Origin of the sequence: Ancylomarina longa, from assembly GCF_003996985.1 — a bacterium.
In the GTDB taxonomy this organism is placed as follows: Bacteria; Bacteroidota; Bacteroidia; order Bacteroidales; family Marinifilaceae; genus Ancylomarina_A; species Ancylomarina_A longa.
The window spans coordinates 1-57671 of record NZ_RJJX01000022.1; the positions used below are offsets into that span (position 1 = coordinate 1).

Sequence of the window (57671 nt, forward strand, 5' to 3'; positions counted from 1 at the left end):
TACTTAACTGAGGTGTTTTGTTCTGTTTTCCAACCATATCTGCAAGCTTTTTAACTAAGATACACATTTGCTTGCAAATTTAGATATACAATAAAAATGTTTACTGATTGGTTATCAATACTATGATATGTTTTTAAGGTTTGACTAAATAATGTTCATCAAGTGGAATGCTATAATGATTTCTATTTTAGGAGAGTCACTATTCCGTACGGAATGGTGACTCTCCTAAGCTGTTTTTGTGATTCCTATGCATGATTATTCCTAAATGCGGAATAATGAATTCAGCTTTAATCAGAATTAAAATGGATGCAAAGAAGATTGATCCTTGTATTTTCAATTGGTATTCTATTCTGAGATGCTTATGATTCAGCAATTATTCTTTAGTAATAACTTTTAAAATCAATCAAACTGAATTGCTTTAGATGGTTTGATTCTCGTAATTAGATAGGAAGGAAATAATAACATAGAAACTGTAGCCAGTAAACTTCCTATATTCAGCAGTAGAATAGGAATAAGTCTTAGATTAATTGGAACTGTGTCGACGTAATAACTGGTCGGATCAAGGGGAATTAACTTGAAGTGATATTGGATAAGGCAAATTGCAATGCCTATGAGATTTCCCCAAAACATTCCTTTTCCGATTAATATAGCAGATTGATATAAAAAGATCTTGCGAATAGACCAGTTTGGCGTACCTAAAGCTTTTAATATTCCAATTGTACGTGTTTTCTCTAAGATAATAATCAACAGACCTGATATCATATTAAAACCTGCAACCAATATCATTAATCCTAAAATTATCCAAACATTAATATCTAACATTCCTAACCAACTGAATATTTGTGGATATTTTTTTGAAATACTTCGAACTTTTAAAGTTGATCCATCTTTTGAGAAAGAACTGGCAGTGATTGCTTTTACATTGGCTTCTATATCATTTAAATTATCAAAATCATTGATGAATATTTCATAACCGCTTACTTGGCTTTCTGTCCAATTATTTAATTTTTGGATATGGCGGATATCACAGAAAAGGTAAAGCTTGTCAAATTCATCCATGCCGGTTTTGTAAATTCCGGAGATCTTAAATCTTCTCATTCTTGGGGGCTGTTGTATAAAATAAACGGATAATTTATCCCCGACCTTTAATTTTAAAAGTTTAGAAAGCTTTTGGGAAATCAGTATATCATTACTTTTTATACTATCTGTTAGATGAAATATTTTTCCGTCAATCAGGTGTTTTTCGAGAAATTGCCAATCGTATTTTAAGCCAATTCCATTTAGTACAATTCCTTGTATCTCCGACTTTGTTTTTAGAATGCCTGGTTTGGTAGCAAAGGTTTGAATGTGAGAAATTCCCTGAATTTGGGCTATTTGCTTTTTAGGAATTTGATTTTTATTAATTGGTTGAGTTTCAAATGAAGAATTGTTATCGTAATTCGTAATTTGAATATGAGCTCCAAAGCCTGTAATCTTATTTGTAATCTCTGATTTAAATCCGGTTACTATAGCAACAGATAATATCATAATACAAAGACCGAGTGCAATACTAATTTGGGCGATACTAATTATAGGAGACGATATTTTTTTTTCACCACTTGATTTACCGGAAATTTTTTTTGCTATAAATAATTCGAAATTCAAATTGATCTTTTTTAGTGAGATTAACACAAAAGTAGTAATTTCAGGTTTATTAAAGAGTAAATTTATGAAAATGAGTCTGTGGATAAAATATTCTGTGCTGAATATCTGCTTTATATTAATCTTTGAATTGCTTGCTTGTGGTCAGCAAAAAAAGCAAGCTGTTATTTGTGGAGCCGACAATACCTTAGAATATATTAAATCTTTAGAGAATAAAAATGTTGCTGTTGTAGCAAATCAAGCATCACGAATTGGCAATGAGCATTTGGTTGACTTTTTATTAGGTAGGGGAATTCTTATTAAAAAATTTTTTAGTCCCGAACATGGTTTTCGTGGTGATGCGGATGCCGGTGAAAAATTCAAGAACTATAAAGATAAGAAGACAGGATTGCCAATTGTGTCCTTATACGGGAAACATTACAAGCCATCAGTCACAGATATCAAAGGAATTGATGTTATCGTGTTTGATTTGCAAGATGTAGGAGTCCGTTTTTATACTTACATTTCAACTCTGCATTATGTGATGGAGATCTGTGCGGAGGAAAATATCCCATTAATAGTACTCGACCGACCCAACCCAAATGCATATTATATTGATGGGCCTGTATTGGAAAAAAGATACCGCTCTTTTGTAGGCATGCATCCCGTTCCGGTTGTTTATGGGATGACGATTGGAGAATATGCCAAGATGATTAACGGAGAAGGATGGTTAAGAAGTGGCATTCATTGCTCGCTGACCGTGATTCCATGTATAAACTGGAGTAGGGATTCAATTTATTCTCTTCCTGTAAAGCCATCGCCAAATTTGCCAAACTCGCTAGCTGTTGCCCTATATCCATCTCTTTGCTTTTTCGAAGGTACTGTGGTGAGCGTAGGAAGAGGTACAGATTTTCCATTTCAATGCTATGGTCATCCATTAATGAAAAAGGGAGATTTTAGCTATCAACCAAGAAGTATTTCTGGTGTAAGTAAATATCCAAAATTTGAAAAGCAGAAATGCTATGGAAAGGATTTGAGGAGTATTAACTTAAAACACTTACGAAAAAGGAAGGAAATCAATATAACTTATCTAATTGATGCCTATCGACATTTGGGTGACAAAACGAAATTTTTTAATGCTTTCTTTAAAAATTTGGCAGGTACGGAAAAATTGAGAGAGCAGATTGAATCTGGTTTATCCGAAGAAGGAATAAGAAAGAATTGGCAAAAGGATATTCAAGCTTTTAAAAATATTAGAAAGAAATATTTGATTTATCCCGATTACACAGATTGAAACTCTATAGGATTTTACAGCGAAATAGAAGGATTGAAGTTTAATTTATGGAATACCTGAATGATAAAAGAGCGCCATTAATTTAGAACTTCGCGGATTATTAGGTAAATTTAATGGTGTCAACAAAAAATTATTAAAATGGCTTTTACCTTAAAAATTGGCGATCATGCACCACAATTCGATTTGATTGCAACAGATGGAATTAGATATAAATTAACAGATTTTAATTCTTCAAAATTATTGGTTGTATTTTTCACCTGTAACCATTGTCCTTATGTGATAGGATCAGATGAAAATACACGTTCAATAGCAGATACCTATATTCCCAATGGGGTTGAATTTGTAGGAATCAATTCTAATTCTGCGAATACCTATGAAGAAGATGATTATAATCATATGGTTAGAAGAATGGAGGAGAATGATTTTCCCTGGGTATATTTGCATGACGAATCACAGCAGGTGGCAATGAGTTATGGTGCGCTTCGTACTCCTCATTTTTATTTGTTTAACAAGGAAAGAAAATTGATTTATACAGGAAGAGCTGTTGATAATCCAAGGAATACATCTAAAGCAAAAACACGTGATCTGGAAAGGGCTATTGATGAATATCTATCTGGTAAAAGCATTTCGGTACCACTTACGAACCCAATTGGGTGTAATGTAAAATGGGAGGGTAAGGAAAAACATTGGATGCCAGCCGATGCATGCGATTTGGTATAAACCTTGCTAATTACTATTTCTAAATTTATTGTTGCTTCAAAAATTTTGGCATTCGTTTCGGATTACTGAGATTGGTTTTCTGTTGGAATTTTGCAATCTTTACCAATTGATATGAAGGATATTGAAAGGATAAAAGAATTTAACAAAGGCAATAGAATTGCTTTTAATCTATTATTCAAAGAAAATTATTCCAATATCTGTTCTTTTGCTTCCCATTTTTTATCTGATAATGCCCAAATTGAGGATTTTGTTCAAGAAGCCTTTGTAAAGCTGTGGGAGAAAAGGGCATCATTTGATCACATTGGTGCTGTGAAAAGCTTTCTACATATTGTAGTTCGTAATAAATGTCTTAACCATATTCGTGATAATAAATACACCTATCTTCTCGATAAAAAAGATTATGAGAAAATAATTTCAGAAGACTTTTTTCTCGAAAAAGTTATTGAAGAAGAGTATTATTCTAAATTAAATCAGTTTATTCAAACCTTACCTCCTAAAACACAGCAAGTTCTTCGGTTATCGATGCAAGGACTAACGCAGCGCGAAATAGCGGACGAACTCGGTATCGAAATCAGTACCGTTAAAAGCCATAAGAAGCTTGCCTATAGATCTATAAGAAATGGTTTCGAGGTGTTGGTGGTAGCTCTGCTTTTAGGTTGATTTACCAATTTTTGGAACATCTTATCCTGTCAAATTTCTTTAATATTGAATCTGAAAATCATTTTTTTCTAAAAAAGATGAAATTTCACTCCCCCCTTAGGCATCAATCTGTGTTATATATATAGTAATAGGAAAAAAATGAGAAATCTTAACAAGCAATATAGGATAGGAGAATTAATCTTCAAAGATAAAACGGGGGATTTAAGCATTGAGGAGGAGTTAGAGCTTAATGTTTGGTTAGAAGAGAATAGTAATAACCAGTTGTTGTTGGATAAATTGAGACAAGAAGAAAATATTGATTCCGGGATAAAACTACTCAAACGATTTCGTTCTAAACCTGCCTTGCAAAAAGTGAATCGTGAAATAGATTCAAGAAAATCAAGACGAATACTAATTGGACTTTTGAAGTATGCAGCCATTATAGTATTGCCAATAATTGCCTTTTGGGCTGTAAATGATTACCTTGGGGATACGAATAGAAAATATGCTACGCAAATTGAACCGGGAAGCTCAAAGGCAATGTTAATGCTCTCGGATGGCTCAAGTGTTGAATTAGGAGTAAAGAAAGAACAATCAATTCATCTGGATTCCAAAGTCATGGCTGAAAATAGAGGCAATCAACTAATTTATAAGACGTCTTATTCTGCTCAAGATACGGCTCAATTCAAAGTGGAGTCATTCAATACATTGGTAGTACCGAAACAGGGCGAATATAATATGAGCCTTAGTGATGGAACCAGAATATGGATGAATTCTTCTTCCTCATTACGTTATCCGATACAATTTCTTAAAAATGAACGAAAAGTTTATCTTACTGGAGAGGCTTATTTCGAAGTAGCAAGAAATCCTCAAAAACCTTTTGTTGTTGTGCTGCAGGATGGACTACAAGTTAAAGTTCTAGGCACGAAATTCAATGTGATGTCTTATAACAATGAATCCAATGTTGAAACAACTCTATTAGAAGGAAAAGTTGAGATGACAACATCTAACAAAAATGGAGAATCCGAAAAGAACATTCTACTGTCAAATCAACAACTATCATTCAATAAAGCACAAAAAACAAGTAATATTAAAAAAGTAGATGCTTCTATTTATGCAGCATGGAAAGATGGCGTTTTCATTTTCAAAGATGAAGATTTATTAAGTATTATGCGAAAATTAGACAGATGGTATGGCTGTATGGCTATGTTTGAGAATACTGACCTTCAGAATTTAAAATTCACCGGTGAAATTAAAAAATATGATGATTTTGATTCTGTTATTAAAATCCTGGAATTAACAGGTGATTTTTCTTTCAGTCAAAAAGGGAATGTTGTGTATGTGAGAAAAGCAGTTAAATAAAAAACCGGAAAATGCACCAACATTTCCCGGTCATTAATCAAGATACCTGCTATGATTTGCACTCATGCAGGTAAATAATTAATTATTAATCTAACAGTTTAAAACTATGAAAAAATCATGGAGTAATGAAACCTTTCATTGGGGAAGGTGGAAAAAAATTCTACTTACAATGAAGTTGACATGGGTTATCGTCTTGTTAAGTGTATTTCAGCTTTCTGCAAAAGTTAATGCACAGGATGTCCGAATGGATTTAAACTTTGAAGATGCTTCTTTATCCAATGTGTTTAACGAAGTACATGAAGTTAGTGGTTATAACTTTGTTTATAACTCCGAAGAAATTAATAGCAAAGAAAATGTGAGTATTCACGTGAATGATGCTAGTCTAACGGAAGTTATGGATGAGTGTGTTAAGGGAAGAGACCTTAATTATAAGATTGTTGATAAAACAGTGGTGCTTTCTACAGCTTCCGATGTTAAGACTGAAGGAAATGCTGTTCAGCAACAAACAATGATTAAAGGCTCTGTTAAGGACAAGTCTGGTGTGCCATTGCCTGGCGTATCTGTCATTGTAAAAGGAACAACAATTGGTGTTACAACTGATATTGACGGTAATTACACGCTTGATGTTCCCGGATCTGGACAGATTCTTGTATTTTCTTTTGTGGGAATGAAGTCTCAGGAAATCAAATTAGATGGGAAAATTGTTGTGGATGTTGTTTTACAGGATGCAACTATTGGACTAGGTGAAATCGTAGCAATTGGTTACGGTTACCAAAGAAAAGAAGATGCGACTGGTGCAACCAATCGTCTTACTCAGGATAATATGAATAAGGGTGTTGCTTCTGACCCTTTGGCAATGATGCAAGGACGTGTTTCTGGTGTGAACATTACAAATAATAATGGTGAACCGGGAGGAGGAGTATCTGTAAGAATTCGCGGATCCAACTCTATTCGATCCGGACAAACTCCATTATATGTTATTGATGGAATTCCTTTGGATAATGCCGATATAACTCCGAATGGAGGAACTGCTGCTGGTATTAACCAATCTGGTAATAAAAATCCAATTAGTTTCTTAAATCCTGATGATATCGAGTCTATTGATATTTTGAAAGATGCTTCATCAACAGCAATTTATGGTGCAAGAGGTGCTAATGGTGTGGTTATTATTACTACAAGAAGAGGTAAAAAAGGAATGGCTAAATTATCCTACAATGGATATGTGGGTGTGTCTTCAATTAGAGAAAAATTGGATCTTTTAACTCCAAGTGAATTTCGTGCTTATAAAAAAGCTGATGGAACTTCATTACTGGATTTAGGTGCAAGTAATGATTGGCAGGATGAAATTTACCGTACAGGAATCACACATAATCATAACTTGTCTTATGGTGGTGGAAATGAGAATACCACTTTCCGTGCTTCTCTTGGATATCTTGATCAGGAAGGTATCGTGAAGACTACTGGAATGGAAAAGATTAATGGTAAGATAAAAGTTTCTCAAAAAGCTTTCAATGGTAAATTGAAGATTAACGGTAGCTTGATAGCTTCTCATGTTGAAGACTTCCGTGCTCCTATTTCTGAGACTGGTGGTTTCGAAGGAGACTTGCTTCTTACTGCATTAAAATTGAATCCAACCTATCCTATCTATAATCCGGATGGATCCTACTATCAGCATGATAAAGATCAGCGTAACCCGGTAGCAATGCTTAATTTGGTTAACGACATTACCAAAACCGATCGCGTATTAGCCAATATGTCTGCAGAATACGAAATTATTAAAAACTTGAAGTATAAGATTAATTTAGGTGTGGATCAAACTAATGCCGAAAGAAGAGTTAATCAGGATAAAGAATTGAGTTATTTAGTAAATGACGGCGAGGCTGATATCAATAATATTACAGCAACAAACCAGTTGATGGAAAATTATCTAACCTATATGGTAGATTTAAACGAGGATAATCATTTTAATTTCCTATTGGGACATTCTTACCAGAGATTTAACGTTAGTGGTCACAGTACCAATGTAAACGGTTTTCTTGTTGATGATGTTAAATATACCAATAATCTTCAGTATGGTAATTTCTCATCTGCAAATGTTGATTCCTATGCAATTGAGAATGAATTGCAATCTTTCTTTGGTAGAATAAATTACACTTTTCGTGATAAATATTTATTTACTTTCACCGGTAGAGCAGACGGTTCTTCAAAATTTGGAGAGTCTAAAAAATATGGATTTTTCCCTTCTGCTGCTTTTGCATGGAAAGCTTCTGATGAAGAATTTTTCAAAAATATTGATGCCTTGAGTAATTTGAAATTCAGATTGGGCTGGGGTATAACTGGTAATCAGGAAATACCTAATAAGATTTCTTTACTTGCTGTAGGTACTACTCCTTCTGCAAATGGATATTCTAATGGAACCTTAACTCCAGGAATTACCTTCTTAAGAACTCCAAATCCTGATATTCAATGGGAAACAACTTATCAAACTAACTTTGGTGTTGATTTCGGATTTTTCAACAATCGCTTAAGTGGATCAATTGATCTTTACAACAAGAAAACCAAGGATGTTTTGTTAGAGGTTCCTGCTAAGGCTCCTGCTGCAGCACAAACTCAATGGCAGAATGTTCCAAATCTTGAAATTATTAATAAAGGTTTTGAATTGGGTCTTAACGGTTTGCTTGTTGAAACTAAGGATTTATCCTGGAATTTAGGAATCAACTTCGCATATGTAGATAATAATGTGAAAAATCTACCAGTAAAATTGATAGAAACAGGTAATGCAAGTGGACAAGGTTTGTCTGGTACTCGTGTTCAAATTATCACTAATAACCAACCTATTGGAACTTTCTATGGATTGGTTTATCAAGGTCTCGATCAAAATGGAATTAGCACTTATAAGACAGATGCTGACGGAAATCAAGTAAAGGAAAACCTTGGTTCAGCTTTACCAGACTTTACCTATAGTTTCACCTCTGGTTTGACCTATAAGAATTTCGATTTTAGTATGTTCTGGTATGGATCTCATGGTAATAAGGTGTATAACAATACTGCTAATGCACTTTTTGTAAAAGGTGCTCTGGAGAAGGGAAGTAATGTTATTAAAAGCGTTTCTACTTCCAACGAAGATCCTGGAAACTCAAATGCATATTCATCTCGATTTATTGAAGATGCTTCTTTCTTGAGATTATCTAATGTAACAATTGGCTATACTTTTAATGCCAAGAAAATTAGTTGGTTGGAAAAAGCCAGAATTTATATTACTGGTGACAATCTGCTTCTTTTTACTGATTATTCAGGTTATGATCCTGAAGTAAGTAGTGATGCTGGTGAGAATGGAGTTCCTTCTTTGGGAATGGACTTTACATCTTATCCTAAAGCACGGACCTTTACTTTCGGAGTGAATCTTCAATTTTAATTACTAATAAAATCGAATGAAAATGAAACGATATAAATATATTTTATACCTAGCCGTTTTTAGTTTAATTAGTACATCATCATGTACTGATTTGAAAGAAAACGTGCTTGATGAGCAGCTGGGTGGTGATTTAGTTAATAACCCAGATAATATTGAATCCTTAATTAATCCTCCTTATGCCAGTTTGCGTAGAACTATTGAGTGGTACGATTACTGGGCACTTCAAGAGGTTTCTACGGATGAAGTTATTATTCCTACACGTGGAACAGACTGGTATGATAATGGTGCTTGGCAAGAATTACATCTCCAATCATGGAATTCAGATCACATTAGATTGAAAAATGTTTGGGATGCTCTAAATCAGGGAGTTTCTCGCTCAAATACTGCAATTCACTACATTGGTCAATTCGACCAAACTGCAACAACAGAATTAGATATTAATGAAGCTCGTTTTTTACGTGCTTATTATATGTATTTAATTGACGATTTGTTTGGCCAGGTTCCCTACCGTGATGCCGATGAACTTGATTTTTCTACTTCTCCAACAGTTATGAATCGGAAAGAAGCTACTGATTTTATTATCTCAGAAGTAAAAGCTGTTCTTCCAAATCTTAAAGAGAAAGGTGAAGTTGGATCAGACCGTGTAACTAAAGGAGCAGCTCAGGCATTGTTAGCTAAACTTTATTTGAATTATGAAGTTTATACTGGTGAACCTAAGTGGACTGAAACCATTCAGTATTGCGATGATCTTATTAATTCGGGTATTTATGCTGTCACAAATGATTATTGGGAAATGTTCCAAAAGTTTGTGGAAGATAATGACGAGTTTATTTTACGTGTTCCTATGGATGATAATGTGGATATGGGTAGTGGTAGTGTATGGGCTAATTTTACCCTTCATTACAGTCAAACTGTCGGGAATCTCACTAGTTTATGGAATGGTCCTTCCACTACTAAAACATTCTTCGATACATGGGATAAAGTAAATGACGGAAGATTTTATGATGACAGAAATATTGGTGAACTGGGATTTAACCAAGGTTTTATGTCAGGACAACAATATGGCATAACAGGGGAAGCTCTTGAGCAAAGAAATGGAGATCCTTTAATTTTTGTACCGGAAGTGAATTTACAGAGTTCTCCGGAAAATGCAGGAATTCGTGTAAATAAGTTTGCTCCAAACCCAGATACCGAACGTCAGTTTTCTTCTCCTAATGATGTGCCAATTATGCGTATTTCAGATATCTATTTAATTCGTGCAGAAGCAAAACTTCGTAATGGAGATGCTGCTGGCGCATTAGCTGATGTAAACTATATTCGCGCAAGAAGAAGTGCTGCTGGTAAAACGCTTCCACTATTATCATCAATCACTTTGGATGATATTTTGAAAGAACGTGGTTATGAGTTGTATTGGGAAGGTTTAAGACGCCAGGATTTAGTGCGTTTTGGTAAGTTTACCGAAGCATGGCAGGAAAAACCAGTTACCGATGCCGCAAAAGAATTATTCCCATTGCCAACTTCAGCTGTGGATGTAAATGAAAATTTAACACAAAATCCTTCTTACTAGATAGGAATTAGTTAGTTGATAATCCGGGCTATGCTGCCTTAAGCATAGCCCGGTATTATTTGTTCTTCTGTACTTCGGAATTTAAATTATTAATTTCCTAATTCTTACTCTAACATTTAGAGAATCAACTGCACCAATTGAGATTCGCTGAATCTTAAGAATAACTCAAAAGGAGATAATCCTCCAACAACCATAAAACAAACCAGAATAAAGAATTTATATGATGAAAACAAGTATATTTTTATCCATGCTGTTCATGTTGTGCAGCAATTTGCTGATGGGAAATGGATATAAAAATTCCGGCTGGCATATTTATACAGAATCAAAGGAGAATTATAATGGTGTTACCTTAGCCAATGGTCGTATTGGTATAGTCACTGATCAAAAGATCTTTAATACGAAAGAAATTGTAATCAATGGTGTATATGATAAGGAATTTGAAGGTGGAGTAAGTCAAATGCTGCAAGGTATAATCTTCACCAATTTAGAACTTCACATAGATGGTGAAAAAGTTACCAACGAAAATATTAGTAATTGGAGTCAGGATCTGAATATGAAAGAAGCGAGTATTACCACTTCTTTTAGCTTTAAAAACAAAGCCAATATTAATTATACCATACTAGCGATGCGAAACCTACCTTATGCTGCTATGGTAATCCTTAATGTTGAACCTTTGAAAGATATTAAGTTAGAAGTTTTCAATCATATGGGAATTCCCGAAGAACTGAAAGAAGCTAAAACCAACTTTAATATTTTAAAAGATGGCGAAATTGAAATGCCCATTTTTCAAACAACAGCCAAAAGCAGATTTAAAAAACATGAGCTTGCTGCTTCCAATGTATTCTTGTTTGATGATGAAAAACCAGAATATAAGGTCTACAACATGTCGGGGAATCGTCCTATGATTGGCTTTTCCAAAATCCTGAAAAAGCAGAATAAATTTCGTTGTGCCTTAGTAGGAGCAGAATGTACCAGTGGAGATTTTAATGATCCCAAGAGCGAATCGGAGAGATTTGCTATTTATGCCTTGAGACAAAACATTGATGATTTACTGAATCAGCACAAAAAATTATGGGCAAAAATATGGGAAAACGATATTATCATTGAGGGGGATATGGAATCCCAGCGCGACGTGAGAATGGCATTGTATTCTCTGTTTTCCTTCTCTAGAAAAAATACACGCTTAAGCATTTCTCCAATGGGACTATCTTCTCATAAGGGATATAATGGACACATTTTCTGGGATTCGGAGATTTGGATGTATCCTCCATTATTAGCTTTCGATCAGGATATTGCTAAAACCTTATTGGATTATCGCTTTGATAGATTAGAAAAAGCAAAGGAGAAAGCTGCAAACTATGGATTCAAAGGAGCTATGTTTCCCTGGGAATCGGATGATACTGGCGAAGAGGCTACTCCAACCTGGGCATTGACAGGAACCTTTGAGCAACACATTACCGCAGATGTAGGCATAGCTTTCTGGAATTATTTTCTTACAACCGGAGATAAAACATGGCTTAAATTAACTGGTTTCCCCGTTTTAAAAGAAGTAGCCGACTTTTGGATTAGCAGGGTAAGAGAAAATGAAGATGGAACTTTCAGTATTATCAATGTGGTGGGTGCCGATGAATTTGCTCCAAATGTAGATGATAATGCATTTACCAATGGTTCGGTGAAAGTGGTTCTGAAGTATGCTACAAAGGCTGCACAAGAGCTGGAAATAGTACCTAATGAACAATGGATGAAGGTTTCCGATAATATTAAATTTCATTATTTCGCCAATGGAGTAATGAAAGAACATGCAAATTATAAGGGAGAAATTATCAAGCAGGCTGATGTGAATTTACTCACCTATCCATTGGCAATAACAACTAAGGAAGATTTGGTTCGGAAGGAATTGAATTATTACGAACCGAAGATATCTAAAGAATGCCCTGCAATGGCTCATGCTGTTCTATCTGTTATTAATGCACGGCTTGGATACGCTAAGGAAGCATTTCGATTATTTAAACAAGGTTATGTGCCAAATAGAAGACCTCCTTTTGGAGTTTTGTCTGAATCTGCCAATAGCAATAATCCCTATTTTGCCACAGGAGCAGGAGGGATGTTGCAAGCTGTATTGTTCGGATTCGGAGGATTGCGAATTACAGAAAATGGTATAGTACAAGAAAATCCATGTCTTCCCAAGGAATGGAAAAAGCTCACCATCAAAGGAATTGGTATAAACAATGAGATTTTTGTGGTGGAATAAGCCACTTAAATAAGTTCCATAGTAGAACAAGAGGCGCCAAAATCGTATGGCGCCTCTTCTTTATAGTTTGTTGATCTGTTTTTGATCAATGCGAAATCTTTTTTATCGTGTTCTGCCAGGATAAACTTTCAAGGCTTCGGCAAGCGCTACCATCGCTTTGGCAAGATCTTCCTTTTTTAATACATAGGCGATACGAACTTCATTTTTTCCCAATCCCTTGGTGGCATAAAATCCGGTAGCCGGAGCAACCATTACCGTTTGGTTGTTGTATTCAAAATCTTCCAAAATCCACTGAGCAAATTTATCTGCATCATCAATAGGAAGTTTTACTACGGTGTAAAATGCTCCTTTTGGAGTGGGACAATAAACGCCATCCATTTCATTTAAAGCTGCTACTACAAAATCACGGCGGGCAATATATTCATTGTAAACTTCTTCGAAATATTCTTTAGGAGTTTCCAAAGATGCTTCGGCAGCAATCTGTCCAAAAGCTGGAGGACATAGTCGGGCTTGGGCAAATTTCAAAGCTGTTTTTATTACCTCTTTATTTTTGGTAATCAAAGCTCCAATACGAACACCACATTCGCTGTATCGTTTCGATACGGAATCCATCATGATAACATGCTGGTCCATGCCTTCTAAATTCATCGCTGAGAAATGCTCTTCTCCTCCATAACAGAATTCACGGTAAACTTCATCCGAAAACAGGAATAAATCATGCTTCAGAATCAATTCCCGCAATTGGTTTAATTCTTCTTTAGAATACAAATAACCAGTTGGGTTGTTTGGATTACAAATGACAACTGCCTTAGTCTTTGGTCCTATCAATTTCTCAAATTCCTCAATTGCTGGTAAAGCAAAGTCGTTTTCAATGCTCGAAGTTACAGGTACAACATTTACTCCGGCAGCCACAGCAAAACCATTGTAGTTTGCGTAAAAGGGTTCCGGAATGATAACTTCATCACCAGGATTCAAACAAGTCATCAATGCAAAGGTGATGGCTTCCGATCCTCCTGTTGTGATAAGCATTTCCTCCTCATTTACATCAATCCCGATGTTCTGATACATCTTCGCTAATTTTTTTCGGTAGGAAATATTACCTGCAGAATGACTGTATTCTATTACTTTTTCCTGACAATTACGAATGGCTTCCATTGCAACCTCAGGAGTTTTGATATCAGGTTGACCAATATTTAAATGATATACCGTTCTGCCTTTTGCTTTAGCAACTTCTGCATAGGGAACCAATTTACGAATAGGCGATTCCGGCATTAATCTTCCTTTATCTGATAATTGTGGCATTTGTTAGTTGTTTAAGATGTTATTTCAATTGTAATTATTTTTTCTGTACAGCAATAATTCTCATGTTTTTCAGGAGGAGGTTTCCTGTATTTATTATAGGCTTTAACATCCTCCGTATTGGCATTACTATAGCGCCAAAAATAGATAAAATTCGATCTAAAAAAAATGATTTTAAGTGCTTTTCTATCTCGATCTAAGAAACTGACATCTAGAGGTAAAGCTCTGGTTTGAAAAAAGAAGAAATATATACTCAGATCATCTTATTATTGCCTTTAGGTCAAATTTCCATTTTCCCGAATTGCTTTCGGGTAGATTGTTGTGTTTCAGTGGGGATTAATCGATCAGAATTTCTTAATTTTGAGCCAAATTTTTTGTGCGTACCAATTGCCTTGCTTTCTTATTTACTGATGAAATTCGGAATCGGATGGAGTAAAAGTGCTATGATCTGCAAGACAATTAACTTTCTAGCATACTTTTTTATTACTAAAATATAGTGAAACACATGGAAATCCCAACAAAGTACAACCCTGTTGAATCTGAGGATAAATGGTATAAGTATTGGATGGATAAAGGATTCTTCCACTCGGTACCAGACGAGAGAGAGCCGTATACTATTGTGATACCTCCACCAAATGTTACCGGAGTATTACATATGGGGCATATGCTGAACAATACCATACAAGATGTATTGGTTCGCAGAGCCAGATTGCAGGGTAAGAATGTCTGTTGGGTGCCGGGAACCGACCACGCTTCTATTGCTACCGAAGCAAAAGTGGTGAATAAGTTGAAGCAGGAAGGTATTGCTAAAACGGATATCACTCGCGAGGAATTCATGAAACATGCCTGGGAGTGGAAAGAAAAGCATGGCGGAATCATCCTCGAGCAATTAAAGAAATTAGGAGCTTCCTGCGATTGGGAACGTACCTCTTTTACCATGGACGAGTCTTTGTACGAATCGGTAATTGATGTATTTATCGATTTATATAAAAAGGATAAGATTTACCGTGGTGTTCGCATGGTGAACTGGGATCCTGCTGCACAAACTGCTGTTTCCGATGAAGAGGTAATTTATAAGGAGCTGCAATCGAAGCTTTACTATTTAAGATATAAAATTGAAGGATCGGATGATGAGTATGTAACTATTGCAACTACTCGTCCCGAAACAATTTTGGGCGACTCTGCTGTTTGTGTCAATCCAAAAGATGAGCGTTTTACCCATTTAAAAGGCAAGCGTTGTATTGTGCCCTTGGTAAATCGTTCTATTCCTATTATTCAGGATGAATATGTGGATATGGAATTTGGTACAGGTGCGCTGAAGATTACTCCGGCTCACGATATCCATGACTACGAGATTGGCGATAAGCACAATCTGGAAACTATCGATATCTTTAATGATAACGGTACGATGAGCGAAGCTGCCCAATTGTATATTGGTAAGGATCGTTTCGAAGTGCGCGACCTTATTGTTCCCGATTTAGAGCAGGCCGGTAATTTGGTGAAGATTGAAGATTACGTGAATAAGGTTGGTTTTTCGGAAAGAACCGATGCTGTAATCGAGCCGAAACTGAGCATGCAGTGGTTCATGAAAATGAAAGAATTGGCTGCTCCTGCCTTGGAGCATGTAATGAATGATGAAATTCAATTGCATCCTGCAAAATTCAAGAATACTTACCGTCACTGGATGGAGAATGTGAAGGATTGGTGTATCTCCCGTCAGTTATGGTGGGGACAACGTATTCCTGTTTTCTATTTGCCCGAAGGCGGATATGTAGTTGCTAAAACTGTGGCAGAAGCTGTTGTTGAAGCAAAAGCAAAAACCGGAAAAGAATACAAGGCGGAAGACTTACGTCAGGAGGAAGATGTTTTGGATACCTGGTTCTCTTCCTGGTTGTGGCCTATTTCCGTATTCGATGGTATTCGTAATCCGGAAAACGAAGAAATTAAATACTATTATCCAAGCAACGATTTGGTTTCGGGTCCTGATATTCTGTTTTTCTGGATTGCTCGTATGGTAATGTCGGGATATGAGTACAGAGGCGAAAAGCCATTTAGCAATGTGTACTTGACTGGTATTGTTCGCGATGCACAGCGCAGAAAAATGTCTAAATCATTGGGTAATTCACCCGATCCTTTAGATTTGATTGCCAAGTACGGAGCAGATGGCGTTCGTGTGGGTATGTTGCTTTGTTCTCCTGCCGGTGGCGATCTTTTATTCGATGAAGGTTTGCCAGAGCAAGGTCGTAACTTCACCACTAAAATCTGGAATGCATTCCGATTGGTTAAAGGTTGGGAAGTGGCAGATATCGATCAGCCGGAAGCAGCGCGTTTGGCAACGGAAGTTTTCCATGCTCGCCTGAACAGCACCATGGAGCAGTTAGAGGAGCAGTTCAAACAATATCGTATCAGCGAAGCATTGATGACGGTTTATACTTTATTCCGTGATGAGTTCTCCTCCTGGTATCTGGAGATGGTGAAACCTGCCTATCAGCAGCCAATCGATAAGAAAACTTTTGAGGCTACTGTAGGTTTGTTCGAAAAACTGATGCAGTTGTTGCACCCTTTCATGCCTTTCTTAACCGAGGAAATCTGGCATTTGCTTGCCGATCGTAAGGAGGAGGAAAGTATCATGATTTCGGTGATGCCTAAGCCTGAAGCTTACGATGCTGCTTTGCTTGAGAAATTCGAGCAGGTAAAAGAGGTGATTGTTGCAGTTCGTAATATCCGTAAGCAGAAAAATATCGCATTTAAAGATGCTTTGGCGATGAATTATCGTTTGAAAGATGATAATTACGATACGGCTTTCGATTCGGTTATCGCAAAAATGTGTAACCTGAACGAGATTTCTGTTGCCAACGGCGAAATGAGCGGTGCCATGTCCTTTATCGTGAAGGCTGTGGAATACTTTATTCCGCTTGGCGATTTGGTTGATGTTGAGGAAGAGTTGAAGAAGATGGAGGAGGAGTTGAAATATACCAAAGGCTTCCTGATCTCTGTTCAGAAAAAAATGAGCAACGAACGCTTTGTAAACAACGCTCCTGCCAAAGTAGTTGAAATGGAGAAAAAGAAAATGGCCGATGCCGAAGCTAAAATTAAAGTTTTGGAAGATCGCATTGCCAGTATGAAATAGAAAACGCCGATGATCGCAGATGATATGAATGCCGTTCCTTTTTGGGGCGGCATTTTTTTTACATGCTTATTCAAATTTAAAAGTCTTAAGAATTCTTAATTTATGGTTTTTGTGCTTGGTAAAAATTCTATAAGTTTGTAGGCTGTTTTCTAAATTACTAAAAGTTCAAATTCATACCGATAAATCTGTGAATAAACTAATTCATAAATACAGCTGGCTGTTGATTATAAGCGTAGTTTTACTAACGGTTCTATCATTTAGTCAATATTCTAAGTTACACATCAACCCAAGTTTTAACGATTATATACCGAAAGAGGTTGGAAACAGAGCCAATCTGAAAAAGCTCGACAGTATTTTTGGGGGCAACGAAAAACTCCTACTCATTATGAATAGCGATATGCCAATAGTGAACCCCGAGAGTTTTAACAGATTGAAAGCTTTAACGGATGATCTTAAAAATCAGGAAGGCATAGAGCGATGTATGTCTCTGCTCGATGTGGTAGATATTAAATTGGTTGATGGATTTACCGAGTTTCAGCCGATAATTGATGAGGTACCGGAAGAAGATGCGGAAAGAACAGCCTTGGAAAAGAGGATCTTGGGCAATAAAATGGGAGAGCGTTTCCTTTCGGCCGATTCAAAATCCATGGCGATTATTCTTACCAAATCAGCCGATGTTGAGGATAATGTGCTTATCCCCGAAATCGAGCAGGTCATTCAGAATCATCCCGGAAGAGATAAAATTTATGTTGGGGGCTTATCGTATGTTCGCTACTCTATCAAATCCTATATCAAAAAAGATTTGATGGTGCTTTTGCCAGGAGCATTAATTCTGATGCTTTTGATGCTCTATTTTGCATTTAGGGAGTGGAAAGGCGTACTTTTGCCATTTTTAGTTGTGATTTTGTCTATAATCATATCCTTTGGCTTAATGGCAATACTAGGTTGGGAGATTTCGCTGATTACCATCCTATTACCTATTATGCTTATTGCTATCGCTAATGATTACAGTATTCATCTCATCAATTTGTACCAAGAGAAATGCGAAAGGGGTACACATCGGAATATGAAATTAATTGCTGTAGAAATTTATTGGGAGTTACGAAAACCTATTTTTATTACTGCACTTACCACCATTGGTGGGATATTAGGATTGCTATCGCACAAAATGCCGCCTGCAGCCCAGTTGGGTGTTTTGGCTGCGGCAGGTATCGCTTTGGCTCTTCTAATGAGTCTGTTTTTGGTTCCTGTGTTGCTGAGCTTTTACAAATTTCCCAGTCAAAAGCGATTGGGTAAAGTTCAGAAAAAATTCTTCATGTCGAATTTGCTACAGTCATTCGCACATTGGGTAAATGTTTATCCCAAAAGGGTAATTCTTAGTTTTGTAGGAGTTGGTTTGATAAGTGTTGTTGGACTATTTTTCTTAAAAGTAGATACCAATGTAGAGAGTTATTTCATTGGGAAATCGGATATTAAAAAGGGAATCGATTTGGTAAATAATCAGTTTGGAGGATCGCAGTATGTTTCCATCTTGTTTCGTGGAGATGTGTTGTCGCCCGAGTTATTATCGCGAATCGATGCTTATACTAATCAGATAAAATCTGTTCCCAAAATAGGACATATTATATCGCCAAGCATATTTTTTAAAGAAATGAGCAAAGGCATGTACAAGCCTGATGAGGCAGCTTATAACGCTTTGCCGGCTTCCGAAGATGAGGCAATTCAGTACCTTGAGTTGCTTGCTATGAGTGGCGAAGATGGACAAGTGTCGCAGCTGATCGATTACAATTACCAGAATACTAGAATTTTAGTGAGCATGAAGGATGGAAGTAATCGAAGTATGAAATCCATACTCTCTGCCCTCAAGAAAATCACGGCCGGCGATCCGAATTTGGTTTGCATTGCCGGTTCGGGATTATCTAAAATTCAAATTGCCGATATGGTTATTCAAGGGCAAATTAAATCGTTAATTATGGCTTTGCTTATTATCTTTGTATTGCTTGCGCTGATATTTAAATCAGTAATGGCAGGAATTAAAGGCAGTATTCCATTGGTATTGTCGTGCTTGTTTTTGTTTGGACTGATGGGATTTTTACACATTCCGCTGGATATTGTTACGGCGATGTTATCTTCAATCATGATTGGTGTGGGTGTAGATTATACCATACATTTTTTATGGAGATATAAAGTTGAATATCAGGATAGTGGAAATCGTAATTTGGCAATTGAAAATACTTTGAAAACTGCCGGAAGAGGAATTGTTTTCAATGCTTTTTCGGTGATTGTGGGTTTCTCCATTCTGATTTTTTCAAGTTTTGCGCCATTACGATTTTTTGGCGTGCTGGTTGTGGTATCCATTTTTGCCTGTCTGATTTGTGCCTTGTTGCTGATTCCGGCAATCATTCAGTCTACCCGACCTCGTTTTTTGGAGTCGGACAAATAAAAAGTAAATCTCCATGTCTGGATAAAAGGCATGTCGGTATAAATTGAAATGAATTTGAGTTGGAAACGACTCACAGATTCAGGATGAAAATTCAGATAGAGTTCTATCTGGTAAATACAAGAAAATGATTAAACACGTGAAAAAGATATTATTCCTAATGGCATTAGTGTTTTGTTTTGGATCGCTTATGGCCAAAGAAAATGAAGGAGCCAAGGAGTTGTTCGAGCAATCGAAACAAAAATTAAGCTTTCAGAATGTGCATCTGTTGCTCGATTTACAGACTTTTGATGCCAAAGGAAACAGTAAAAGCAAGTCCTTATCGGTTGCATTTGCCAAGATTAATCAGGAGAAAAAGGTGATGGTTGAGATTTTGGCACCCGAAAAAGTAAAGGGAACCAAAATTCTGACTACCCGATATGTTGATAAAAAGGGCATTATCGAGATTTACATGCCGGCAAGTGGAAAGATTCAGAAATTTCGTGCCAGTAATCGAAATTTGAAGATTATGGGAAGTGAGATTCCAATTGCGCAGTTCGATCCCGGAGCCGAAGAGGATTACAGCTTTACCCTTTTATCCAATAAGGAGATTGATGGTGTTTTGTGCTACTGTATTAAGGTGGAAAAAACCGACGAAAAATATTTCCGTCTTGTTTATGTTTCGACTAACAAAAAAGAGCTGTTGCGGGTAGAAAAATTTGATGTAAAAGAAAGGATGGTAAGTGTTACCAATATGATTGATTATATGGATGTGGCGAACAGTAATGGGAAAATATATCCAAAGTACATAGAGGTAAGGAATTTACGAACTGGGAAAAGTTCGAATATGGAGGTTCGAAAAGTGGAATATTTTAACAAAGCAGATCCCAACAAGTTTCAATTACAAAGAAAAGATTCTTAACTATAAAATAATCAATTTGCGGCCTTTTGCCAGCCGTAAACATTTAATTTGTATGATTTTTCATTCATCGGTAGAGACTTTTTATTTTTTATTACCTTTGGCGGGTTTCATTGTTGGTTTGTTTGGAACCATGCTCGGAGGGGGGGGTGGTTTTTTCTTTCTACCCTTGCTAACTCTGGTCTTCGGGGTTCCTGCTCAAACAGCTGTCATTACGTCCTTGGTTGCTACTTTGCCAATAGCATTGGTGGGTACAAGCGGACATTATCAGAAAGGAAATGTGAATACCCGCATGGGAATGGTTTTTTCTGTTGCCGGAATTATAGGCGCTATTTTGGGTGCCACTCTGTCTAGTTCGGTTAGTGCCGAACAATTAAAAGTAAGTTTTGGAATATATTCCATTCTTATTGCGGCGAATATGCTGATTGGAAGTATTCGAAATCGGAATATAGATAAAGACACGATTAATGAAAATAAAAGAATAGGACTGCAGGAAAGACTTAAAGCTTCGGTTTTTGGCTTATCAGCAGGAATGATAACAGGGAGTTTTGGTACAAGTGGAACTGCACCTATTTTGGCTGGTTTGTTCAGTATGAAACTTTCGGTGAAAAAAGTGGTAGGCACTTCGCTTTTGGTGGTGCTAATTAATACCTTGGTTGCTGTTGGAGCTCATTTCTTTATTGGAAAAATCGATTTGACTCTCGTGGCTTTTTTAAGTTCGGGATCGGTACTTGGTGCATTTTTAGGTCCAGTGCTTTTGGCGAAAACAAAAATTGGAAAATCGGAAAGTAAAATAAAATATATTTATGCCCTTGTAATTGTAGGAATTGGAGTTGCTATGATTCTTGGCTAACTTAAATTGTATGGTTCAGATTATTTATTCTATAATACTTAGCTATTTTGTTTTGGGCGGTATTGGTTTTTATTTGATCAACCGCAAGCGTGAGTGGGAAATCGCAAAAAAGAGTTATACCAAGTTTGTATCCTATTTTTTTATCATTCATATCCTTTTTTTTAGTATTGTTCTAAAACCAGAATTGTTCAGATTTTTATCGGGAGCAATTATTTTTATATCCACCATTGAACTGATTAAACTTCGAAAGTTCAATGAATTTAAACAAAATGGTTTTTTCGTTGTATCTATTGTGTTGTTTGCAATAGCCGCAAGCGGTTTTTTGGTGTTTAGTACACTACAATGGGAAAACATCCTTTTCGTTTTTCTAATCCTTTCCATATTCGATAGTTTTAGTCAGATTAGTGGACAACTGTTTGGGAAAAGAAAAATAGTACCCAATATTAGCCCCAATAAAACACTGGGTGGATTAGTGGGAGGTACTCTTTTTGCAGTATCAAGCTCTTTTTTGTTGGGCGATTTATATCAAGGGAAAAGTTTACACACTGTTTTGTTAGCATTTGGAGTTGTTGTCTTTGCCTTTTTAGGAGATTTGGCTGCGTCTTATTATAAAAGAAGATACAATGTGAAAGATTTTAGCAATTGGATTCCCGGACATGGTGGGTTTCTCGACCGTTTCGATAGTCTGATTGCTGGTGGAGCCTGGAGTGCTTTCTATATCTATTTATTGAGCTAATTAACTGTTTGAAAATGAATAATATTATTGTACTATCGTTTGTCTATTTGGTTGGTATTGTCTTGCTGTTGGCCTTTAACGAATTGAATTACCGAAGATTTAAAATTAAGGGAGAATTTACCCGAAAATTTGCCCATTTTGCTGCAACACTGGCAACCGTGCCATTTCCTTATATATTCCCATCGCATTGGTATATTTTGGTTTTGGCCTTGCTCTTTTTCGCGGTGCTTTTTATTACACAATATAGTAAGCAGCTAAAATCGATTCACGATATCGATAGAAAATCGATAGGAAGTTATTTACTCCCATTATCTATATATCTAACTTTTTTAATATCTTGCGAGCTCAATAGCAAAATTCTGTATATTCTTCCCATGTTGATTTTGGCTATTTGTGATCCAATGGCTGCTATTTTGGGAATGAATATTGAAAAATTTAATGGTAGGATAAATCTGTTTGGATATAAATTTAATAAGACATGGCTTGGGTCGGGAGCATTCCTTCTTACAAGTTTTGTTATCAGTATAATAGCACTTTATTTTAATAGGGAATTGTTCGATTTAAAAACATTTTGGCTTGCTTTTTCGATAGCATTGATTAGTACTTTGGCTGAATTAATAAGTTGGAGAGGATCTGATAATTTAACTATACCTTTGAGTGTGGTGTTAATCCTAGTGCTGTTTTTGTAGCATAATATTAACACAGAATAAATTAATCTATAAATTACACGTCCTCTTAATAAAGAGGACGTAAACAATACAAGAATATGAAGAGAATTATCATTAATGGGGCTAATGGATATGTTGCTTCTAATTTTATTCATGAATTGCTCAATCGGAACTATGAGGTTATTGCTTTGGTAAGAGAAAGCAAAAAGTGTTCTTCTACGGAAAGAATGCAAACTGTTCTGTCTGATGTCCATGATGGTGAATTTATAATGCCTGAAAATTTTAAAGTGTATACATATTCTTTGCTTGATGATAATTTTGGATTATCTGAAGAAGTGCTTAAAGAACTATTTTCTTGCGATGTGGATTATTATCATTTCGCTGCTAGTTTAAAATATGATTATAAATCTAAAGAAGAGATTTTTGAAACAAACATTAAAGGTGTTGAGAATTCTGTCAATATTTTCACTAAATATTCAAATGAAGCTTCGCGATTCTTATTTATCAGTACCGCATATTCTTGTGGAAAAATAAAAGGTATTTTTAAAGAAGAATTTTACGAAAGAGAGGATATTTCGAAATTCCGAAACTATTACGAACAATCGAAACGATTTGCTGAAAATTTGTTGAAAGAAAAGATGGAGGAAAATGATCTTGATCTCCATGTTATAAGATTATCTCAGGTTGTAGGAAATAACAAATCCGGAGTAACTAAAACAGATTATGGTATTTTTGATTTTGCTAAAAGAGTTCAAAGTTTAGCTTACCGAAATCCAAATTTGACTGCAAGGGTTAAGGTTAATCCTGAAGCAACGCAAAACCTGATTCCTATTGACACAGTAGTAAGTTATCTTATGCGCACTGTTGAAATTCAGGAAATACCTATAATTATGAATTTCATTGCTAAGAACTCAGTAAAGAATATTCATATTATTAATAGTTTATGTAAATTATTACCTGTTAATCTAATTCCTACAAAATCGATTAAAAAGGTAGACATGAGTGCTGTAGAGAGAATTATATCCATTGGAATGTCCTTCACTGGAAGTTATGTGGAAACAAATCTACAATTCGATACTAAAAATTTAGATAAATTGGTTTTGGCTTGTAGTTGTTATGAGACCAATGAGCATGCAATTTACAAAATGCTTAAATATTTTCTGGATGATCTTGATGATAAAAAAGGTAATAGCCTTTATACTCGTGCTTGTTAATAGATTGGGATCCTAAAGATTAAGTATTCCTAATTGTTAAACTTCATTTTGTTTTTAATCACCGGTAAAGTGGCTAAAAATATTTTATTATAAATAATATGAAAAAAATAATTGTTAAAGGGGAGAGCGTTTTAAACGTTCCAAACCTGATTAGTTTATATCGACTTTTAGTGTTCCCTGTGATTTTATACACTGTTCTTACAAAGCAGGAAAGCCTATTCGTTATTTTATTATGCGTTAGTTTGGTAAGTGATGTTTTAGATGGAAATATTGCTCGTTATTTTAAGTTGCAGACTCATTTTGGTGCAGCTCTTGATAATCTGGCTGATATTTGTACTTATGCGATGGCTTTATTAGGACTTTTTGTTTTTAAATGGACTGAAATTGAACCTCATGCATTAATTTTATATGTTTTCCTTACCTTATTTGTTCTTAGTTATTTTGTTTCATTTTTTAGATTTGGAAAAATCCCTGGTTTGCATTTGTATTCAGCTGTTTCGGCAGGATATATTCAAAGTGTTTTCTTTTTTATTTTATTTGTTTTTGGATTCTATCCTTGGATGTATTATCTGGCAATAGGTTGGGGTGCTATAGCATATGTTGAAAAAATACTTGTGTTATTTAAGCTCGACGATATAAAAATTGGAGTAAAAGGGCTTTACTGGTTGATGAAAAAAGAAGCTAAATAAGCATCTCGATGTTATATAGAATAACGATAAGTGTATTACTATCTTTTTTTAGTTCTGGTCTGTTTGCACAAGAACTTTCGGGTTATGTAAAGGATAAAGACAATAGGGAACCCATTCCGTTTGCAAATATTTGGCTTAATGGAACTACACAGGGAACAACATCCGATTTGAATGGTTTCTTTCGAATTGTTTCTCCTAAGAGCGATACTTTATGTATTTCGTCGGTTGGGTTTAACCTTAAAAAAGTTGCTCTTAAGAAAGGGCGGAATACTCTAAATGTACTATTAGAGAAAGATGTAAAGCAACTAAACCAGATAAATGTTAAACCTAAAATTCCAAGAGCCAAGGTTTTATTTAATCTTATCCAAAAACATAAAAAAGAGAATAGAAGGCAAATTTATAGTATTACCGACTATAAAACGGTTGCAAATACAACTGTTTATATTGCAATTGATTCAGCATCGAAAGTAAATCGATTTATTAGCAATATTAATGAGGTTACTGTTGAGTCTGATGATGAGAGTATTCGCTTTACCCCAATCTATTTGGCTGAGAAAGCAATAAACCACACTCCTGATAGCACAAGTGTTGCCTTCAAAAAAAGAGATGGAATTTTTCCGAATTTGAATCAGGCAATTGAAACCTTGATTCTTAAGAATGTTGTTGTTGATATGGATTTTTATAAAGAGCAGATCAACATTCTGGATCGTGGATTTATATCCCCTATAAGTAATTCTGCTTTGATGTACTACAATTTGTATTATAATGATAGTACTATGGTGGATAATAAGAAGTATTATAACTTTTCTTTTGCTCCCAAAAATCCATACAATCCTTTGTTTTCCGGACATTTTGTTATCGAAGATGGAAGTTTTGCATTGACAGAGATTGAGGCACACATTGCTAAAGAAGCAAATTTGAATTTTGTTAATGGATTTAGAGGGAAAGTAAAATATAAGAAACGACCTCAAGGTGGTTGGTTTTACGACGAACAAGAGGTGGGACTAAATATGTCTTTAAAGATTAATAAGGATTCTCTTTCGAATTACAGTTCTAAAAGAATGGACAATGTAACTGGAGGAAATTGGTTGATTAGTAAAACAACTCGTTATTCTACCGCTAAACGTTTAAGCAAGGTAAAAGCGAGTGACTGGAAAAACCAACCCGAGTTTGTTGCTAGTGATGTAGAAGAGGGAAATTATGATCGAGTAGGAAAATTAAAGCAGGAAAAAGTTGTTAAAAAAGTTGATGCAATTGGTGGGATTGTATTGAGTAGTTTTTTGAAAGCTGGCAAAGTTGATATTGGTCCGGTATTTAGTATCTATACGACTAATACTGTTGAGGGAAATCGTATTACTGCTCCTATCCGTACCAATGAAAGAATGTGGAAACACTTTTCTATTGGTGGATTTCTTGGTATGGGAACAAAAAGCAAGGAGTTAAAATATGGATTGAATTTGATTTATCAACCTCAAGAGAAAGATAACTTTATAATGCGATTCAATTACTATGACGATTATAATTTGGTATCTCAAGATAAATATTTACGCTTTGTGAAGAATAATCCTAATACCAAAGGGAATAGCAACTTTATTGGATCTGTTACTACGCGTGAGAAGAATCCATATATTAAAGCGGAGAAATCTGTTGATGCAAGATTTGAATATCACACAAAAAGTGATATGCATTTTGAATTTACACCATACTATTTATCAAGTAAAGCTACTGCAGATGTATCTTTTGTTCGAAATGGAGTAAATTACGACAAGTATCAGAATTATGGATTATTGGTTAATTATAAGCTAACCTTTCATCAGAATTTCGATAAATATTATTTCGATCGAATCTATTATATGAACCCAATTCCCATTGTAAATTTAAGTGCAGATTTTGGTAAAACTTCCATTCCTAACGGTGGCGATGATGGACTTGGATTTTACATGAAGCTAAATGGATCTGTTCAGGGGCGAATTGTGATGGGTCAAGTATTTATGAACTATATGGTTAATGGTGGCTACCTGTTTGGTGACGCTCCGTATGATTTGCTTGATATGCCAGTAGGCTCAATGTCTCTGGGGTATGCAAAGTATCGATTTAATTTATTGCATTTTGCTTCCTTTGCGCATAATGTGTACACAAATGTGCATTTGCATTTGAATGGAGGTGGTGTTTTTTTGAATAAAATTCCATTAATCAAGAGATTGAAATTAAGAGAGATATTATCTTTGAAAATACATTATGGGAAATTGCAGAATTCCTATAAGGGAGTATTCGATTTGCCGGAATATTACACGAGTAAGCAAAAAACACCTTATGGCGAGATTGGATTTGGACTTGCTAATATATTTAAGGTTTTGCGTGTTGAGTATGTTCGCCAATTGGGTAGTAAGTTTGAAGGAGCTACATTTACTGATAGAAATGGAATATTTTTTAGAGCAGAAATGAGCTTTTAATAACTCTAGATCATTTTATGAAAGAGATTAAAAATAAAGTTGTTTGGATAACCGGAGCTTCTTCAGGAATAGGAGAAGCATTAGCTTATGCCTTTGCCAATGAAGGTGCCTTTTTAATTCTTTCTGCTCGAAACAACGATAAGCTTCAGCAAGTAAAAGCAAAATGTTTAGAGAATACTTCAAAATGTTGGGTGAAGACAATGGATCTCTCCGATGTTAATCAATTGGAATTTGATGTAGAGGAGGTGCTGAAACAAACGGGAAAAATTGATTTGTTGATTAATAATGCTGGAAGAAGCCAACGTTCTTTGGCAAAAGAAACTCCTTTAGAGAATGATAGAAAGATTATGGAGCTAAATTTCTTTAGTGTTGTAGCTTTAACCAAATTGGTCTTACCTCAAATGTTGAAAAATAAATCAGGACACATTGTTGTTGTTAGCAGTATTTCTGGAAAATTTGGTTTTCCTTGGCGTACCGCCTACTCGGCTTCCAAACATGCAATCCAGGGCTATTTTGAATCTTTAAGAGCTGAATTGAGTCACGATAATATAAAGGTTACCATTGTTTCACCTGGACGAATTCGAACCAATATATCGATCAATGCACTTATTGAAAATGGTGATTCATATAATAAAATGGATGATGGTCAGTTAAATGGAATGTCGGCAAGGGACTGTGCTATTAAAATAGTGAGAGCTATAAAAAAAGACAAGAAAGAGTTATTAGTGGGAAAAAAAGAATTAACGATGGTGTATATAAGAAAATTTTTCCCGGCCTTATTTTATAAATTAGTAACACGAATTAGCAATTAGAGTCTTCTAAGTTTGCATTAAAATTAAATAGATATGAGAAAAAATATTTGTGGCATTCAACAAGTAGGCATTGGTGTAGATGATGTGGAAAAAGCATGGAAATGGTACCGCCAAGCATTTGGAATGGATATTAATGTTTTTGAAGATACAGCTACAGCTAAATTAATGTTACCATACACTAACGGGAAAGAATGTGATCGTCATGCTGCTTTAGCTATGAATATGGAAGGTGGAGGTGGCTTTGAGATTTGGCAACATACCAATATAACTCCAAAACCTCCTCATTTTAATGTACAATTAGGTGATACCGGAATTTTCATTATTAAGATGAAATGCCGTAATATTCAAAAAGCATTTAATACGCACAAAAACCATGATTATAATATTCTAGCTGAGTTGAGTAAAGATCCTGCAGGAAATTTGCATTACTATCTTCAGGATCCATACAATAATGTTTTTGAGATTGTTGAGGAACAGAACTGTTATATGAAGCAAAAATCGGTTACCGGTGGTGTGGCTGGTGTGGTAATCGGAGTTTCTGACATGGAGAATTCTTTGCGTGTTTATGCCGATATTTTACAATACAGCGAAGTAATCTATGATGAGTCGGATTGTTTCGATGATTTTGCTGATTTGTCTGGAGGTAAAGAAAAATACCGTCGTGTTCTTTTAAAGCACAAACCAAGAACAGGACCATTTAGTAAGTTGTTAGGTCCAACTCAAATTGAATTAATTCAACCGCTAGATCGCACACCAAAGAAAATTTATGAGAAGAGAATTTGGGGTGAGCTTGGATATATACATTTGTGTTTTGATATACAGGGTATGGAGTATCTGCAAAATGAATGTGCAGAAAAAGGATTCCCTTTTACTGTAAATAGTGCAGATAGTTTTGATATGGGTTCGGCAGCTGGGCATTTTTCATATATTTCCGATCCTGATGATACATTAATCGAATTTGTGGAAACCCATAAGCTACCTATTATTGAGAAATTGGGTTGGTTTATGAAATTGAAAGGAAGAGATCCTAAAAAATCATTGCCAAATTGGATGGTGAAAACATTAGTGTTTAGTAGAGTAAAAGACTGATAAAAGATATTTCAAACGAAAGATATACCGCCATGATTTGAGGCGGTATTTTTTTGTCCTACCTTCATTAAACCCCAGAGAAATACTTTCTGACTTTATCGTCATACTTTCCAGATTCATACTAATATCTATCAAAAGCACCGGGAGACTTACCAATGTAGCCAAGAGAGCTGCCAATGTAGTCGAGAGACTTACCAATGTAATCGTGAGACCTGCCAATGTAGCCTTGCGACCTGTCATCATCATCGTCATTGTTAATATCTTCATGCCGAGAGTTAATAAGTGCATTGCACTTGGCAGGTCTCTCGGTGAACTTCTTTAGTCTCCCGCCAACATCGGTAGGTAGGATGGCTACATTGACAGGTCTCTATCCGAAATTAATAAGTCTTGAGCCTACATCGGCAAGTAGGAGGATGCTTTGGGCAGCACGCAGTATGCTTTTGCTAACGCTTACGAGGAGAATCGTTATGCTCAGGCTGATTTGGAGCATACTATCCCCAAAACTATCAGTAATAAATAGGGAATAAGAAATGTTTTTTAAAAACGGAGACTTGTTGTCGGCATTGCGACCTTATTTGCATTGGAATTTGATTATTCTTAGGTTGTAAATTCATTGTTTTAGTAATTTTCTCTTTGCAATCGCGTGTAAATTCAGGTCAATTAGAATATTAGAAAACGAATTCTTTAACGCGTAGCAGACAATGAAGTTTTTTATTTCATCATCAAATTTTAATGTCTGAATTGAAGGGGATTATAGGATTTGATTTAGTAAATTCAATGGGTAAATAAGAATCGTATGGATACCATAAAACATATACCGGAAAATGGAAAACCTCGTGTCGTTATTATTGGGGCTGGTTTTGCAGGCTTAAAATTGGCGCGGCAATTGGCCAATACAAAATATCAGGTTGTGCTCATCGATCGGAATAACTATCATCAGTTTCAACCTTTATTTTATCAGGTGGCAACCTCAGGATTAGAGCCTGCTTCTATAGTTTTTCCCTTGCGCAAGGTGTTTCAAAAGCGAAAAAATGTGCATTTCCGCATGGCTGATTTGCTGGAGGTGAATCCTAATGTGCACGAGATATATACTTCGCTAGGGAAATTAAGCTACGATTACCTGGTATTGGCTACTGGTGTAGATACCAATTATTTTGGCAACCGAAATATTGAGCAATATGGGATTCCAATGAAATCGGTCTCCGAAGCCATATTTTTGCGCAACTCGATACTTCGAAATTACGAGAAAGCTTTGAATGAATCGGATCCGGAATGGGCTGCTAATTATATGAATATTGTGCTGGTGGGCGGTGGACCTACAGGTGTGGAGCTGGCAGGAGCTCTGGCAGAAATGAAATCGGAGATTCTGCCTAAGGATTATCCCGAACTGGATTTTAATCTGATGAATGTGTATTTATTTCAGGCATCGGATCGATTGCTGAACGGAATGTCGGAAAAGGCATCCGCGAAAGCAGAACAATACCTAAATAAGCTTGGTGTGATTGTAAAAACCAATGCGAGAGTTGTTGATTATGATGGTTTAAAAATACTAATGGCAAATGGGGAGATTTTTAATTCCTACACGCTGGTATGGGCTGCCGGAGTGGTTGCGCCTGCCATTAAAGGAATTTCGGAGGTAGCAGCTACGCGTGGCGGACGACTTCGGGTAGATTTGAATAATAAGGTTCGTGGGTTGAATCATGTTTATGCGATCGGTGATTTGGCCTTTCAGGCTGAGGGGGATTATCAGCATGGACATCCGCAGGTTGCTCAAGTGGGACTCCAGCAAGCAGGAAATCTCGGAAGAAATCTGAAAAATCTGCTCCGTAATAAGGAGATGAAGGCATTCCATTATAAGGACAGAGGTTCTTTGGCAACTATTGGTAAAAATCTGGCTGTGGCCGATTTGCCGGGTATTAAAATACAGGGTTTTCTTGCCTGGCTGCTCTGGTTGTTCGTTCATTTAATGGCAATTGTTGGGGTGAAAAACCGATTTTTTATTCTCACCAACTGGGTGTGGAATTATTTTACTTCCGATCAATCGCTGCGGGTTTTGATCCGACCTAAAAAACGAAGTTTTACCGATAAAGCAAGTCAGAAATTGCACGAGAGGAACCGAATTAATCTGAACTAAACCTCAGAAAAGTGCCGAAACTTAAAGCTTTCGGCACTTTTTTGTTTTTTGGCACAAGCTTTGCATTACTCTGGCAAAGTAAACCGGTTATCTACTTTTAAGGATTCATCCCCACCAGAGGATGACGATATTTTAGCCATTAATAATTCTTTTTAGAAGAGATTCTATTCTCCTCCTACCGTAAAGGACGAATTGGCTTTCACCTCAAAAATAGTAATGCTATGAGAAATTCTAAATCTTATAAGTTGCTAGCCAGTATAGTATTGGTTGCAAGCATATCCGTTTCCTCTGCCAACGTTTTTGCTCAGCGCAGATCTCATAAGGAGGATAAAGTACGTTACGAGGAGCGTAAACCATCGAATCGTTTGAGAACCTACGATCGCAAAGAAAAGTATAACAAAAATACCTATCAAGCGAAAGCGAAACACCAGAGGAATCATCATTCCCAAGCCTATAAAAAACAAAAATATCATCAGTATAAGCATGTAAAGAGCTATGCTCGAAGACCCTATGCGAAACATTACTACGATCGTCACGCCCGTTATTATCCAAGGCATAACCAAGTTCATTATCGTTATCGCCAATTCTATAACCAATACGGAAATAGATGTTACAACCACAATAGATATGGAGACGTTGTGATTCGTTTCGCAGTAGAGCCCACAGTAATTCCTTACCAGTACGGAGATTATTATTTTTCGGAAGGGGATTATTACAAATACTATCCTGAAGTGGGATATGTAATGGTAGATGCACCAAGATCTCTTTATTTTAGCTACTTGCCAAATACCTGCCGCAGAATGATTCATTCGGGGAATGTATATTATACCGATGGTGATTTGTGTTTTGTGAAGTATCGAAGAGGCTTTCGTTTGGTGAAAACACCTGCAAGAATCCAGTTGTCCTTTCGTTTCTAATAGAAATTTTAAATCACTAACAAACTTAACAGTATTGAAATGAAAAAAATGTATTACTTCTAAAAAATAGGGGGTGCGATCTTTTAAAAGTCGAAAAATAAACTCGAATTAGATCAAAAACATACCCCTTACAATTCAAAATCGACGTTTTTAGATGAGGTTGACGAAAAATGGGGTGTATTGGAAAGATCTGTTTTTCTTTTCGAGGTCAGCCAGATGATTTTTGGGAGTAGGTCTGATAAAAACAATTGATTTTGGATAGGGGAGGATCTTTTTTCGGGGGTGCTGCTTAAAACTTGATTTTTAACTCCTGATACGGAATAGGAAAAGCTGTTGTATAACAGCTTTTTTTTATTTCCGGAACATTGACATTTCCTTCTGTAAGCCTTGTAAATATTGATGTTTTCTTGCTTTCCGATTCGGATTCTAAATACCACTTACTTTTTGGAAATCCGATACAATCTCGACTATTTTACCCCCATAGGAACAAAATATTACAACAAACAGATTAAAACAAGATATCATGATAAAGGAAGATTATTTATTAGATCCTAATAAGCTGGTTCAGTATCTAAAAAAGCCAAGCAAAGAGTTCACTAAGCAAGATTTGGTAAAATATATCGTGGAGAATGAGATCAAAATGATCAATTTCCGATATGTAGCTCAGGATGGAAAGTTAAAGACATTAAACTTTATCATTTCCGGAATGGATCATTTGGATAATATTTTATCTACTGGTGAGCGCGTGGATGGTTCTAGCTTATTTACTTTTATTGGTGCAGGTTCCAGTGATTTATATTTGATTCCCAGATTTAAGACTGCTTTTTTGAATCCTTTCTCTGAAGTTCCTAGTCTGGATATTTTGTGTTCCTTTTATTCTGCAGAGGGAAAACCATTGGAGAGTGCTCCTGAATATATTTTGAAGAAAGCCAATCATTCTTTTAGAAAATCAACAGGATTGGTGTTTAAAGCAATGGGAGAATTGGAGTTTTATATCAAAAGTCCAAACCACAGCTTATATCCTGATGTGGATCAGAAAGGTTACCAGAGTTCCCAGCCTTTTACCAAATGGGAAGCTTTGAGAAAAGAGGCAATGGTTTTGATTGCACAATGTGGAGGTAAGATAAAATACGGACACTCCGAAGTGGGTACTTTTTCGATTGCTGATGATGGTTTTGAGCAGCATGAGATTGAGTTTTTACCTGTTGAGGTAGAGGATGCTGTGGATCAGTTGATCATTGCCAAGTGGATCGTTCGAATGCTGGGTGCTCGTGAAGGTGCTTTGGTGAGCTGGGCTCCGAAAATTACTGTCGGTAAAGCCGGAAGTGGATTGCATATCCATATGATGGTGGAGAAAGATGGCAAGAATGTTTGCGTGGAGAATGGCAAATTAAGCGATACTGCAAAAAAAATGATTGCAGGAATAATGGGAATGTCCGGAGCATTAACAGCTTTTGGAAATACTATTCCTACCTCCTACTTGCGTTTGGTACCGCATCAGGAAGCTCCTACTTATGTGTGTTGGGGCGACCGCAATCGTTCGGTATTGGTGCGTGTTCCATTGGGATGGGTTGGTGCTAAGGATATGATCAAGGATTTAAATCCATTAGAGCCTGCTGATTCCAGGGATTTTTCCAGCAAGCAAACTTTTGAATTTAGAGTGGCTGACGGTTCTGCGGATATTTACTTGTTGCTTGCAGGTTTAATTGTTGCCAGTCAGCGTGGATTAGAAAAGGAGAATAGCCTGCAAATAGCGGATGATTTATATGCGGATGTGGATATTTTCACACCTCAATACAAAGAGAAATTAGAAACTTTAGATCAATTGCCAACTTGCTGTTGGGAGAGTGCTGATTCTTTATTGGAAAATCGCGAAGTTTTTGAAAACAATGGTGTATTTCCTAAAGGAACATTGGATGCAATTGTGAAAAATTTGAAATCATACGAAGATAATGGGTTAAATGACCGAATACTTGGGCATGTGGATAAGATAATGGAAATTGTAGATCAATTTATCCATTGTATGTAATTGAAGCTTTAACTAAGTAGCTGTGTGAATAATGCAGTTTTATTCGGAATTTAAGAATTAGGGGAAGTCCCGCAACAAATGTTGCGGGACTATTTTTTTTATGCCGGTCTTCTATTCATTATAGGCAAAAGCATAGGATTCATCGTGTTGAGAGGCATCCAATCCTTTTTTCTCGGAAAATTCAGATACTCTCAATGGAACCAGTGCATTGGTAACCCAATATAATAAATAGGATCCTCCGAAGGTGAAAACACCTACAATGAGAAGTGCTAACAGGTGAATTAGAAAAGTATGTGTTTCTCCATGAATTAATCCAACGTCATGTGCGAAAACGGCCGTTAGCAGCATACCGGTAATTCCTCCCATTCCGTGAGCAGGAAATACATCAAGGGTATCATCCAAAGAGGTTTTTCCTTGTATAGTAATGGCGTAATTACTCACAATAGACGCGATGACACCTATGGTAATAGATGCACCTACATCAACAAAGCCTGCTGCTGGTGTGATGGCTACCAAACCAACAACCAGACCAATGGCAGCTCCCAAACCTGATGGCTTGTGTCCTCTGGCTCCGTCCAGAAAAACCCAGGTGAGCATTGCTGCTGCGGATGCTGTATTTGTATTTAAAAGAGCCAGAACAGCTGTTGATGAGGCTTGTAGCGCAGATCCGGCATTAAAACCAAACCAGCCAAACCAAAGCATTCCCGCTCCCAGAAGTACAAAGGGTATGTTGGAACGTTTTTCGTTATATTTAGATTTTGTACGTTTCCCCAGAAACATGGCACCTGCGAGGGCAGCAAAACCTGCTGACATGTGAACAACCGTTCCTCCGGCAAAATCCAATACTCCCATATTGTGCAAAAATCCATTGGGATGCCAGGTCCAGTGTGCAAGTGGACAATATATAAATATGGTGAACAAACTAATAAAAATCATATAGGAGCGAAAACGTACCCTTCCGGCAAACGATCCAGTGATAAGAGCCGGAGTTATTATGGCGAATTTTAGCTGAAATAATGCGAAAAGTGCAAAAGGAATAGTCGGCGCCATTTCCGGATTGGTGAGTCCGCCTACATGGTTGAAAAATAAAAAGGTTAATGGATTTCCGATTAGTCCAAAACCGTCGCCTCCAATGCTATCTCCAAAAGCGAGACTGAAGCCAACAATCACCCAGATAATGCTGACAATCCCCATGGAAATAAAACTCTGCAAAATAGTAGAAATAATATTTCTGGGATCCACCATACCTCCATAAAAAAATGCAAGTCCGGGAGTCATTAGAAGTACTAAAGCTGTTGAAGTAAGCATCCATGCCACATCTCCGGAAACAATATTTGGATCAGACAATCCAAATTCAAGATTAGGAACAAAAACTCCGATTATTGATACAACAATTAACAACACTAAGGCATAGAACCACTTTTTACTGTTTTTCATTACAATAAGGATTAGATAATGTAAAAAACTCTTAGGTGTGATTCTGAGTTGTTACCCCATTAATTTTGCATTAGATTTCAAAAATAATGTAAAAAATCAAAAAAGACAAGTTTTAAATAGGGGGTGTAGGGAGTGAAAACACATAAAAACAAAAATAGCCCCCTGTTTTTATCAGGTATGTGCGGTGTGTTTATTTTTATTAGGTGATTCTTGCATAAGAGGATATCTTTGTATTTAAAAAAAGACTAAAAATGGGTGTGACTATCGAAAAAGCTTGGAAACAACAGCTCGAAAGCGAATTCTCAAAGATGTATTTTAAAGATCTGATTCAGTTTGTCAAATCAGAATATGCTACTAAGCATATTTATCCACCAGGAAAATTAATTTTTAATGCCTTTGATAAATGTCCTTTTGATCAGGTGAAAGTGGTGATTCTTGGTCAGGATCCCTATCATGGTTTAGGACAGGCAAATGGTTTGTGTTTTTCTGTTCAAAACGGTGTTGCCATTCCTCCAAGTTTGAAAAATATTTTCAAGGAAATGAATGCTGATCTGGAATTCCCAATTCCGCAAAGCGGGAATCTGGAGAACTGGAGTAAGCAGGGAATATTGTTGTTAAATGCTACGCTTACTGTCAGAGCCAATCAAGCTGGATCACATCAAAACCGTGGTTGGGAAGCCTTTACCGATGCTGTAGTGAAATGTTTGTCAGAGAAAAAAGAAAATCTGGTTTTTATGCTTTGGGGTGCGTACGCTCAACAAAAAGGAAAACAGATCGATGCCTCAAAGCATCTGATTCTGAGATCGGCACATCCTTCGCCTTTTTCTGCCGAGAAAGGGTTTTTTGGAAACAGACATTTTAGCAAGGCTAATAAATATCTAAAAGAGAAAGGGAAAGGGGAGATCAATTGGAAACTTTAGGTTCAATCTTTTTCGATATGCAGCTGATGGACAACAAATTTTCCATTCTGTTCTTTTAATAGAAAATTGATTCGAAAATTTCCTCTGTTGGTAATTAAATCGCCAATTACATATCGGGCACCTGGTTTTCCGCCAATATGTTTTTTTCTAAAATCAGACGGAGTGTATTCTCTGAAGAATTTTGCCATAATTTGTTTTGCCTGCGATTTGCTGTAGATGGCTTCCTTATCCTGAATGGATAGTTCTACGCGATCTCCAAAGTATTCCGAGAGACCGATACTATTGCCTTGTTTAAAGGAGATTATCAATCCTCGCGGTAAATCATTTTCATTCTGCGAAAAGGCTGTTGTTTGTGTACTCAATGTAAAAATCAAGCTTATAAAAATGTATTTTAAAATTCTCATAGGAATAGTTTTAGTCTATATACTTTACCTTTATACAAATTCTGTGCGGAAAATTTATTGCAAGATAAAAAAAATCTCCTCTACGACCTGATGAAGCGCTTAGAATTGAATTTGGTGGGAAGTGAAATACAACGTACAGCTAATATAATTATGGATTGAACTTGCAGAATAAATTTCAGGTACAAGTTCTGCAAAAATATATCAGAAAATAAAAGGAATGAAAATTACACTACTTGTTATTGGAAAAACCGATAAGGAATTTGTGAAAAAAGGAATAGAAGAGTATCAAAAAAGATTGGTTCATTATATTCCCTTCGAATTAAAAATAATCCCGGATTTGAAAAGCACAAAAAATCTTTCGGAAGCGCAGCAAAAGCAAAAAGAAGGAGATTTAATACTGGGAAAAATTGAAGCTTCAGATTGCTTAATTTTATTGGATGAGAATGGAAAGGAGTATAGCTCGGCGGCCTTTTCAAATTACCTGGAAAAGAAGATGATTAGCGGGATAAAGAATTTGGTCTTCGTAATTGGCGGCCCCTATGGATTCTCCGAAGAAGTATACAAAAAAGCACAAGGAAAAGTGTCCTTATCTAAAATGACTTTTTCTCATCAAATGATTAGAATGATTTTTGTAGAACAATTGTATCGGGCAATGACAATTATTAAGGGAGAACCATATCATCACGTCTGATAGTTTGTATATTTAATCTGGAATTAAAGAAATTAGAATCGAATTTTTATTTCCTGCCATTTTTCTAAACCATTAGATTTGAAAGCTAAACGCGTAAAATATTTATTGGGACTCTTAATGTTGGTGTTTTTTGTGCTGGCAATTTCTTCGGATTATTTTTTCAATCGAAAAGATAATCTTTCCCATTTGGCAAAAAAAGCCCAATCAGCAATTTGGAATAAAGAAAGTAAACTGGAGAAGAGTCTGATCTTATTGCAACAAGCAGTTCTTGATCCGGAAAACACGATCCAAAAAAATGCAGGATTTTCATTTTGGGAAGAGGAATTAAAAAAGGAAGAGTTTGTTCTTCTGGCCTACCGACAGGATAGTGCTTTTTTCTGGAGCGATAATGCATTTATTATTCCTTCAAAGAAAAATTTAGAGAAGCATAGCGAAGGGCTTTATAAATGTGACGATGGGTGGTATTTACTACAAAAAAGATCAATTGATTCAATAGATCTTTATGGGTTTTTATTGGTTAAAAAGATTTATCCCTATCAGAACAAATTTCTAAAAAGTCATTATGCCGATTATTTATCTTTTTCACCTAAGATAAGTTTAAAAGCAGAACCGGGTACCGGAGTTCCTATTCTGAACAGGAAAGGTGATTTTTTATTTGCTTTGCAGCAGGTTGATATTGATTATCTTGAAGGAGGTCAAGACAATAGTTCTGCCTTGTTTTATGGTTTATTTCTCTTTTTTGGATTGCTATTTGGTAGTTTTATAATTCTTCAGATAAGGGAAATTAGACTTGGATTAATAGCTGTTTTTCTGTGGGGTATTATTCTGTTTTTGCTCCGCTATTTGATGTTATTCTATCAGTTTCCTGCGGTTTTTTCCAGCCATGAAGTGTTTTCTCCGGATTTGTTCGCAAGTTCCTTCTTTTTCCCCTCACTTGGTGATTTCGCTATTAATGTAATTTTCCTCTTCGTTTTTATTTATACTTATACGTTCTACAGTCTCCGTAATAAGATATATGAGAAGCTATCGAAATTTTGGTTCTCGCTATGGATTGGGATTCATTTCGTTCTTTTTTTATTGCTATACCATTTTGTCAGCAATTGGTTTTTAAGTTTGATTTTAGATTCCAGTATTAGTTTTCAAATGTACACCTTTCAGCACAACGGGCTTTACGTTGCTCTTGGATTTTTTATTATCACTATCCTGTTTTATGCTTTGGGTATTTTTGCGAATTTAATTGCTCGAATTGCAAATAAACATTGGTCTTTCCGTCGTATTGCTCTATTTGTATTTATCCTTCTTGTTGCATATTCCGGATTAGAATATTTTATAGGTGAGCCAAAGTTCAAATTTTTACTTTGGGTGTTTCCTTTTGGATTGCTCCTGATTATGGTGTACATCAATTATCGGGAGGAGGGAAAAAACCGTTATTCTCTTATTGTGCTTTTATTGCTTCTGGTTGCGATATGGATCACCAATCAAATTAATACCTATTCCGAAATCAAAGAGAAACAGGATCGCATGGTTGCGGCAATGAATCTTTCCACTGAATACGATTCCACATCAGAGAATTTATTGGTTGATCTGCAAAATGATCTTACGGAAGATAGCAACTTACAAAAGCTTTGTGAACATCCTTTTGAAAAGGAATTGCGAATAATGGATTATATCCACAGCAAATATTTTAAGGGATATTGGGAGCAATACAATGTACAAGTAACTATTTGCGGACATTCTGATGATTTGACTATTGAACCGGACAACCAGATTCAGAATTGTTTTGAGTTTTTTGAGGAAATGATTGCAGAATCCGGTCAGCCAATTCCAGGTACGAACTTTTATTCCTTAAATGAATTTGATGGAATGGTATCCTATTTGGGTATTCTTGATGCAGCTTCGGTAAAGGGAGATGCGGTGAAGATCTATCTTAGATTAGATTCCAAAATTGGTAGTGAAGGTCGGGGTTATCCTCAATTATTGTTGGATGAGAAGGTGGATCTTCGACTTATAGGAGGTGGATATTCCTATGGTAAATATCGCAAGGGTAAATTAATTGCATCATCGGGTCATTTCAACTATTTCATGAGTAGTAAGGCTTTTGGGTCGAGTAAGAAGAATATATTTTGGAAGACTTTGGATGGCTACGATCATTTAATATACAAGTTTGATGACAATACAGTAGTGGTTAGCATTCCAACACTTACCTGGTACAATAAGATGATTACGGTACCATATGTTTTTGTGTTATTGTATTTGTTGGGATTGATTCTTTGGTTGATACGGAAATATCCATGGCAATTTCGATTACATGCAAGTTTTAAGTATAGAATCCAATATGCCATTATCGGCTTACTGATGTTGTTCTTTCTGTTATTAGGTGGAGGAACGGTTTATTATACAATTAATCAGACTAAGCAGGCTAACAATCGAATATTGCAGGATAAATTGTCTATTGTGAAAAGGGAAGTACTTTCCAATTTTCAGGAGAATGTTGATGTGGATCTTTTAACAGATCACCTGCGGCAATTATCTAGTTTAATCTACGCGGATATTCATCTGTATGATATTCACGGCGATTTGATCAGTTCTTCTCGTCCGGAGATATTTGAGAAGAAATTGCAAAATAAGAAAATGAATTTTGCTGCTTATTATCAGTTGTTCTTTAAAAAGCGAACTACTTTTTTTCATCAGGAAAACATAGGGAAAATGTCCTATTTATCAGCATATGAAACTCTGGTAGATGAGAATAATAACATAGTAGCTTTTATTAACCTGCCCTATTTTTTAAAGAGTCAGGAGTTGGAGAAGGAGATGTTTAATCTCATATTAGCAGGTGTAAATTTACATGTGTTCATGATTTTACTGGCCATATTTATTTCGGTATTTATTTCCAATAAAATTACAAAACCACTTAGAATCATTCAAAACAGATTAAAGGCTACCCGCTTTGGTTCTTATAGCGAGCAAATTGAATATTCAAAAAATGATGAGATAGGAAGTTTGGTTAAGGAATACAATCAAATGCTGCTGGAACTAGAGGAAAGTGCAAATTTGCTGGCTCGATCGGAGAGAGAATCGGCATGGAGGGAAATGGCTCGACAAATTGCACATGAAATAAAAAACCCTCTAACTCCCATGAAATTAAGTCTTCAGTTTTTACAGAAGAGACTGGAGGAGAAATCGGAGAATTGGGAAGATCATTTCACCAGTGTGAGCACCACGTTGATTGAACAAATTAATGCCCTTTCCGCCATCGCTAGTTCATTTTCCAATTTTGCCAAAATGCCGTTGGCAAGGAATGAGAAATTAAATTTAGTAGAGGTGCTGCAACATGTAATATCATTATTCCGAAACGATGACTTAGACTTGCAATTACAATTGAATAATTTAGATTCTGCATGGGTATTTGTAGATAGGGAGCAATTTGTAAGGGTGTTTGTAAATCTGATCAATAATGCGATTCAATCTATTCCTGAAGACAGAAAAGCGCAGGTGGTTATGGAATTGGAAGATGCTAAAAATACTTTTAAGATAAGTGTGATTGATAATGGAATTGGAATAGAAAAATCAGTTGAGGAGAAACTATTTTATCCTAATTTCACTACAAAATCAAGCGGTATGGGACTTGGTTTGGCAATTGTTAAAAATATTGTTGAAAATGCAAATGGAAAAATTTGGGTAGAATCAGAACAGGATGTTGGTTCTTGTTTTTTTATTCAAATTCCAAAATATATAAAAAATGTTGATTAAAATATTGGTTGATAATACTGCGGAAGAAGGATTTGAATCCACTCATGGATTTTCAGCTTTGATTGAGGATGATGCAAAATTTTTGTTTGATGTTGGACCTAATGAGCTGTTCTTGAAAAATGCTAAAACAATGAATGTAGATTTGTCTGCAATTAATACTGTGGTTCTTAGTCACGGACATTGGGATCATGGAAATGGTTTGCTGAATTTATCGAATAAGCGATTGATTCTGCATCCCGATTGTTTTCTCGAACGATTCAGAAAAAGAAATAATACCCCGGTTGGCTTGTCCATGTCGAAAGAACAATTGCAGGGGAATTATGAGATTGTAGAATCAAGAGATCCCTATTGGATTAGCGATAAGATGGTGTTTCTGGGAGAAATTCCCCGAGAAAATGATTTTGAATCTAAAGAAAGTCCTTTTTTATTATCTGATGGATCACCCGATTTTGTTCCCGATGATTCTGCTATTGCAATCAAGAGTGAAAAAGGATTGATTGTGATAAGTGGTTGTGCTCATGCTGGAATTTGTAATACAGTTTCTTATGCTAAAAAGGTTTGTGAACAGGGAATGGTGTTTGCCGTTTTGGGTGGTTTTCATCTCAAAGAATTGGATGAAGTGACTAAGAAAACGATACAATTTTTTATGGAGGAGAAAGTGAGTGTCGTAGGACCAACTCATTGCACTAGTTTTAAAGTTCGCGATGAATTCAAGAAATATCTGGATGTACTGGATTTGAATGCGGGCAATCAAGTAGAGCTGTAACTATTTCACTTCATCCATAGAGATAAGATTGTTTAGGATGGCATAAACCGTTAATCCTGAAACGGACTTAATTCCCAATTTTTGAGTGATATTTTTTCGATGGGTTACCACCGTGTGTATGCTGATGAAAAGTTGATCGGCAATTTCTTTATTCGTTAATCCCAGTGCAATATGTTTTAAGATGTTTTTTTCCCTTGCACTTAAAGTTTCATTTGATTTTTGCTTCGTGGGAACCAATTCTATTTTCTGATGAATGATATGCTGAACTTTATCGATAATAATATTCTGATTGTCCTGATAATCAATAAAAGTATCTGCTTGATAAAGATTCTTATCGTTAGGATGATCTGAAAGAAGGATGATGGATATATTTCTGGATTGGAAAAATGAATTTTTCACATTGGTACAATCTTCATTCAGCATATTGGGATTGATAATGAGAATATCAGGTTTTAGTTGATCTACGATCTCACAAACATCCTCTTTCTGATCGATACTCTGTACCACATCCACATTTTCCAGTTTTTGTAATATGCTTCGAAGTCCATTTCTAATCAGGCAGGAGTTATCAGCAATAATAATGGTGTATCTGTTCATAGAAGTATCAAATTTGAAAAAGGTTTTGGATCGATTTTTCCATTAAAACAATTTTCGGAATTAATACCTTATCCTCAATTCTTGAGTGATAATTTAGATCTTCCTCTAATTTAAATAAGTCTTGTATGATTGTATGATACAGAGTGATGTTTTCTGGAGGAGCCAGATATTTGATCATGATGATTTTCAAATCCATTAATTTTTCTTCAACATCTTCATGGCCATCTGCATATTTAATGATGGAAAAAGATTTGAATAGTTCGAGGTTTTTAGGGTCTTTGTTCTGTGTTTTGATGATGTCTTCTACAGCTAGAACATATGGAAAAACGGTGTTTTCCTCGTACAGGATGTGTTCGGTTAATTCATTTTTGTAGCCCTCGAAAAAATTCCGGATTAGTGTAATGTACTTTTTGTCTTCGCTACCTTCGGATTGCAGCAATTCAATTTTCTGCTCAATTTCATTCAAAGTGTTATTCAAATAACTGGCATGCGTCATTTTTAAATAATCCACAATTTGGCGAACAGGAATAGTTTGTAGCTCTTCTTTTGGGAAATAGTCCTTATCGTGATAAGCATTTACCAATTGCAAAAAGAAGTTAAGATCAATTTCGCGTTCTTCACAAATATCAGCAACGGTTTTATCTCCAAAGCCTAAATTTATTCCAAATCGGTGTATTACAGGTATAAGCATGTAATTCATCTGAATTACATCCGCCAATTTCATTTCTTTTTTGATACGCATCGTTTAGTAATTTTAATCAGTCTAAATTAATAAAAACTAAGTGATATTCTAAGATTCAGGAGGTGAAGCATATAAAATTAAAATCTATGATAAGTAGTAGAGGTAATATTTTGGCAAAATAACCTTGTTGCTCATCTGATTTCATTAATCGGCCTCATTATCTTAGGCTACAAAAATAAATTCAGAATTTGTTTGTTGCAATACCAATATGTTGGGATTGTTAGTCAATAGTTGATCTTATAATTTGAAATTGGCTAAGACGCTTGCCGTTCTACTTGCTAGAGTTTATCCTAGTCTTTGAATAGCTTACCAGATTTTGACCGACTACTTTATGGATTGTAAATCATTCTCTCTGATCTCAGATACTTTCGGATCAGATAATTTTCTTCGTTCCTGGTGAAGGTTGTATTGTATGTTACGAAAATACAGAAGAAATAAAAAAACCGACTCAGTAGATCTGAATCGGTTTTTGCAATTAGGTTTTCGAACTTCTATTTTTTTCTCATGAAGATTTGAATCGGTACACCGGTAAATTCCCAGTTTTTGCGAATCTGATTTTCTAAATATCGTTTGTACGAATCTTTAATATATTGAGGCAGATTACAATAAAAAGCAAATGTAGGAGCCAATGTTGGTAATTGAGTCATATATTTTATTTTTAGAAATTTACCTTTAGTTGATGGTGGTCTAAAGTCTTCAATAGCTTTTTGCATCACCTTATTTAATTCCGAAGTAGAAATTTTACGCATTCTATTTTCGTAAACCTCAATAGCCGATTCCAGAACTTTAATCAATCTTTGTTTCGATAAAGCAGAAGTAAAAACAATAGGTACATCAGTAAAAGGAGCCATACGATTGCGAATTTCCTGTTCAAAATCTTTCATCGTATTGGTTTCTTTTTCGATAAGATCCCATTTGTTTATCATGATTACCACCCCTTTTCTATTCTTAATAATCAGATCTAATATGCTTAAATCCTGAGCTTCTATTCCTCGGGTGGCATCCAATATTAATACACAAACATCAGCACTCTCAATGGTTCGAATAGAACGCATAACGGAGTAGAATTCCAAATTCTCGGTTACCTTTGGTTTTTTGCGTACTCCAGCGGTATCAACCATGATAAAATCGTGGCCAAATTTTTGAAATCTAGTATGAATAGAATCACGTGTTGTGCCAGCCACATCGGTAACAATATTTCTATCGATACCGACCAAAGCATTTACCGTTGATGATTTTCCCACATTAGGTCTTCCCACAAATGCTATTCTTGGCAAGTCTTCGTTGTCTTCTTCTAATTTCACCTCAAAATCGGCAACAACAGCATCTAATAAATCTCCGGTACCAGAACCATTTACAGATGAAATTGGATAAACAGCATCTCCAATACCAACAGAATAAAATTCATTTGCAGCATAAATTAATTCGCTGTTATCTGCTTTATTTGCTACCAGATAAATCTTTTTCTTGGATCTTCGAAGAATGTTCGCAACGGCTTCATCCAAATCGGTAATACCGTGTTGCACATCTAAAACAAAAAGAATAGCATCTGCTTCATCAATTGCAAGCATTACTTGTTTGCGAATTTCTTCATCAAAAACATCTTCGGAATTCATAGAGTATCCTCCGGTATCAATTACCGAGAATTCTTGTCCATTCCAATCCGCTTTACCGTAATTACGATCGCGTGTTACACCCGAAGTTTCGTTTACGATAGCTTTTCGTGTACCTGTTAAGCGATTAAAAAGTGTGGATTTTCCGACATTTGGTCGGCCTACTATTGCAACTATATTGCCCATTCTATAATTTTTCTAACGCAATCACTGCGTTGTGTCATTCTTAATCAATTTTCTTTTTCCTTTTGCAAGGATAATCCCAAAGGATGCAAAATTTATGGCGAGATGTATTTTTTGTTGTCTACAAAACATACATTTTAGTATCGCCAATCTTAAATTTAATATTAATACCCAAAACCTTTGAGTTTTGAATCCTTATTTCGCCAATCTTTATTCACCTTCACATACAGTTTCAGGAATACTTTTTTGTCAAAGAAAGTCTCCATGTCTAGTCGTGCTTCTGTACCAACTTTTTTTAATGCACTTCCTTGATGCCCAATAATAATTCCTTTTTGAGAGGTGCGTTCAACATTAATTACAGCCATTATATTAATGATTTTTGGCTCATCTTTAAATTCTTCCACTTCTACCTCAACCGAATAAGGAATCTCCTTATCGTAATTGGTTAAAATCTTTTCCCGAATGATCTCATTCACAAAGAACCTTGCCGGTAGATCTGTCATCTCATCTTTCGAAAAGTAGGGATCTCCTTTTGGTAAAAGCTCTAAAATTCTTTTAAACAGATTCGAAACATTAAAGTTTTCTTTTGCCGACATAGGGAAAATCTCCGCATTTGGAAGCTTTTCTTTCCATACGTCCATCATCTCCACTAATTTGTCTTGTGTAGTCAAATCGATTTTATTGATGAGCAAAAGTACCGGAATATTAGTATTCTGAACTTTCTTTAAAAAATCTTCATTCTTATCAATAGTTTCTACCACATCGGTGACATATAATATGATGTCGGCATCAATTAATGCGGATGTCGAAAACTTCATCATTGATTCCTGAAGTTTGTAGTTGGGTTTCAGTACACCAGGGGTGTCAGAGTACACAATCTGAAAATCCTCACCATTCACGATTCCTTTGATTCTGTGGCGCGTAGTTTGTGATTTCGATGTGATGATCGAGATACGCTCCCCAACTAAATTATTCATTAAGGTTGATTTCCCAACATTCGGATTTCCAATGATATTTACAAAACCTGATTTGTGAGGCATATGTACTCTAATTTAGTGATTTAAAAATTTTTGCAAATATAAAACAATTAATGCCATTTCCCACATGTATCCTCAAATCGAAGTTTCATTCCCCAGCATCACATGGAAAATTGGGCGAGGATGAGGTGTAGTTTTTGGTTTATTGCAATATATCCTTATCAGAGAAGTTTGATAGTCCTGCCAAAATATTGTGGAGCATAGATTACAGGTTTGTTTTTAATTCCTAAAACTTTATATTTGTAGCAGAAACAGAGATAAATTCTGTTTTTAACATATTTATTGTTTCTTCAGGGCAGGGTGAGATTCCCGACCGGCGGTAAAGTCCGCGAATCTTTAATTAGATTGAACTGGTGTGATTCCAGTACCGACAGTATAGTCTGGATGGGAGAAGAAAAACAATTAATCTAATTGATTGATTTCATGTCAATGGAAAATATATTCCATTTGGCTATACCTTATATAAACGCCCTGAATAGTGAAAACTGTTCAGGGCTTTTTTTTTATGTGGATGATTAAAGACTATCAATATATGCACCGAGCTTGGGAATTGGCTCAAAAAGGAGTGGGAAAGGTGAATCCTAATCCATTGGTGGGTGCTGTTATTGTAAAAAAAGAGAAGATAATTGGGGAAGGATATCACGAATTTTATGGTGGTCCTCATGCCGAAGTAAACGCTTTTCGTTCCGCTTTGGAATCGGTAAGTGGTGCTACCATGTACGTGACTTTGGAGCCTTGTTCACACTATGGGAAAACGCCTCCCTGTGCCGAAGCTATTGTGAAAAATAAAATAGCTAAAGTGGTGATTGGTAGGCTAGATCCTAATCCGTTGGTGGCTGGCAAAGGTGTGCAAATTCTGGAAGAGAATGGTATCGAAGTTGATTATTGCTACATGTGCGAGGAATTGACTTATCAGAATCGTGTATTCTTAAAATATATTCAAAAGAAAATCCCTTATGTTGTGATGAAAACTGCCATGACATTGGATGGGAAGATTGCCAGTAGAACCGGGGATTCCAGATGGGTTTCTAATGAAAAATCAAGAGCCAGGGTGCATGAGCTGAGAAATGAATTAGCCGGGATTATACTTGGAGTTAATACTGTAATTGCTGATGATCCGCTCTTGACAACAAGGTTGAAAACTGGGCATGGTCGAAATCCCATAAGGATTGTAGTAGATAGCACGGCTCGCATTCCTCTGGATTCAAAAATATTGAATAGTGCAGATCTGGCTGACACCATTTTGGTTGTTACTGATAAGGCTGACTCTGAAAAGATAAAGGAAGTCGAAGATTTAGGGAATAAAGTTCTTGTGGTTGAGTCTTTAAAAGGAAGAGTTGATTTATCAAAATTGATGTCGAAACTTGGAGAACAAGGTATTGATGGTATTCTTTTAGAAGGAGGTGCAAGTCTCAATTTCTCAGCTCTGGAAGCAGGAATTGTGGATGAGGTAATTTCATTTATTGCACCAAAATTTATCGGTGGTGCCGAAGCTAAAACACCAGTAGGTGGTGAGGGTTTCGAACTTATGAAAGATGCTATCGAGTTGGAGAATATAAAAGTGGATCGATTCGGAGAAGATCTGATGTTGGTTGGAAAGATAAAAAAAGGCAGTGAATAGTCTGGTGTTTCAATAGCTTACAAGCTTTTACTGATAACTGTTAATTGAATAAAAATGTTCACAGGATTAATTGAGGAAATAGGAAGTATTAAATCCATACAGCGAGGGGGAAAGTCAATTCGCTTGGCGGTTTCTGCCAGTAAAATTATGGATGATCTTAAATTGGGAGATAGTATCGCAACCAATGGAATTTGCCTTACGGTAATAAGTTTTGATTCCAAGAGTTTCTCCGCAGATGTGATGCCTGAAACTATGAGCCGAACCAATTTTGGACTGCTTGGGGCAGGAAGTAGTGTGAATCTGGAACGGGCACTTCGAGTAGGGGATCGCTTAGGCGGACATATGGTGAGTGGACATATTGATGGACTGGGTGAAATTGTTGGTAAGGAGCAGGATGAGAATGCCATTTGGGTGAAGATTGCAGCACCAATAGATATTTTGAAATACATCGTGGAAAAAGGTTCCATTGCCATAGATGGTATTAGTTTGACGGTTGCAGAAGTGGATAATAAAAGTTTTAAAGTATCTATTATTCCTTTAACTCAGAGTGATACAACATTGATTTCCAAAAAACCGGGGGATAAGGTGAATTTGGAGTGCGACATGACCGCTAAATATATTGAAAAATTCTTGTTTCACAGAGAGACGGAGAATGCACAGATAGAGAGATCAGATCTTTCGATGGACTTTTTAAAAGATAATGGATTTGCTTAAAAGAATAGAAATAAACACAAAATAACAACAGATATACTATGAAATTTCATACGATAGAAGAGGCGATTGAAGACATCAAACTAGGGAAAATGATTGTAGTGGTGGATGATGAGGATCGTGAAAATGAGGGAGACTTGTTAATGGCTGCCGAAATGGTGACTCCTGAGGCAATTAACTTTATGGCTCGCCAAGGGGGCGGATTAATTTGTATGCCGATTGTGAAGGAACGTTTAGATGAGTTGAATATTGACATGATGGTAACTCACAATACCGATGCAAAACAAACGGCCTTTACGGTTAGTATAGATGCTGCTGATTGTAAAACTGGTATTTCGGCGCACGAACGTGCTCATACCATAAAAAGAGTGTTGGATACGACTACAAAACCTAACGATCTAACTCGTCCGGGACATATTTTTCCTTTGGTAGCTCGTAAAAATGGAGTTTTAGTTCGTGCTGGTCATACTGAAGCGGCTGTGGATCTCGCCAGATTAGCTGGTTTATATCCTGCCGGAGTAATTTGTGAAATCATGGATGAGGATGGAACCATGGCGCGGGTTCCTCAGTTGTCGAAATTCATTAAAAAACATGATCTGAAAATGATCACTATTGCGGATTTAATTGAATATCGTCGCCAGACAGAATCCATGATAGAGAAAATTACCGAGACTGCCATGCCAACGAAATATGGTGAATTTCGTGCACATGGTTATATCAATAAAATTACAGGAGAACATCATGTTGCTTTAGTGAAAGGAAATGTAGATACCTCCGATCCGGTACTTATCCGAGTACACTCTGAGTGTTTAACAGGAGATGCTTTTGGTTCGTTGCGTTGCGATTGTGGGGATCAGTTGCAAGAAGCTTTACGAAGAATTGAGAAGGAGGGACAGGGAGTTTTACTTTATATGCGACAGGAAGGTCGTGGTATTGGTTTGGTAAATAAATTACGTGCCTATCAGTTGCAGGATATGGGAATGGATACAGTGGAAGCCAATCTCGCGTTAGGTTTTAAAGCCGATTTACGCGATTACGGAATTGGGGCTGCTATTCTTGCTGATTTAGGAGTGAAAAACCTAAAGCTAATGACGAATAATCCATTAAAAATAGCAGGTCTGAAAGGTTATGGTCTTAAGGTTGTAGAACGCGAAGAAATTGAAATGACCTGTAATGAGAAGAATGAATTTTATTTGCAAACTAAAATGCAAAAGATGGGACATATGTTGCATCAGGATGTGAAATGGAACTTGCAAAACGATGATAAAAAAGTAAAAGGAATTACTAAAAACGGATTAAAATAAATCGAATAATAAATAAGAAAATGAATACAATTGAAGGAAAATTAATAGCAAAAGACCTTAAGTTTGGTATTGTTGCTGCTCGTTTTAATGAATTTATTGGAAGCAAATTGTTAGGTGGTGCTATTGATGCCATCACTCGACATGGTGCATCAAGTGATGATGTGGATGTTGCTTGGGTTCCCGGCGCATTTGAGATTCCATTAGTAGCCAAAAAGATGGTGAAAAGCGGTAAATATGATGCTATTATTTGCCTGGGAGCAGTAATTAAAGGCTCTACTCCTCATTTCGACTATGTTTCGAACGAGGTAACAAAAGGGGTGGCGAGTGTATCTTTAGATCAGGAAGTACCTGTGATATTTGGGGTTTTAACTACCGACACTATCGAACAAGCAATTGAAAGGGCTGGTACTAAGGCCGGTAATAAAGGTTATGATGCAGCTGTTTCGGCAATCGAAATGGCAAACTTGTTAAAGCAGCTTTAAATTATAAGCATAAAAAAACCGGTGAATCTCACCGGTTTTTTTTATTAAAAGATCTTTAGCATTCTTACCTCTTCCTCGGTCAGAAATCTCCATTTTCCTCGGGGAATATTTTTTTTAGTGATACCTGCAAAGAACACACGATCTAGTTTTTCTATATTATATCCTAAATGTTCAAAAATTCTGCGAACAATACGATTTTTTCCAGAGTGAATTTCAATACCAACTTGTGTTTTATCATTGGCATCGGTGTAACTAATGGCATCAGATTGTATAAGGCCATCTTCTAAATCCAAGCCTTTAGCAATCCTATCCAATTCCTCTTGTGCGATCGGACGATCCAAAAAAACATGATAGATTTTTTTCTTGTTGTAGCTCGGGTGAGTCAATCTTTTGGTTAGGTCACCATCATTTGTAAATATTAATACTCCAGTTGTCATTCGATCTAAACGACCAACAGGATAAACCCTTTCCGTGCATGCGTTCTTGATGAGGTCGGTAACTTTTTTTCTTCCCAACGGATCATCCAAAGTGGTCACAAAGTCTTTTGGTTTATTTAATACCAAATAAACTTTTGCTTCCGGCATTAAAAGTTTCCCATCCATTTGAACTTCATCATCTAGTTTGACTTTGGTTCCAACTTCGGTTACAATTTGTCCGTTTACAGTAACTCTTCCATCCTCAATCCTTTTGTCCGCTTCCCTTCTGGAGCATTCACCGCTATTAGAGATGTATTTATTCAGTCTTAAAATACCATCTTTTGGGCCCATCATTTTTGCATGTAATAGCTGTTTCTTTTTGCTATAATGCTTGTTGCGTAAGTTTTCTTTTTCGCCAAAATTTTTCTCCAACTTTTTATGGGATGAATCTTCAGATGTTATTTTTGAATAATCTGATTTTTTTTCAGATCTATCAGTGAATTTAGATCTATCTTCTCTGGCTTCCTGTCTTTTTCCTGAATTTTTTCTGTATTCGCGATCAGAATCGGTTGATCTATTTTGCTTTTGGCGAAAATCACCATTATCATCCTTACTATCTAGCCTCTTATTTGGACTATATCTAGGTTTATTTCGGCGATTTTGGTTTTCGGAATTCTTTCTGTATTGCTTTGGGTGTCCGATTCCTTCTTCCTTATCATTAGAGGAAGGTTTTGAGTCCTTGTCATATTTTGAATGAAATTCCTTTGGCTTACTATCACCATATTTTTTTGATGGAAATGAAGGTCTAACTCTTCTTGGTTTTCCGTTATTGTTTTCTTCCATTTTCTGCTTATCTGATCAATGCTTTGAACCTGCAAAGGTATTAATTATCAAGTAAAATCTTAACTACAATACTAAAATCCTTATAATATTTGAATGTGATGAAGAATTGTTTTTTTACTTTGAATCGATATTATAAATTTGTCATACAAATTTTGTGAGATTTAAATAGATTGTAAATCTAAAATCATTAAAAGAATAAAAAGATATGGCATTAATTAAATCAATCTCTGGTATTCGAGGAACAATTGGAGGACAAGTGGGTGAAGGACTTAGTCCTCTTGATGTAGTGAAATTTTCAGCGGCTTATGGTACCTGGGCATTGCGTCGTCATAATAGTCAAAAAATTAAAATTGTGGTTGGTCGTGATGCCAGAATTTCTGGTGAAATGGTCGATAAATTAGTTGTGGGAACCTTAATTGGATTAGGAATTGATGTGATAGAAATAGGCTTGGCATCAACACCAACAACTGAGATTGCCGTGACTGATGAAAAGGCTTTTGGTGGTATTATCCTGACTGCAAGTCATAATCCGAAACAATGGAATGCACTGAAATTATTGAATGAAAAGGGGGAGTTTTTAAATGACATGGATGGCAAAGAAGTGCTTTCTATAGCTGAAAATGAAGATTTTCTTTTTGCAGATGTTGATGATTTGGGTACGTTGACTTGTATCGATGATTACACTCAAAAGCATATCGATCATGTATTGTCGCTGAAATTAGTGGATGTGGATGTGATTAAAAAAGCGAATTTTTCAGTTGCAATCGATGCTGTAAATTCAGTAGGTGGTATTGCAATTCCTCAATTATTGAAAGCTCTGGGAGTAAATAATGTTGTGGAATTGTATTGCGAACCCAATGGTCAATTTCCACATAATCCGGAACCACTGCCAGAACATCTCACGGAGATTGCCAAGGTGTTAAAATCAGGTAAAGCAGATGTTGGATTCGTAGTGGATCCTGATGTGGATAGACTGGCCATTATTTGTGAAGACGGTAGTATGTTTGGAGAAGAATATACTTTAGTTGCTTGTGCCGACTATGTGTTGTCAAATACTCCTGGAAATACAGTTTCTAATCTTTCGTCAACACGCGCTTTACGCGATGTTACTGAAAAACACAAGGCATTTTATCAGGCCTCGGCGGTAGGAGAGGTTAATGTTGTGGCGAAAATGAAAGAAAATAATGCAATTATTGGCGGCGAAGGAAATGGTGGAATCATTTATCCGGAAAGTCATTATGGTAGAGATGCTTTAGTTGGAGTGGCATTGTTTTTAACGCATCTGGCTAAAACAGGAAAGAGAACTTCTGCATTGAGAGCGGAGTATCCAAATTATTTTATCTCTAAAAATAAAATTCAATTAACTCCAGAAATTGATGTTGATGCAGTTTTGGTAGCTATGAAAGAGAAATATCAACACGAAAAAATAAATGATATCGATGGAGTAAAGATTGATTTTGAAGATGAATGGGTGCATTTGAGAAAGTCAAACACCGAGCCAATAATTCGGATATATTCAGAAAGTGAAAATGAAGAAAATGCCAGAAGATTGGCAGAAAATATTATTTCTGATATTAAAGGGATCATTTCATAAAAAATTAATGAATTTTCTAGGTAAGTGCAGAAGAAAAATCTTCTGCACTTTTTTATAAGAGAATTATTTCCGTAATCGTTTGCGTGAAATTTGGAAAAGAAAATATTTGGAATTTTGATAAAGGAATTACACTGATTAGATATGAATACTATCCTATGCCTTGGCCTAAAACAATTAGTTTATATACTATATTTATTCCTTTTAATGTATAGATAATAGTCTGAAGTGGGTGTTTTTACCCATTTGGCAATTAGTTAAATATGTCAGAAATTCGATGATTGTATTGATATTTTTATATATTTAAGTAATACTGTTGGATAGCAGGTTTTTTTGTGAAAATTTTAATGGCAATCTATATATATTTGCTTACGAAATAGAGAAAAAATTCTCCAATAAGAAGCTTGCAATTAAATAATTTTAAAGTTGAAATTTCTTCTTGAATATTTAAAAAGATAATTCATTTTTACTGTGGTTTTGGAAAATAATCATATAAAATGAATTTTACAGATGATATAATTGTTTTGTAATAGGTTAAGTGATAAACTTATAATAAGAAAATAATAAGCATATGAAAATTACTGTAGTAGGCGCTGGAAATGTAGGATCAACCTGCGCAAATTGTATTGCTCAAAAAGAGTTGGCTAAAGAACTAATTATTGTAGATATTAAAGATGGTTTAGCCGAAGGAAAAGGTTTGGATATGTGGCAAGCTGCTCCAATTAATTATTATAATACAAAGGTAAAAGGGGTAACCAACGACTATACTGCAACAGCAGGTTCCGAGGTTGTTGTTATAACTTCCGGTCTTCCTCGTAAACCAGGTATGAGTCGCGATGATTTAATTGCAACCAATGCAGGTATTGTAAAGTCCGTAACTGAAAATGTGATCGCTCATTCTCCAAATGCAATCATTATTATTGTTTCCAATCCTTTGGATGTGATGACTTACGCCGCTTATCTAACAGCGAAAAAAGCCTCAAATAAGATTTTTGGAATGGCCGGAGTTTTGGATACAGCTCGTTATCGCGCATTCCTTGCAGAAGAATTGGATGTTTCTCCAAAGGATATTCAGGCATTATTGATGGGAGGACATGGAGATACGATGGTTCCACTTCCCAGATATACTACAGTTTCAGGAATTCCAGTTACTGATTTGATTGACGAAGATCGATTAAATGCTATCATTGAAAGAACTAAGTTTGGTGGCGGTGAGTTGGTAAACCTTATGGGAACCTCAGCATGGTATGCTCCAGGAGCTGCTGCTGCTCAAATGGTAGAAGCTATTGTTCGTGATCAAAAAAGAATTTTCCCTGTATGTGCTTATTTAAATGGGGAATATGGAATGAAAGATATTTATTTAGGTGTACCTGTAAAATTAGGTAAAAATGGTATCGAAGAAATTATTGAAGTGAAATTAAACGAATCTGAAATGGCAATGTTGAAAGATTCAGCAGAATCTGTTAAGTCCATAATGAAAGTTTTGGATGATATGAATATTATTGACTAGTTTAGTTCATAACATTAAATAATTAAGGTTGTCTTGAATAAGGCAACCTTTTATTTTGCGAATAAGTTTAGTATATCTTTTGTTTAAGTTAATATTCTTGATAATTATTTATATCCTTATTCTTTTGGTATATTTGCTATCCTTTAAAATAATTGAATTACACAAGTTTTGCGTTAGATCTCAAAGCGCAAAATCTTGGGGGGTAATCGGATTTTGTTTGAAAATATAATGAGTTAATCGGGAGTGAGTTTTGCAGAAGTAAATTTCATTTTGATCTTTATATCAATAAATTAAGCATATATGAAAATTGAGGTGCCTTTTGAAATTATAGAGTTGGAGCATAATAGCTTTCATCTTCTTATTAAATGTCAAATTAATTATACACAATTTGGTGATTTGGTTATAGATACCGGTGCCTCTAAAACTGTTTTCGATCTGAATTTTGTAAATGAATATAAGGTCATACCAAAAGAAGATTCAGAAATTCAATCCCGAGGTTTGGGAGAAGGCAGTATCGATACTGAAATTGTGCGTATCGAAAATTTTCAATTGGGAGAATTAGCTGTAAATAATTTTACATGCGCTTTAATTGATTTGACAAATATAAATGAAATGTATCATCAATATTGCCAGCGAAAAATCTGTGGATTATTGGGTAGTGATTTTCTTTTAAGTCACAAAGCCATTATCAACTATGAGACGGAAATATTACAGCTTGAATTATTTTAAGCTCTGTAGATGTCTAAAAGTCTGAAAAACCATAATGTGCTGTAGAATATTGATCAAAGGAATTTGAAAAAAATTAATATATTTGTGCGTTAATTTGCGGTTAAGAATATAATATACCACATAAATAAGAACTTTTTAAACCTAAACACATGCGAAATAAAGGAGCGATTAGACTACTCGCTATTGTCTTTGCGTTAGTGAGTTTATATCAATTGACTTTTACTTACGTAACCAGAAAAGTTGAAAAGGAGGCTCAGGAATATGGAGTCGGCGATATTAAGAAGGAACAAGCTTATCTTGACTCTATTAAAGGGGAAGAGGTTTATAATTTCCTTTGGCTGAAAAAATACACCTATAAAGAGTGTAAAGATCTGGAGTTAAATCTTGGACTTGACCTTAAGGGAGGTATGAACGTAACCATGGAAGTTTCTGTTGTTGACATTATTAAAGCGATGGCAAACAACAGTAAGGATAAAACTTTTGTGGCTGCTATTCGGCAAGCTAAAAAGATGCAAGCCAATAGCCAGGAAGACTTTGTAACCTTGTTTGGAAAAGCTTTTGAACAAATTGATCCGAATGCGCAATTATCATCTCCTGATATTTTTGGAACCCTTGAAATGAAAGATAAGATTCCTTTTGGTGCTTCAAATAAAGAGGTATTGAAAGTTATTAAGAAGGAAACCGATGATGCAATCGATAATACTTATAATATTCTTCGTTCTCGTATCGACCGTTTTGGTGTAGCTCAGCCTAACATTCAAAAAGCAGATGTTTCTGGTCGTATAATAATCGAACTTCCCGGTATTAAAGATGCTGCCCGTGTTCGTAAATTATTGCAAGGAACTGCTAGTTTAGAGTTCTGGGAGACTTATACTAATGATGAAGTAGTTCCCTACTTGAATGCCGCAAATCAAAAATTGGTTGAAATTAATAGTGTTGCAGCTGAAAAAGTAGATACAACAACTACCAAAAAAGATGTAAAAAAAGAAACAAAAGAGGACGATACAGCATTATTAGATAAAATAGAAAAAGAGGGAACTCAGGATTCAGTTGCTAATTTGCAAAATGAAAAGGAAATAGCTAAAAAGTACCCTTTATACTCCATTCTTCGACCACAGAGAGGTTCTTCCAAAGCTGTTGTTGGAATGTCTCATATAAAAGATACCGCACGAGTGAATCGTCTTTTGGCAATGCCTGCGGTTAAATCGACTTTACCTCGTAATATGAAATTCTTTTGGGGAGTTAAGCCAATTGACAAAGGAGGTAATATCTTTGAGTTGTTTGCTATTAAAGTAACAAGTAGAGATGGCAAAGCACCTTTAGATGGTGATGTTGTAACTTCTGCTCGTGAGCAAATCAATCAAAATAAAGCGAGTGCAGAGGTTTCTATGAGCATGAATGGTGAAGGAGCGAAAATTTGGGCTCGCCTTACCAAAGATAATGTGAATCGTGCTATTGCTATCGTTTTGGATGGTTATGTATATTCTGCACCTAATGTTATCAGTGAAATTAAAGGAGGTCAATCTAGTATTAGTGGTGATTTCACTATTCCAGAGGCAAAAGACCTTGCAAATATCTTGAAATCAGGTAAACTTCCTGCACCGGCACATATTATTGCTGATGAAGTTGTTGGTCCATCCTTAGGTAAGGAGTCAATTCAAAAAGGTATGTATTCCTTTATCATTGCATTTGCTTTGGTGTTGATATACATGTTATTCTTCTATAGTAAAGGAGCTGGTTTAACAGCAAACATTGCATTGATTGCCAACTTATTCTTTATATTCGGAGTTTTAGCTTCATTGGGAGCTGTACTGACCTTACCTGGTATTGCTGGTATTGTCCTGACAATAGGTATGTCGGTAGATGCTAACGTGTTGATATATGAACGAATACAGGAGGAGTTGAAATCCGGGAAAGGGTTAAATTTGGCTGTTACCGATGGTTATAGCAATGCCTACTCTGCAATTATTGATGGTAATATCACAACTTTATTAACTGGTATCATTCTTTATTTATTTGGAGAAGGTCCAATTAAAGGTTTTGCAACTACTTTAGTTATTGGTATATTCTCTTCTTTATTCGCAGCGATCTTTAT

Annotated in this window: 42 protein-coding genes and 1 riboswitch (1 of these 43 running past the window's edge); of the genes, 33 read left to right on the forward strand and 9 right to left on the reverse strand. The window is 35.9% G+C overall.

The window, feature by feature from the left end; genetic code table 11:
• Window positions 1-399: 399 nt before the first annotated feature.
• Window positions 400-1644, reverse strand: a complete 1245-nt coding sequence (locus tag DLK05_RS13230) for an ABC transporter permease (protein ID WP_127344485.1) — start codon at window positions 1642-1644, stop codon at window positions 400-402.
• Between the two features lie 64 nt (window positions 1645-1708).
• Here DLK05_RS13230 and DLK05_RS13235 point away from each other — a divergent pair, with 64 nt between their 5' ends.
• The 7 genes from DLK05_RS13235 to DLK05_RS13265 all read left to right on the forward strand — a co-directional run bounded on the left by DLK05_RS13235 (window position 1709) and on the right by DLK05_RS13265 (window position 12868).
• On the forward strand, window positions 1709-2914 hold the full coding sequence (locus tag DLK05_RS13235; RefSeq protein ID WP_127344486.1) for an exo-beta-N-acetylmuramidase NamZ family protein: 1206 nt from the start codon (window positions 1709-1711) through the stop codon (window positions 2912-2914).
• A gap of 138 nt (window positions 2915-3052) precedes the next feature.
• Window positions 3053-3634, forward strand: a complete 582-nt coding sequence (locus DLK05_RS13240) for a thioredoxin family protein (protein WP_127344487.1) — start codon at window positions 3053-3055, stop codon at window positions 3632-3634.
• Between the two features lie 111 nt (window positions 3635-3745).
• Window positions 3746-4294, forward strand: a complete 549-nt coding sequence (locus DLK05_RS13245) for an RNA polymerase sigma factor (RefSeq protein WP_127344488.1) — start codon at window positions 3746-3748, stop codon at window positions 4292-4294.
• Window positions 4295-4432: 138 nt separating this feature from the next.
• Window positions 4433-5635 carry a FecR family protein gene (locus DLK05_RS13250; protein ID WP_127344489.1) on the forward strand — a complete coding sequence of 401 codons (1203 nt, stop codon included), beginning with the start codon at window positions 4433-4435 and terminating at the stop codon, window positions 5633-5635.
• 106 nt (window positions 5636-5741) lie between these two features.
• The gene (locus tag DLK05_RS13255) at window positions 5742-9050 is read left to right on the forward strand and encodes a TonB-dependent receptor (protein WP_127344490.1); all 3309 of its coding nucleotides are present in this window, start codon (window positions 5742-5744) and stop codon (window positions 9048-9050) included.
• A 22-nt stretch (window positions 9051-9072) separates the two neighbouring features.
• Window positions 9073-10617, forward strand: coding sequence for a RagB/SusD family nutrient uptake outer membrane protein (locus tag DLK05_RS13260; protein ID WP_235832005.1), 1545 nt, complete (start codon window positions 9073-9075; stop codon window positions 10615-10617).
• 223 nt (window positions 10618-10840) lie between these two features.
• A complete protein-coding gene (locus DLK05_RS13265) occupies window positions 10841-12868 on the forward strand; it encodes a kojibiose hydrolase (protein ID WP_127344492.1) in 2028 nt (675 codons plus the stop codon).
• 102 nt (window positions 12869-12970) lie between these two features.
• Here DLK05_RS13265 and DLK05_RS13270 read toward each other — a convergent pair whose 3' ends face one another.
• Window positions 12971-14170 carry a pyridoxal phosphate-dependent aminotransferase gene (locus DLK05_RS13270; protein WP_127344493.1) on the reverse strand — a complete coding sequence of 400 codons (1200 nt, stop codon included), beginning with the start codon at window positions 14168-14170 and terminating at the stop codon, window positions 12971-12973.
• A gap of 502 nt (window positions 14171-14672) precedes the next feature.
• Here DLK05_RS13270 and DLK05_RS13275 point away from each other — a divergent pair.
• The 14 genes from DLK05_RS13275 (at window position 14673) to DLK05_RS13340 (ending at window position 34229) form a co-directional block, all read left to right on the forward strand.
• Window positions 14673-17297 (forward strand): valine--tRNA ligase, encoded by a 2625-nt coding sequence (locus DLK05_RS13275; RefSeq protein ID WP_127344494.1) that lies wholly within the window; start codon window positions 14673-14675, stop codon window positions 17295-17297.
• A gap of 187 nt (window positions 17298-17484) precedes the next feature.
• Window positions 17485-19740, forward strand: a complete 2256-nt coding sequence (locus DLK05_RS13280; RefSeq protein ID WP_235832006.1) for an efflux RND transporter permease subunit — start codon at window positions 17485-17487, stop codon at window positions 19738-19740.
• A 136-nt stretch (window positions 19741-19876) separates the two neighbouring features.
• On the forward strand, window positions 19877-20638 hold the full coding sequence (locus DLK05_RS13285) for an outer membrane lipoprotein-sorting protein (RefSeq protein ID WP_209319879.1): 762 nt from the start codon (window positions 19877-19879) through the stop codon (window positions 20636-20638).
• Window positions 20639-20690: 52 nt separating this feature from the next.
• Entirely contained in the window at window positions 20691-21488 is a 798-nt protein-coding gene (locus DLK05_RS13290) for a sulfite exporter TauE/SafE family protein (RefSeq protein ID WP_127344496.1), read from the forward strand.
• Window positions 21489-21498: 10 nt separating this feature from the next.
• Window positions 21499-22224, forward strand: coding sequence for a phosphatidate cytidylyltransferase (locus DLK05_RS13295; protein ID WP_127344497.1), 726 nt, complete (start codon window positions 21499-21501; stop codon window positions 22222-22224).
• 14 nt (window positions 22225-22238) lie between these two features.
• Window positions 22239-22913 (forward strand): diacylglycerol/polyprenol kinase family protein, encoded by a 675-nt coding sequence (locus DLK05_RS13300; protein ID WP_127344498.1) that lies wholly within the window; start codon window positions 22239-22241, stop codon window positions 22911-22913.
• Between the two features lie 77 nt (window positions 22914-22990).
• Window positions 22991-24106: an SDR family oxidoreductase gene (locus DLK05_RS13305; protein WP_127344499.1), complete on the forward strand. Its 1116-nt coding sequence runs from the start codon at window positions 22991-22993 to the stop codon at window positions 24104-24106.
• A 98-nt stretch (window positions 24107-24204) separates the two neighbouring features.
• Window positions 24205-24795 (forward strand): CDP-alcohol phosphatidyltransferase family protein, encoded by a 591-nt coding sequence (locus tag DLK05_RS13310; protein WP_127344500.1) that lies wholly within the window; start codon window positions 24205-24207, stop codon window positions 24793-24795.
• Window positions 24796-24803: 8 nt separating this feature from the next.
• A complete protein-coding gene (locus DLK05_RS13315) occupies window positions 24804-27248 on the forward strand; it encodes a DUF5686 and carboxypeptidase-like regulatory domain-containing protein (protein ID WP_127344501.1) in 2445 nt (814 codons plus the stop codon).
• A gap of 17 nt (window positions 27249-27265) precedes the next feature.
• A complete protein-coding gene (locus DLK05_RS13320) occupies window positions 27266-28060 on the forward strand; it encodes an SDR family oxidoreductase (RefSeq protein WP_209319880.1) in 795 nt (264 codons plus the stop codon).
• Window positions 28061-28093: 33 nt separating this feature from the next.
• Window positions 28094-29149, forward strand: a complete 1056-nt coding sequence (locus tag DLK05_RS13325; RefSeq protein WP_127344502.1) for a VOC family protein — start codon at window positions 28094-28096, stop codon at window positions 29147-29149.
• Between the two features lie 796 nt (window positions 29150-29945).
• On the forward strand, window positions 29946-31283 hold the full coding sequence (locus DLK05_RS13330; RefSeq protein ID WP_127344503.1) for an NAD(P)/FAD-dependent oxidoreductase: 1338 nt from the start codon (window positions 29946-29948) through the stop codon (window positions 31281-31283).
• 221 nt (window positions 31284-31504) lie between these two features.
• Window positions 31505-32200, forward strand: a complete 696-nt coding sequence (locus DLK05_RS13335) for a hypothetical protein (RefSeq protein WP_127344504.1) — start codon at window positions 31505-31507, stop codon at window positions 32198-32200.
• A 523-nt stretch (window positions 32201-32723) separates the two neighbouring features.
• Window positions 32724-34229: a glutamine synthetase family protein gene (locus DLK05_RS13340; protein ID WP_127344505.1), complete on the forward strand. Its 1506-nt coding sequence runs from the start codon at window positions 32724-32726 to the stop codon at window positions 34227-34229.
• Window positions 34230-34340: 111 nt separating this feature from the next.
• Here DLK05_RS13340 and DLK05_RS13345 read toward each other — a convergent pair whose 3' ends face one another.
• The gene (locus DLK05_RS13345; protein WP_127344506.1) at window positions 34341-35666 is read right to left on the reverse strand and encodes an ammonium transporter; all 1326 of its coding nucleotides are present in this window, start codon (window positions 35664-35666) and stop codon (window positions 34341-34343) included.
• A gap of 251 nt (window positions 35667-35917) precedes the next feature.
• On the opposite strand from DLK05_RS13345, the gene ung reads away from it, so the two are divergent.
• Window positions 35918-36586, forward strand: a complete 669-nt coding sequence (ung, locus tag DLK05_RS13350; protein WP_127344507.1) for a uracil-DNA glycosylase — start codon at window positions 35918-35920, stop codon at window positions 36584-36586.
• A gap of 2 nt (window positions 36587-36588) precedes the next feature.
• Here ung and DLK05_RS13355 read toward each other — a convergent pair whose 3' ends face one another.
• Entirely contained in the window at window positions 36589-36990 is a 402-nt protein-coding gene (locus DLK05_RS13355; protein ID WP_127344508.1) for a DUF4783 domain-containing protein, read from the reverse strand.
• 217 nt (window positions 36991-37207) lie between these two features.
• Here DLK05_RS13355 and rlmH point away from each other — a divergent pair, with 217 nt between their 5' ends.
• From rlmH to DLK05_RS13370, 3 genes are all read left to right on the forward strand, one after another.
• Window positions 37208-37681, forward strand: a complete 474-nt coding sequence (gene rlmH / locus DLK05_RS13360; RefSeq protein WP_127344509.1) for a 23S rRNA (pseudouridine(1915)-N(3))-methyltransferase RlmH — start codon at window positions 37208-37210, stop codon at window positions 37679-37681.
• A gap of 78 nt (window positions 37682-37759) precedes the next feature.
• Window positions 37760-41431: an ATP-binding protein gene (locus DLK05_RS13365; protein WP_127344510.1), complete on the forward strand. Its 3672-nt coding sequence runs from the start codon at window positions 37760-37762 to the stop codon at window positions 41429-41431.
• Window positions 41421-42197: an MBL fold metallo-hydrolase gene (locus tag DLK05_RS13370; RefSeq protein ID WP_127344511.1), complete on the forward strand. Its 777-nt coding sequence runs from the start codon at window positions 41421-41423 to the stop codon at window positions 42195-42197. The genes DLK05_RS13365 and DLK05_RS13370 overlap by 11 nt, the downstream gene beginning before the upstream one ends.
• Here DLK05_RS13370 and DLK05_RS13375 read toward each other — a convergent pair whose 3' ends face one another.
• The 4 genes from DLK05_RS13375 to era form a co-directional block, all read right to left on the reverse strand.
• Window positions 42198-42794, reverse strand: a complete 597-nt coding sequence (locus tag DLK05_RS13375) for a response regulator transcription factor (RefSeq protein WP_235832007.1) — start codon at window positions 42792-42794, stop codon at window positions 42198-42200.
• A gap of 7 nt (window positions 42795-42801) precedes the next feature.
• Window positions 42802-43536 (reverse strand): hypothetical protein, encoded by a 735-nt coding sequence (locus tag DLK05_RS13380; protein WP_127344512.1) that lies wholly within the window; start codon window positions 43534-43536, stop codon window positions 42802-42804.
• Window positions 43537-44027: 491 nt separating this feature from the next.
• Window positions 44028-45335, reverse strand: a complete 1308-nt coding sequence (der, locus tag DLK05_RS13385; RefSeq protein ID WP_127344513.1) for a ribosome biogenesis GTPase Der — start codon at window positions 45333-45335, stop codon at window positions 44028-44030.
• A gap of 161 nt (window positions 45336-45496) precedes the next feature.
• Window positions 45497-46372 (reverse strand): GTPase Era, encoded by an 876-nt coding sequence (gene era / locus DLK05_RS13390; protein ID WP_127344514.1) that lies wholly within the window; start codon window positions 46370-46372, stop codon window positions 45497-45499.
• A gap of 279 nt (window positions 46373-46651) precedes the next feature.
• Window positions 46652-46769: riboswitch (FMN riboswitch) on the forward strand.
• Between the two features lie 78 nt (window positions 46770-46847).
• Here era and ribD point away from each other — a divergent pair.
• Genes ribD through ribH form a run of 4 tightly spaced genes read left to right on the forward strand, consistent with a single transcriptional unit; the run spans window position 46848 to window position 50487 of the window.
• Entirely contained in the window at window positions 46848-47990 is a 1143-nt protein-coding gene (ribD, locus tag DLK05_RS13395; RefSeq protein WP_209319881.1) for a bifunctional diaminohydroxyphosphoribosylaminopyrimidine deaminase/5-amino-6-(5-phosphoribosylamino)uracil reductase RibD, read from the forward strand.
• Between the two features lie 54 nt (window positions 47991-48044).
• A complete protein-coding gene (locus DLK05_RS13400; protein ID WP_127344515.1) occupies window positions 48045-48704 on the forward strand; it encodes a riboflavin synthase in 660 nt (219 codons plus the stop codon).
• Between the two features lie 38 nt (window positions 48705-48742).
• Window positions 48743-50005: a bifunctional 3,4-dihydroxy-2-butanone-4-phosphate synthase/GTP cyclohydrolase II gene (locus tag DLK05_RS13405; RefSeq protein WP_127344516.1), complete on the forward strand. Its 1263-nt coding sequence runs from the start codon at window positions 48743-48745 to the stop codon at window positions 50003-50005.
• 20 nt (window positions 50006-50025) lie between these two features.
• Window positions 50026-50487 carry a 6,7-dimethyl-8-ribityllumazine synthase gene (gene ribH / locus DLK05_RS13410; protein WP_127344517.1) on the forward strand — a complete coding sequence of 154 codons (462 nt, stop codon included), beginning with the start codon at window positions 50026-50028 and terminating at the stop codon, window positions 50485-50487.
• A gap of 44 nt (window positions 50488-50531) precedes the next feature.
• On the opposite strand, the gene DLK05_RS13415 is transcribed toward ribH, so the two are convergent.
• On the reverse strand, window positions 50532-51746 hold the full coding sequence (locus DLK05_RS13415) for a pseudouridine synthase (protein WP_127344518.1): 1215 nt from the start codon (window positions 51744-51746) through the stop codon (window positions 50532-50534).
• A gap of 205 nt (window positions 51747-51951) precedes the next feature.
• Between DLK05_RS13415 and glmM the strand changes: the two genes are divergently transcribed.
• The 4 genes from glmM to secDF form a co-directional block, all read left to right on the forward strand.
• Window positions 51952-53340 carry a phosphoglucosamine mutase gene (gene glmM, locus DLK05_RS13420; RefSeq protein WP_127344519.1) on the forward strand — a complete coding sequence of 463 codons (1389 nt, stop codon included), beginning with the start codon at window positions 51952-51954 and terminating at the stop codon, window positions 53338-53340.
• A gap of 568 nt (window positions 53341-53908) precedes the next feature.
• On the forward strand, window positions 53909-54847 hold the full coding sequence (gene mdh, locus DLK05_RS13425; protein WP_127344520.1) for a malate dehydrogenase: 939 nt from the start codon (window positions 53909-53911) through the stop codon (window positions 54845-54847).
• A 300-nt stretch (window positions 54848-55147) separates the two neighbouring features.
• Window positions 55148-55576 carry a retropepsin-like aspartic protease gene (locus tag DLK05_RS13430; protein WP_127344521.1) on the forward strand — a complete coding sequence of 143 codons (429 nt, stop codon included), beginning with the start codon at window positions 55148-55150 and terminating at the stop codon, window positions 55574-55576.
• Between the two features lie 149 nt (window positions 55577-55725).
• Window positions 55726-57671 carry the 5' portion of a protein translocase subunit SecDF gene (gene secDF, locus DLK05_RS13435; RefSeq protein ID WP_127344522.1) on the forward strand. It continues 1036 nt past the right edge of the window, so 1946 of the gene's 2982 nt are visible here — the first part of the coding sequence; it begins with the start codon at window positions 55726-55728; its stop codon lies beyond the right edge, outside the window.

What these genes read in the sequence shown, in the direction of transcription:
- DLK05_RS13235 (WP_127344486.1), top strand. Translation starts at nt 1,709, where the DNA reads ATGAAAATGAGTCTGTGGATAAAATATTCTGTGCTGAATATCTGCTTT.
- DLK05_RS13240 (WP_127344487.1), top strand. Translation starts at nt 3,053, where the DNA reads ATGGCTTTTACCTTAAAAATTGGCGATCATGCACCACAATTCGATTTG.
- DLK05_RS13245 (WP_127344488.1), top strand. Translation starts at nt 3,746, where the DNA reads ATGAAGGATATTGAAAGGATAAAAGAATTTAACAAAGGCAATAGAATT.
- DLK05_RS13250 (WP_127344489.1), top strand. Translation starts at nt 4,433, where the DNA reads ATGAGAAATCTTAACAAGCAATATAGGATAGGAGAATTAATCTTCAAA.
- DLK05_RS13255 (WP_127344490.1), top strand. Translation starts at nt 5,742, where the DNA reads ATGAAAAAATCATGGAGTAATGAAACCTTTCATTGGGGAAGGTGGAAA.
- DLK05_RS13260 (WP_235832005.1), top strand. Translation starts at nt 9,073, where the DNA reads ATGAAACGATATAAATATATTTTATACCTAGCCGTTTTTAGTTTAATT.
- DLK05_RS13265 (WP_127344492.1), top strand. Translation starts at nt 10,841, where the DNA reads ATGAAAACAAGTATATTTTTATCCATGCTGTTCATGTTGTGCAGCAAT.
- DLK05_RS13270 (WP_127344493.1), bottom strand. Translation starts at nt 14,170, where the DNA reads ATGCCACAATTATCAGATAAAGGAAGATTAATGCCGGAATCGCCTATT.
- DLK05_RS13275 (WP_127344494.1), top strand. Translation starts at nt 14,673, where the DNA reads ATGGAAATCCCAACAAAGTACAACCCTGTTGAATCTGAGGATAAATGG.
- DLK05_RS13290 (WP_127344496.1), top strand. Translation starts at nt 20,691, where the DNA reads ATGATTTTTCATTCATCGGTAGAGACTTTTTATTTTTTATTACCTTTG.
- DLK05_RS13295 (WP_127344497.1), top strand. Translation starts at nt 21,499, where the DNA reads ATGGTTCAGATTATTTATTCTATAATACTTAGCTATTTTGTTTTGGGC.
- DLK05_RS13300 (WP_127344498.1), top strand. Translation starts at nt 22,239, where the DNA reads ATGAATAATATTATTGTACTATCGTTTGTCTATTTGGTTGGTATTGTC.
- DLK05_RS13305 (WP_127344499.1), top strand. Translation starts at nt 22,991, where the DNA reads ATGAAGAGAATTATCATTAATGGGGCTAATGGATATGTTGCTTCTAAT.
- DLK05_RS13310 (WP_127344500.1), top strand. Translation starts at nt 24,205, where the DNA reads ATGAAAAAAATAATTGTTAAAGGGGAGAGCGTTTTAAACGTTCCAAAC.
- DLK05_RS13315 (WP_127344501.1), top strand. Translation starts at nt 24,804, where the DNA reads ATGTTATATAGAATAACGATAAGTGTATTACTATCTTTTTTTAGTTCT.
- DLK05_RS13320 (WP_209319880.1), top strand. Translation starts at nt 27,266, where the DNA reads ATGAAAGAGATTAAAAATAAAGTTGTTTGGATAACCGGAGCTTCTTCA.
- DLK05_RS13325 (WP_127344502.1), top strand. Translation starts at nt 28,094, where the DNA reads ATGAGAAAAAATATTTGTGGCATTCAACAAGTAGGCATTGGTGTAGAT.
- DLK05_RS13330 (WP_127344503.1), top strand. Translation starts at nt 29,946, where the DNA reads ATGGATACCATAAAACATATACCGGAAAATGGAAAACCTCGTGTCGTT.
- DLK05_RS13335 (WP_127344504.1), top strand. Translation starts at nt 31,505, where the DNA reads ATGAGAAATTCTAAATCTTATAAGTTGCTAGCCAGTATAGTATTGGTT.
- DLK05_RS13340 (WP_127344505.1), top strand. Translation starts at nt 32,724, where the DNA reads ATGATAAAGGAAGATTATTTATTAGATCCTAATAAGCTGGTTCAGTAT.
- DLK05_RS13345 (WP_127344506.1), bottom strand. Translation starts at nt 35,666, where the DNA reads ATGAAAAACAGTAAAAAGTGGTTCTATGCCTTAGTGTTGTTAATTGTT.
- ung (WP_127344507.1), top strand. Translation starts at nt 35,918, where the DNA reads ATGGGTGTGACTATCGAAAAAGCTTGGAAACAACAGCTCGAAAGCGAA.
- DLK05_RS13355 (WP_127344508.1), bottom strand. Translation starts at nt 36,990, where the DNA reads ATGAGAATTTTAAAATACATTTTTATAAGCTTGATTTTTACATTGAGT.
- rlmH (WP_127344509.1), top strand. Translation starts at nt 37,208, where the DNA reads ATGAAAATTACACTACTTGTTATTGGAAAAACCGATAAGGAATTTGTG.
- DLK05_RS13370 (WP_127344511.1), top strand. Translation starts at nt 41,421, where the DNA reads ATGTTGATTAAAATATTGGTTGATAATACTGCGGAAGAAGGATTTGAA.
- DLK05_RS13375 (WP_235832007.1), bottom strand. Translation starts at nt 42,794, where the DNA reads ATGAACAGATACACCATTATTATTGCTGATAACTCCTGCCTGATTAGA.
- DLK05_RS13380 (WP_127344512.1), bottom strand. Translation starts at nt 43,536, where the DNA reads ATGCGTATCAAAAAAGAAATGAAATTGGCGGATGTAATTCAGATGAAT.
- der (WP_127344513.1), bottom strand. Translation starts at nt 45,335, where the DNA reads ATGGGCAATATAGTTGCAATAGTAGGCCGACCAAATGTCGGAAAATCC.
- era (WP_127344514.1), bottom strand. Translation starts at nt 46,372, where the DNA reads ATGCCTCACAAATCAGGTTTTGTAAATATCATTGGAAATCCGAATGTT.
- DLK05_RS13400 (WP_127344515.1), top strand. Translation starts at nt 48,045, where the DNA reads ATGTTCACAGGATTAATTGAGGAAATAGGAAGTATTAAATCCATACAG.
- DLK05_RS13405 (WP_127344516.1), top strand. Translation starts at nt 48,743, where the DNA reads ATGAAATTTCATACGATAGAAGAGGCGATTGAAGACATCAAACTAGGG.
- ribH (WP_127344517.1), top strand. Translation starts at nt 50,026, where the DNA reads ATGAATACAATTGAAGGAAAATTAATAGCAAAAGACCTTAAGTTTGGT.
- DLK05_RS13415 (WP_127344518.1), bottom strand. Translation starts at nt 51,746, where the DNA reads ATGGAAGAAAACAATAACGGAAAACCAAGAAGAGTTAGACCTTCATTT.
- glmM (WP_127344519.1), top strand. Translation starts at nt 51,952, where the DNA reads ATGGCATTAATTAAATCAATCTCTGGTATTCGAGGAACAATTGGAGGA.
- mdh (WP_127344520.1), top strand. Translation starts at nt 53,909, where the DNA reads ATGAAAATTACTGTAGTAGGCGCTGGAAATGTAGGATCAACCTGCGCA.
- DLK05_RS13430 (WP_127344521.1), top strand. Translation starts at nt 55,148, where the DNA reads ATGAAAATTGAGGTGCCTTTTGAAATTATAGAGTTGGAGCATAATAGC.